This window comes from Ignisphaera sp. (genome assembly GCA_038831005.1).
GTDB lineage: Archaea > Thermoproteota > Thermoprotei_A > Sulfolobales > Ignisphaeraceae > Ignisphaera.
Genome location: JAWBKZ010000002.1, coordinates 115,343 through 173,013, shown reverse-complemented (window position 1 = coordinate 173,013; position 57,671 = coordinate 115,343). Strand labels below are relative to the sequence as shown.

59 protein-coding genes and 2 tRNA genes (1 of these 61 cut by a window edge) are annotated in these 57,671 nt (G+C 37.2%); 33 read left to right on the top strand and 28 right to left on the bottom strand.

Features of this window, described 5'->3' with window-relative positions:
• The first annotated feature begins 36 nt into the window (after window positions 1-36).
• The 4 genes from QXK50_02560 (at window position 37) to QXK50_02545 (ending at window position 5,505) form a co-directional block, all read left to right on the top strand.
• On the top strand, window positions 37-1,413 hold the full coding sequence (locus QXK50_02560; protein MEM2008043.1) for an ATPase domain-containing protein: 1,377 nt from the start codon (window positions 37-39) through the stop codon (window positions 1,411-1,413).
• Window positions 1,414-1,739: 326 nt separating this feature from the next.
• Window positions 1,740-3,044, top strand: coding sequence for a phenylacetate--CoA ligase (locus QXK50_02555; GenBank protein MEM2008042.1), 1,305 nt, complete (start codon window positions 1,740-1,742; stop codon window positions 3,042-3,044).
• Entirely contained in the window at window positions 3,044-4,897 is a 1,854-nt protein-coding gene (gene iorA / locus QXK50_02550; GenBank protein MEM2008041.1) for an indolepyruvate ferredoxin oxidoreductase subunit alpha, read from the top strand. The genes QXK50_02555 and iorA overlap by 1 nt, the downstream gene beginning before the upstream one ends.
• The gene (locus QXK50_02545) at window positions 4,894-5,505 is read left to right on the top strand and encodes an indolepyruvate oxidoreductase subunit beta (GenBank protein ID MEM2008040.1); all 612 of its coding nucleotides are present in this window, start codon (window positions 4,894-4,896) and stop codon (window positions 5,503-5,505) included. Before iorA ends, QXK50_02545 begins: the two co-directional genes overlap by 4 nt.
• Window positions 5,506-5,539: 34 nt before the next feature.
• Here QXK50_02545 and QXK50_02540 read toward each other — a convergent pair whose 3' ends face one another.
• Window positions 5,540-6,847: a phenylacetate--CoA ligase gene (locus tag QXK50_02540; protein MEM2008039.1), complete on the bottom strand. Its 1,308-nt coding sequence runs from the start codon at window positions 6,845-6,847 to the stop codon at window positions 5,540-5,542.
• Between the two features lie 835 nt (window positions 6,848-7,682).
• On the opposite strand from QXK50_02540, the gene QXK50_02535 reads away from it, so the two are divergent.
• From QXK50_02535 to QXK50_02525, 3 genes are all read left to right on the top strand, one after another.
• Window positions 7,683-9,251, top strand: a complete 1,569-nt coding sequence (locus QXK50_02535) for an ATP-binding protein (GenBank protein MEM2008038.1) — start codon at window positions 7,683-7,685, stop codon at window positions 9,249-9,251.
• Complete coding sequence (locus QXK50_02530) at window positions 9,241-10,470, top strand: DNA double-strand break repair nuclease NurA (GenBank protein MEM2008037.1); 1,230 nt, start codon at window positions 9,241-9,243, stop codon at window positions 10,468-10,470. The genes QXK50_02535 and QXK50_02530 overlap by 11 nt, the downstream gene beginning before the upstream one ends.
• Before the next feature lie 164 nt (window positions 10,471-10,634).
• Window positions 10,635-11,354 (top strand): HD domain-containing protein, encoded by a 720-nt coding sequence (locus QXK50_02525; protein ID MEM2008036.1) that lies wholly within the window; start codon window positions 10,635-10,637, stop codon window positions 11,352-11,354.
• A 65-nt stretch (window positions 11,355-11,419) separates the two neighbouring features.
• On the opposite strand, the gene QXK50_02520 is transcribed toward QXK50_02525, so the two are convergent.
• On the bottom strand, window positions 11,420-11,725 hold the full coding sequence (locus QXK50_02520) for a hypothetical protein (protein MEM2008035.1): 306 nt from the start codon (window positions 11,723-11,725) through the stop codon (window positions 11,420-11,422).
• 630 nt (window positions 11,726-12,355) lie between these two features.
• Between QXK50_02520 and QXK50_02515 the strand changes: the two genes are divergently transcribed.
• The 6 genes from QXK50_02515 to QXK50_02490 all read left to right on the top strand — a co-directional run bounded on the left by QXK50_02515 (window position 12,356) and on the right by QXK50_02490 (window position 17,187).
• On the top strand, window positions 12,356-12,937 hold the full coding sequence (locus QXK50_02515) for a hypothetical protein (protein MEM2008034.1): 582 nt from the start codon (window positions 12,356-12,358) through the stop codon (window positions 12,935-12,937).
• 13 nt (window positions 12,938-12,950) lie between these two features.
• Window positions 12,951-14,063, top strand: a complete 1,113-nt coding sequence (locus QXK50_02510; protein MEM2008033.1) for a signal peptidase I — start codon at window positions 12,951-12,953, stop codon at window positions 14,061-14,063.
• Entirely contained in the window at window positions 14,033-16,096 is a 2,064-nt protein-coding gene (locus tag QXK50_02505; protein MEM2008032.1) for a hypothetical protein, read from the top strand. The genes QXK50_02510 and QXK50_02505 overlap by 31 nt, the downstream gene beginning before the upstream one ends.
• Window positions 16,097-16,260: 164 nt before the next feature.
• Entirely contained in the window at window positions 16,261-16,770 is a 510-nt protein-coding gene (locus tag QXK50_02500; GenBank protein ID MEM2008031.1) for a metallophosphoesterase, read from the top strand.
• Window positions 16,771-16,849: 79 nt separating this feature from the next.
• Window positions 16,850-16,949, top strand: a tRNA-His gene (locus QXK50_02495).
• Between the two features lie 34 nt (window positions 16,950-16,983).
• On the top strand, window positions 16,984-17,187 hold the full coding sequence (locus tag QXK50_02490; protein ID MEM2008030.1) for a hypothetical protein: 204 nt from the start codon (window positions 16,984-16,986) through the stop codon (window positions 17,185-17,187).
• 164 nt (window positions 17,188-17,351) lie between these two features.
• Here QXK50_02490 and QXK50_02485 read toward each other — a convergent pair.
• Window positions 17,352-17,445, bottom strand: a tRNA-Met gene (locus QXK50_02485).
• Window positions 17,446-17,573: 128 nt separating this feature from the next.
• On the opposite strand from QXK50_02485, the gene QXK50_02480 reads away from it, so the two are divergent.
• Together QXK50_02480 and QXK50_02475 are read left to right on the top strand one after the other, a co-directional pair.
• Window positions 17,574-17,801, top strand: a complete 228-nt coding sequence (locus QXK50_02480) for an LSm family protein (protein MEM2008029.1) — start codon at window positions 17,574-17,576, stop codon at window positions 17,799-17,801.
• An 11-nt stretch (window positions 17,802-17,812) separates the two neighbouring features.
• Window positions 17,813-17,998, top strand: coding sequence for a 50S ribosomal protein L37e (locus QXK50_02475; protein MEM2008028.1), 186 nt, complete (start codon window positions 17,813-17,815; stop codon window positions 17,996-17,998).
• A 95-nt stretch (window positions 17,999-18,093) separates the two neighbouring features.
• Here QXK50_02475 and rtcA read toward each other — a convergent pair whose 3' ends face one another.
• From rtcA to cyaB, 3 genes are read right to left on the bottom strand one after another with little or no spacing between them, the layout of a single operon-like run.
• Window positions 18,094-19,146 carry an RNA 3'-terminal phosphate cyclase gene (gene rtcA, locus QXK50_02470; protein MEM2008027.1) on the bottom strand — a complete coding sequence of 351 codons (1,053 nt, stop codon included), beginning with the start codon at window positions 19,144-19,146 and terminating at the stop codon, window positions 18,094-18,096.
• On the bottom strand, window positions 19,146-19,667 hold the full coding sequence (locus tag QXK50_02465) for a nicotinamide-nucleotide adenylyltransferase (GenBank protein MEM2008026.1): 522 nt from the start codon (window positions 19,665-19,667) through the stop codon (window positions 19,146-19,148). The genes rtcA and QXK50_02465 overlap by 1 nt, the downstream gene beginning before the upstream one ends.
• Before the next feature lie 15 nt (window positions 19,668-19,682).
• On the bottom strand, window positions 19,683-20,258 hold the full coding sequence (cyaB, locus tag QXK50_02460) for a class IV adenylate cyclase (protein ID MEM2008025.1): 576 nt from the start codon (window positions 20,256-20,258) through the stop codon (window positions 19,683-19,685).
• Window positions 20,259-20,637: 379 nt separating this feature from the next.
• On the opposite strand from cyaB, the gene QXK50_02455 reads away from it, so the two are divergent.
• Both QXK50_02455 and QXK50_02450 read left to right on the top strand, forming a co-directional pair.
• The gene (locus QXK50_02455) at window positions 20,638-21,336 is read left to right on the top strand and encodes an FKBP-type peptidyl-prolyl cis-trans isomerase (GenBank protein MEM2008024.1); all 699 of its coding nucleotides are present in this window, start codon (window positions 20,638-20,640) and stop codon (window positions 21,334-21,336) included.
• 111 nt (window positions 21,337-21,447) lie between these two features.
• Window positions 21,448-22,140 carry a DUF357 domain-containing protein gene (locus QXK50_02450; protein MEM2008023.1) on the top strand — a complete coding sequence of 231 codons (693 nt, stop codon included), beginning with the start codon at window positions 21,448-21,450 and terminating at the stop codon, window positions 22,138-22,140.
• A 43-nt stretch (window positions 22,141-22,183) separates the two neighbouring features.
• Here QXK50_02450 and QXK50_02445 read toward each other — a convergent pair whose 3' ends face one another.
• Both QXK50_02445 and QXK50_02440 read right to left on the bottom strand, forming a co-directional pair.
• Window positions 22,184-24,115, bottom strand: coding sequence for a beta-CASP ribonuclease aCPSF1 (locus tag QXK50_02445; GenBank protein ID MEM2008022.1), 1,932 nt, complete (start codon window positions 24,113-24,115; stop codon window positions 22,184-22,186).
• Window positions 24,112-24,795, bottom strand: a complete 684-nt coding sequence (locus tag QXK50_02440; protein MEM2008021.1) for a proteasome subunit beta — start codon at window positions 24,793-24,795, stop codon at window positions 24,112-24,114. Before QXK50_02440 ends, QXK50_02445 begins: the two co-directional genes overlap by 4 nt.
• A 94-nt stretch (window positions 24,796-24,889) precedes the next feature.
• Between QXK50_02440 and QXK50_02435 the strand changes: the two genes are divergently transcribed.
• Both QXK50_02435 and QXK50_02430 read left to right on the top strand, forming a co-directional pair.
• Window positions 24,890-25,954, top strand: a complete 1,065-nt coding sequence (locus QXK50_02435; protein MEM2008020.1) for an NAD(P)-dependent glycerol-1-phosphate dehydrogenase — start codon at window positions 24,890-24,892, stop codon at window positions 25,952-25,954.
• Between the two features lie 40 nt (window positions 25,955-25,994).
• Window positions 25,995-26,738: a hypothetical protein gene (locus QXK50_02430; protein MEM2008019.1), complete on the top strand. Its 744-nt coding sequence runs from the start codon at window positions 25,995-25,997 to the stop codon at window positions 26,736-26,738.
• Between the two features lie 203 nt (window positions 26,739-26,941).
• Here the strand turns inward: QXK50_02430 and purT are convergent, their stop codons facing one another.
• From purT to QXK50_02390, 8 genes are read right to left on the bottom strand one after another with little or no spacing between them, the layout of a single operon-like run.
• Window positions 26,942-28,159: a formate-dependent phosphoribosylglycinamide formyltransferase gene (gene purT / locus QXK50_02425; GenBank protein MEM2008018.1), complete on the bottom strand. Its 1,218-nt coding sequence runs from the start codon at window positions 28,157-28,159 to the stop codon at window positions 26,942-26,944.
• A gap of 2 nt (window positions 28,160-28,161) precedes the next feature.
• Window positions 28,162-29,655, bottom strand: coding sequence for a phosphoribosylamine--glycine ligase (purD, locus tag QXK50_02420; protein MEM2008017.1), 1,494 nt, complete (start codon window positions 29,653-29,655; stop codon window positions 28,162-28,164).
• A 4-nt stretch (window positions 29,656-29,659) separates the two neighbouring features.
• Window positions 29,660-30,919: an amidophosphoribosyltransferase gene (locus QXK50_02415; GenBank protein MEM2008016.1), complete on the bottom strand. Its 1,260-nt coding sequence runs from the start codon at window positions 30,917-30,919 to the stop codon at window positions 29,660-29,662.
• A gap of 6 nt (window positions 30,920-30,925) precedes the next feature.
• Window positions 30,926-32,311 carry an amidophosphoribosyltransferase gene (purF, locus tag QXK50_02410; GenBank protein ID MEM2008015.1) on the bottom strand — a complete coding sequence of 462 codons (1,386 nt, stop codon included), beginning with the start codon at window positions 32,309-32,311 and terminating at the stop codon, window positions 30,926-30,928.
• A 5-nt stretch (window positions 32,312-32,316) separates the two neighbouring features.
• On the bottom strand, window positions 32,317-34,500 hold the full coding sequence (purL, locus tag QXK50_02405; GenBank protein ID MEM2008014.1) for a phosphoribosylformylglycinamidine synthase subunit PurL: 2,184 nt from the start codon (window positions 34,498-34,500) through the stop codon (window positions 32,317-32,319).
• A gap of 1 nt (window position 34,501) precedes the next feature.
• A complete protein-coding gene (purQ, locus tag QXK50_02400; protein MEM2008013.1) occupies window positions 34,502-35,191 on the bottom strand; it encodes a phosphoribosylformylglycinamidine synthase I in 690 nt (229 codons plus the stop codon).
• Window positions 35,184-35,429, bottom strand: coding sequence for a phosphoribosylformylglycinamidine synthase subunit PurS (purS, locus tag QXK50_02395; GenBank protein ID MEM2008012.1), 246 nt, complete (start codon window positions 35,427-35,429; stop codon window positions 35,184-35,186). The genes purQ and purS overlap by 8 nt, the downstream gene beginning before the upstream one ends.
• Complete coding sequence (locus QXK50_02390; protein ID MEM2008011.1) at window positions 35,422-36,150, bottom strand: phosphoribosylaminoimidazolesuccinocarboxamide synthase; 729 nt, start codon at window positions 36,148-36,150, stop codon at window positions 35,422-35,424. The genes purS and QXK50_02390 overlap by 8 nt, the downstream gene beginning before the upstream one ends.
• Window positions 36,151-36,551: 401 nt before the next feature.
• On the opposite strand from QXK50_02390, the gene QXK50_02385 reads away from it, so the two are divergent.
• The 6 genes from QXK50_02385 to QXK50_02360 all read left to right on the top strand — a co-directional run bounded on the left by QXK50_02385 (window position 36,552) and on the right by QXK50_02360 (window position 42,279).
• Complete coding sequence (locus QXK50_02385; protein MEM2008010.1) at window positions 36,552-37,043, top strand: archaellin/type IV pilin N-terminal domain-containing protein; 492 nt, start codon at window positions 36,552-36,554, stop codon at window positions 37,041-37,043.
• Between the two features lie 79 nt (window positions 37,044-37,122).
• A complete protein-coding gene (locus QXK50_02380; protein MEM2008009.1) occupies window positions 37,123-38,661 on the top strand; it encodes a type II/IV secretion system ATPase subunit in 1,539 nt (512 codons plus the stop codon).
• 77 nt (window positions 38,662-38,738) lie between these two features.
• Window positions 38,739-39,701, top strand: coding sequence for an aldo/keto reductase (locus tag QXK50_02375; GenBank protein ID MEM2008008.1), 963 nt, complete (start codon window positions 38,739-38,741; stop codon window positions 39,699-39,701).
• A 371-nt stretch (window positions 39,702-40,072) separates the two neighbouring features.
• Complete coding sequence (locus tag QXK50_02370; GenBank protein MEM2008007.1) at window positions 40,073-40,675, top strand: hypothetical protein; 603 nt, start codon at window positions 40,073-40,075, stop codon at window positions 40,673-40,675.
• Between the two features lie 36 nt (window positions 40,676-40,711).
• Window positions 40,712-41,440, top strand: coding sequence for an HAD family hydrolase (locus QXK50_02365; GenBank protein MEM2008006.1), 729 nt, complete (start codon window positions 40,712-40,714; stop codon window positions 41,438-41,440).
• Window positions 41,441-41,445: 5 nt separating this feature from the next.
• Window positions 41,446-42,279 (top strand): inositol monophosphatase family protein, encoded by an 834-nt coding sequence (locus QXK50_02360; GenBank protein MEM2008005.1) that lies wholly within the window; start codon window positions 41,446-41,448, stop codon window positions 42,277-42,279.
• On the opposite strand, the gene QXK50_02355 is transcribed toward QXK50_02360, so the two are convergent.
• The 5 genes from QXK50_02355 to QXK50_02335 form a co-directional block, all read right to left on the bottom strand.
• Window positions 42,209-42,910, bottom strand: coding sequence for a hypothetical protein (locus QXK50_02355; GenBank protein ID MEM2008004.1), 702 nt, complete (start codon window positions 42,908-42,910; stop codon window positions 42,209-42,211). The genes QXK50_02360 and QXK50_02355 overlap by 71 nt on opposite strands.
• Before the next feature lie 5 nt (window positions 42,911-42,915).
• A complete protein-coding gene (locus tag QXK50_02350; protein ID MEM2008003.1) occupies window positions 42,916-43,377 on the bottom strand; it encodes an RpiB/LacA/LacB family sugar-phosphate isomerase in 462 nt (153 codons plus the stop codon).
• A gap of 65 nt (window positions 43,378-43,442) precedes the next feature.
• Window positions 43,443-44,342 carry a DUF362 domain-containing protein gene (locus tag QXK50_02345; GenBank protein MEM2008002.1) on the bottom strand — a complete coding sequence of 300 codons (900 nt, stop codon included), beginning with the start codon at window positions 44,340-44,342 and terminating at the stop codon, window positions 43,443-43,445.
• 108 nt (window positions 44,343-44,450) lie between these two features.
• Window positions 44,451-45,008 (bottom strand): chromate transporter, encoded by a 558-nt coding sequence (locus QXK50_02340; GenBank protein ID MEM2008001.1) that lies wholly within the window; start codon window positions 45,006-45,008, stop codon window positions 44,451-44,453.
• Window positions 45,009-45,309: 301 nt separating this feature from the next.
• The gene (locus QXK50_02335) at window positions 45,310-45,984 is read right to left on the bottom strand and encodes a TFIIB-type zinc ribbon-containing protein (protein ID MEM2008000.1); all 675 of its coding nucleotides are present in this window, start codon (window positions 45,982-45,984) and stop codon (window positions 45,310-45,312) included.
• 321 nt (window positions 45,985-46,305) lie between these two features.
• Here QXK50_02335 and QXK50_02330 point away from each other — a divergent pair, with 321 nt between their 5' ends.
• From QXK50_02330 to QXK50_02315, 4 genes are all read left to right on the top strand, one after another.
• The gene (locus QXK50_02330; GenBank protein ID MEM2007999.1) at window positions 46,306-46,689 is read left to right on the top strand and encodes a 30S ribosomal protein S8e; all 384 of its coding nucleotides are present in this window, start codon (window positions 46,306-46,308) and stop codon (window positions 46,687-46,689) included.
• Between the two features lie 33 nt (window positions 46,690-46,722).
• The gene (locus QXK50_02325; GenBank protein MEM2007998.1) at window positions 46,723-47,013 is read left to right on the top strand and encodes a signal recognition particle subunit SRP19/SEC65 family protein; all 291 of its coding nucleotides are present in this window, start codon (window positions 46,723-46,725) and stop codon (window positions 47,011-47,013) included.
• 187 nt (window positions 47,014-47,200) lie between these two features.
• Window positions 47,201-47,488 (top strand): hypothetical protein, encoded by a 288-nt coding sequence (locus QXK50_02320; GenBank protein ID MEM2007997.1) that lies wholly within the window; start codon window positions 47,201-47,203, stop codon window positions 47,486-47,488.
• Window positions 47,485-48,369: a TFIIB-type zinc ribbon-containing protein gene (locus QXK50_02315; protein ID MEM2007996.1), complete on the top strand. Its 885-nt coding sequence runs from the start codon at window positions 47,485-47,487 to the stop codon at window positions 48,367-48,369. The genes QXK50_02320 and QXK50_02315 overlap by 4 nt, the downstream gene beginning before the upstream one ends.
• Window positions 48,370-48,419: 50 nt before the next feature.
• On the opposite strand, the gene QXK50_02310 is transcribed toward QXK50_02315, so the two are convergent.
• The 3 genes from QXK50_02310 to QXK50_02300 are packed head-to-tail and all read right to left on the bottom strand — an operon-like array spanning window position 48,420 to window position 51,023.
• Complete coding sequence (locus tag QXK50_02310) at window positions 48,420-49,337, bottom strand: hypothetical protein (GenBank protein MEM2007995.1); 918 nt, start codon at window positions 49,335-49,337, stop codon at window positions 48,420-48,422.
• A 15-nt stretch (window positions 49,338-49,352) separates the two neighbouring features.
• A complete protein-coding gene (locus QXK50_02305; GenBank protein MEM2007994.1) occupies window positions 49,353-50,141 on the bottom strand; it encodes an ATP/GTP-binding protein in 789 nt (262 codons plus the stop codon).
• Window positions 50,142-50,159: 18 nt separating this feature from the next.
• Complete coding sequence (locus tag QXK50_02300; GenBank protein ID MEM2007993.1) at window positions 50,160-51,023, bottom strand: hypothetical protein; 864 nt, start codon at window positions 51,021-51,023, stop codon at window positions 50,160-50,162.
• Window positions 51,024-51,144: 121 nt separating this feature from the next.
• On the opposite strand from QXK50_02300, the gene prs reads away from it, so the two are divergent.
• The 3 genes from prs to QXK50_02285 are packed head-to-tail and all read left to right on the top strand — an operon-like array spanning window position 51,145 to window position 53,910.
• Entirely contained in the window at window positions 51,145-52,023 is an 879-nt protein-coding gene (prs, locus tag QXK50_02295; protein MEM2007992.1) for a ribose-phosphate diphosphokinase, read from the top strand.
• Complete coding sequence (locus QXK50_02290; protein ID MEM2007991.1) at window positions 52,016-53,050, top strand: RsmD family RNA methyltransferase; 1,035 nt, start codon at window positions 52,016-52,018, stop codon at window positions 53,048-53,050. Before prs ends, QXK50_02290 begins: the two co-directional genes overlap by 8 nt.
• The gene (locus QXK50_02285; GenBank protein ID MEM2007990.1) at window positions 53,047-53,910 is read left to right on the top strand and encodes an MBL fold metallo-hydrolase; all 864 of its coding nucleotides are present in this window, start codon (window positions 53,047-53,049) and stop codon (window positions 53,908-53,910) included. The genes QXK50_02290 and QXK50_02285 overlap by 4 nt, the downstream gene beginning before the upstream one ends.
• On the opposite strand, the gene QXK50_02280 is transcribed toward QXK50_02285, so the two are convergent.
• Both QXK50_02280 and QXK50_02275 read right to left on the bottom strand, forming a co-directional pair.
• On the bottom strand, window positions 53,907-54,347 hold the full coding sequence (locus tag QXK50_02280; GenBank protein MEM2007989.1) for an RNA-binding domain-containing protein: 441 nt from the start codon (window positions 54,345-54,347) through the stop codon (window positions 53,907-53,909). The two genes, QXK50_02285 and QXK50_02280, sit on opposite strands and share 4 nt — an antisense overlap.
• Window positions 54,335-54,904 (bottom strand): AAA family ATPase, encoded by a 570-nt coding sequence (locus QXK50_02275; GenBank protein MEM2007988.1) that lies wholly within the window; start codon window positions 54,902-54,904, stop codon window positions 54,335-54,337. The genes QXK50_02280 and QXK50_02275 overlap by 13 nt, the downstream gene beginning before the upstream one ends.
• 88 nt (window positions 54,905-54,992) lie before the next feature.
• Here QXK50_02275 and ahcY point away from each other — a divergent pair, with 88 nt between their 5' ends.
• Complete coding sequence (ahcY, locus tag QXK50_02270) at window positions 54,993-56,234, top strand: adenosylhomocysteinase (protein ID MEM2007987.1); 1,242 nt, start codon at window positions 54,993-54,995, stop codon at window positions 56,232-56,234.
• Here ahcY and QXK50_02265 read toward each other — a convergent pair.
• Together QXK50_02265 and QXK50_02260 are read right to left on the bottom strand one after the other, a co-directional pair.
• Window positions 56,231-56,830 carry a DUF99 family protein gene (locus QXK50_02265; GenBank protein ID MEM2007986.1) on the bottom strand — a complete coding sequence of 200 codons (600 nt, stop codon included), beginning with the start codon at window positions 56,828-56,830 and terminating at the stop codon, window positions 56,231-56,233. The genes ahcY and QXK50_02265 overlap by 4 nt on opposite strands.
• A protein-coding gene (locus QXK50_02260) for an orc1/cdc6 family replication initiation protein (GenBank protein MEM2007985.1) crosses the window boundary here: on the bottom strand, window positions 56,802-57,671 show its 3' portion. It continues 354 nt past the right edge of the window; 870 of the gene's 1,224 nt are visible here — the last part of the coding sequence; its start codon lies off the right edge, out of view; the stop codon is at window positions 56,802-56,804. The genes QXK50_02265 and QXK50_02260 overlap by 29 nt, the downstream gene beginning before the upstream one ends.

Below are 57,671 nucleotides of genomic sequence, written 5' to 3'. Positions count from 1 at the left end.
CTAATTTACTCTTTTAGAGCTAAAAGGTTAAGCGATATGCACTTTTCAATAGGTATCGACGAACTCAATAAACTTCTTCCAGAGCTACTTTATCCTGGATCTATGGTTGTTGTTGCTGGTCATCCTGGTTCAGGTAAAACAACACTTGCATCAACAATATGCTACTCAAATGCATTAAGAGGCCACAGATGTCTGTATGTATCTTTTCAAGAGACTAGGGAAAAGCTCTACAGGGTTATGAAGAATCTTGGCATAGATTTCTATGAACTTGAGAAGAAAGGTCTATATGTATTTATTAGAATACCTATTATGAAGAATGTTGAAGAAGCTGTAGAATCTATTAATAGAGCTATATCTAGTTGGAATCCAAAAATTGTTGTAATAGACTCTATAAATACTTTGCTTCAGGTTGTGGAGTCTCCTGATAGAAGAGCATGGTTACAGAACTATTTCTATGCTATTCCTGATATAATAAAGGGTATCGCTATCCTTGTTGCCGAACTTCCTATGGATATAGAAAGAGTTGAGATTGGCTCTATAGAGTTTGTGGCAGATGTTGTTCTAATTCTTAAGCATAGGATTGAGCGAGGCTTACTCACTAGATACATAGAGATTAGAAAAGCTAGAGGAGTACCCGTAACTTTAGCAGAAATACCTTATACAATATTGACAGACAAGGGCATAAAGGTATTTGTACCTCCCATACTTTCTGAAGTAGGTAGACCGGGAGTAGAACTTGAGCCTCCATGTAGATCACTTAAAGAAGTTCTAGACCATATACATATGGGACACAGCATATATATTGAGTATCCAGCAGATCTAAGAGCTGTAGAAGCAGCACCTCTCATACTTGGAATTGCTTTTAGAAACAAACTAAAAACTCTGATCATAAGCTACCTCTACTCTCCTGAAACAATGACTGAACTACTGCTAAGGGTTTTTAAAAGATTTTGTAGTGATGTAGATAAAGTGAGGACTATCTTACAAAAGAACGTTATTCTCAAGAGCATGAATCCTTACGCCTATAGTATTTCAGAAGGTCTCGCTAAAGAGTATAGCCTAATAAATGAAGCTACGGCCGATGTTATTGTATTTCATTCTGTAGAGATACCGGCTATTATTGAGTATCGTGATCCAGTTTATATCTCATCTCTATACAATCAGGTAAATATACTTAAACAAAAACATAAAATTGTTGTTAGAATTGCATCTAAAATCAACGATGAATTAAGCAACATATTTTCGGTACTATCCGATATAGTTATGAAGTTTATTCCTACAGAGAACAAACAAAACTATAGACTCTACATATGGAGGAGAGGAATGAGGTCTTTTGTACTTGATAACAATGAAGTAAATGAATGTTTAGAGGAAATATCTAAACATTTATGCATTATGGATGAAACCTCATAGCTGAAGATCTACACCTCTAGAGTTCTACAGTATTTGTATTGCTGAATATATTGATTTCTTGATCTTATGCAGATTACTTGTGGTATAGTATTTTTAATCAACAAGTGTTTACAGAAATAAACCTTTTAAACCCCTTTAAACGTAACGTAAGTTTTTGGTGTTAATTATTGTTCGAACAAAAACAAATATAAATGAATTGCACGAAAATAGATCAATACAGGTTGTGTTGAAGAAAAAGATTGAAACCCCCTCTAGAAAGTTTCACCACATGTGTACCACATTTGCTGAATTCTATATAGATCTCTTCTCTTAAAGGGTGATTCTATATGGATATCCCTATGTTGAGTCCTAGTCTAGAATGTATCCAGCGTAGTGATCTAAAAGAACTACAGCTAAAGAGATTGAAGAACCAGCTAGTTAGAGTATATGAAGGAAGTTACTACTATCGTAGAAAGATGAAGGAGTTGGGTGTTTCTCCAGATGATATAAAATCTCTCGACGATTTAAAGAAACTACCATTTACAACAAAAGACGATCTAAGAGAGAACTATCCTTACGGTACATTGGTAGTCGACTTATCTGAAGTTGTTGAAGTTCATGGAAGTAGTGGAACGACAGGCAAGCCTACACTCTCATTCTACACAAGAAAAGATTTAGAGAATTGGAGTGAATTAATGGCTAGAAGCTTAATGGCTATAAATGTAACGAAACACGATATTGTGTTTATAGCATACAACTACCACATGTTTACTGGAGGACTAGGTTTTCACTACGGCGCTATAAAGATTGGCGCCACAGCCATACCAGCAGGTGTAGGTTATTCACAACGCCAAATAATGATGATAAAGGATCTAGGGGTAACCATGCTCACTTCCGTACCAAATTATGCTCTTAGGCTTGCTGAAGTTGCATATGAAATGGGTATAGATCCTGCAAAAGACACAAAAGTAAGAAAAGGAATGTTTGGTGCAGCTCCTTGGAGTGAAGAAATGAGGGCAAGAATAGAGAAGGTTTGGGAAATGAATGCCTATGATATGTATGGTATGAGTGAACTCTATGGACCTGGAGTTGCATGTGAATGCTTATTTAAATCAGGTCTTCATGTGTGGGAGGATCATTACTTGGTTGAGGTTATTGATCCTAAAACGGGTGAGCCTTTAGAACCGGAAGAAAAAGGAGAACTAGTGGTAACAACATTAACTAAAGATGCAGTACCATTGATAAGGTATAGAACAAGAGATATAACAAGAATACTAGACACAAAATCATGCAGCTGCGGAAGAACACACATAAAAATAGATAGAATACAGGGAAGAACAGACGACATGTTCATAATAAACGGAGTAAACATATGGCCATCAGCAATAGAGGAAGTTATCTTGAGGGAGCCAATGGTTGCACCATTTTATCAAATAGTTCTTGAGAGAGAAGATGCTCTAGATAAAATGACTGTGATTGTAGAAGCTATAAAGAAGTTGAGCGATAGCGAGAGAGAGGCTTTAGAGAAAAAGCTTCAGAGAGATTTGAGGGAAACAATAATAGTTACACCTATAGTTAGGATTGTTGAGCCTAGTTCTCTACCTAGATTTGATGGAAAGCCCAAGGTTGTTATAGATAAGAGGTCTATTTGATGGTTAAACATGTCCATAGGATTTTAGGTGAGTCTAGCACTACTGTTTTTCTTTTAGGTAATGAGGCTATAGCTAGAGGTGCTATAGAGTATGGTATAGGTGTAGCTGCAGCATATCCAGGTACACCATCAAGTGAAATTATAGGTACTCTTGCTGAAGTAGCTAATGAGTTGGGTATCTATGTTGAGTGGAGCACAAATGAGAAAACGGCTTTTGAATTAGCATATGCTGCCGCCATGAGTGGTGTCCCAAGTTTAACAGCTATGAAACATGTAGGTCTTAATGTAGCTTCTGATCCTCTTATGTCTAGCGCATATACTGGGGTTAAAGCTGGTTTTCTGATAGTTTCAGCTGATGATCCTTACATGCATAGTAGTCAAAATGAGCAAGACAATAGATGGTATGGTCTTCATGCATACATACCTGTTCTAGAGCCTTCTAATCCTCAAGAAGCTAAAGAGCTTACGTATCTAGGTCTAGAGCTTTCGGAAAAATTTCTTCATCCATTTATTCTTAGATCTGTAACTAGAGTTAGCCACGCTAGAGCTCCAGTAAAACTTGGTTCTCTAAGAACTCCTCGAGTTTCAGGATTATTTCCACGAGAACCAGAGAGATGGGCTGTAATACCAGCCCATGCAAGAAAGATGAAGGTAGAGTTGGTTAGGAAATGGAGAGAGCTTGCCGAGGTGTTAGCTGATATTCAATACAATAGAGTTGAAGGTGATGGAAAACTTCTTGTTGTTGCTTCTGGTGTAGGTTATGCTTACTCAAGAGATGCATTGAAGCTTCTTAAAGTAGAGGCAAGGATACTAAAGATCTCAACACCTGTACCTCTACCAAATAAACTGGTCGCAAAAGCTGTTGAAGGTGTTGAGAAGATTCTAGTGGTAGAAGAGACAGATCCTATAGTTGAGATGCAGTTAAAGAACATATTGTTCGATATGGATATCCATGTAGAGATTCACGGAGAAGATCTAATCGGTAGGATAGGTGAGTTAACAATAGATAGAGTTGCTCAAGCTATAGCTAAGCTATGCGGTATCGAGTGGAGTCCACCGAAACCCATCGAGATACACATTGAGATCCCGCCTAGACCTCCAGTACTCTGTCCTGGTTGTCCTCATAGAGCTACATTCTATGCTTTAAAACTTGCCTCTAGAAAACTTGGTGTAGACCCCATCTATACTGGAGACATAGGATGCTATAGCCTAGGAATAGCACCTCCATACAGAATGCAAGACACAATAATAAATATGGGTGGAAGTATAGGTCTAGCTAATGGGTTTTCCCATACTGTTAGAGATAGACCTGTTGTAGCAATACTTGGAGACTCTACATTCTTTCACGCAGGTATAGCACCTATGATAAATGCTGTTTACAATAGATCCCCAATGCTTATATTAGTTCTAGATAACGAGACAACAGCTATGACCGGTTTCCAACCTCATCCAGGTACAGGTATAACTGCTAGAGGTCTTCAGGGAAGAAAAATCGGTATAGAGGAAATAGCTAAAGCTACTGGTGTAGACTATGTTAATGTATTCGATCCATATGATATAACCAAAGCTATAGAAACTCTAGTGAAAGGTCTTAGAATTGTCATGGATGGAGGTATAGCTTTACTAGTTTCAAGAAGAATCTGTTCATTACTTGCACTACGGTTAGGTCTCATAAAGAGTCGCTATACTATAGACTCAAATAAATGCATTGGATGTCTATTGTGTGTAAAATCACTTGCTTGTCCAGCTATTGTTGTAGGAGATGCTAAACCATATATAGTCGAATCTCTATGTCGTGGATGTGGCGTATGTGCACAGATATGTCCTGTTAAAGCTATGGTGAATAAGGAATGAAGATAGATATCGTATTATCTGGAGTAGGTGGACAAGGAATAATAACTATGGGTGTCGTTCTAGGTAATGCATGTACTAAGCTAGGTGTAAACATTAAGACTACTGAAACCCACGGAATGGCACAGAGAGGAGGATCGGTAGAGGTTTTTGTTAGGATAGGTGATATAGAGGCTCCACTCATACCTCTAGCATCAGCAGATTACGTTGTTGTTCTCGAAATGATTGAGGCTCTTAGAGCTATTCGTTATCTCAAGAAATGTGGCTGGATGATCTTAAGCGATCTATATCTACCTCCACCAGGTATAGAGAATATACCTACAAAAAAACAGGTAATAGATGTTCTCTCTAAATCACCAATAAATATCTTAACTATAGATATGCAAGATATAGTTAAGGAGATAGGTGATACAAGAACAATTAACATGATCATGCTTGGAGCACTTTTAGCTTTTCAAGAGATATCAAGCATAATACCAATAGAGATTGTTGAAGATGTTGTTGAGCATATCTTGGGTAAAACAAATAGATTTGCCTTAACTGCAGGATATAGACAAGCTCTAGAGAAACTCGATAGAAAAAATTATGTAAGCAACTGTATATCTCTGTAGCTATCATACAAATAGTTGTAATGCATTTCTAATACTAGCTTTCTTCAATTATGTAGAGTCTTTTAGCCTTACCCTCACTTCTGGGTAAGGTGTTTGGATCTACAATCTCAATATCTGGTGTAACTAGTACTGTTTCCTTAATTTCGTACTGAAGCTTTTTACCTAACACCTCTTTTTCTTGCTCTGTAAGATTTCTAATAGACTCAACCTTTATCAACAATTTATCGCCGCCATTAGACTTCTTAACAATTATCTGATATTCATTACCTATGAAGGGATACTTAAATAGCACAGCCTCTATTGCTGATGGCCATATGTTTACTCCGTTTATTATGAACATGTCGTCTGTTCTTCCCTGTATTCTATCTATTTTTATGTGTGTTCTTCCGCAGCTGCATGATTTTGTGTCTAGTATTCTTGTTATATCTCTTGTTCTATACCTTATCAATGGTACTGCATCTTTAGTTAATGTTGTTACCACTAGTTCTCCTTTTTCTTCCGGTTCTAAAGGCTCACCCGTTTTAGGATCAATAACCTCAACCAAGTAATGATCCTCCCACACATGAAGACCTAAATGATATTGACAATCAATGGCTGTACCAGGTCCATAGAGCTCAGCCATACCATATATATCGAATGTCTCCATATCCCATATCTTCTCTATCTTTTTCCTAAGACTATCACTCCACATTTCTGCACCAAAAACACCTTTTCTTACTTTTGTGTCTTTTGCAGGATCTATACCCATTTCATATGCAACTTCAGCAAGCCTAAGAGCATAATTAGCTACACCTGCGATCATTGTTGTTCCGAGCTTCATCATAACATATATTTGTCTGCGTGAAAATCCGGGACCTGTTGGAACTATGAATGCACCTATCTTTCTAGCTCCGTAGAAGAATCCAAAACCTCCTGTGAAGAGGCTAAAGCTTGGTGTTATCTGTAGTATATCTTTTTTGGTTAAACCTGCTGAAGCTAGAGACCTAGCCATTATTTCACTCCAGTTCTCTATATCGCGAGCTGTATAATACATAAATACTGGTTCACCAGTTGTTCCAGAAGTTCCATGAACTTCTACAACCTCTTCTAGAGGTACAACCATGTGGTCAAAAGGTTGTAGCTCTCTTAGATCGTCTTTTGTTGTAAATGGTAGTTTCTTTAAATCGTCGAGAGATTTTATATCATCTGGAGAAACACCCAACTCCTTCATCTTTCTACGATAGTATCCAGCTGTACTGAATAGACGATGAACCTGCATCTTTAATCTCTTTAGCTGAAGCTCAACTAAATCACTTCTATTCATACATTCTGCTGAAGGATTCCAGATCCAGCTGTCAGGCATCAGAATCACCTATAGGAACATTAATTACATCCACTTTACCGAATAGAGACCCTATCAAGAACACATATGTTGCTACATATGTATCTATATCTGTACGGTTTATCTCCATTGGCTCAACAAAACCACCTCTGATTCAAACCACAGTATAGCTACGACTTAAAAATTTTGCTAAACATAACCTTAATGAGAGTATAGGTTTGGCAGATCCTTTAATGATGAAGACGGGGTTTGCCTGAGTCCATGATGTAGCCCTCGATCACTGACAATCTAGGTGTTTCAGTTAATAGAAATTGTTTCAGTAGATCTACTTCTTTTTCCTCTTACTAATACCAGAGCCTCCCTCTATACCCATAATCAAATGCATTATGTATGCTCTTCTACTTCTGAATGTTCTTCTACATCTTCTACATACATACATATGCCATACCCATATAGAGGCAGAGTATAAATATGGTTAATACTTCGGTATTCAAATGATGTTAAGCACGAGGCTTGATATATACATCCATGAACCAGTATTACAGCTAGATACTAATGTTTCTCTACATAATCTCTAATTTAATGGACTAATCCTCATTTACTGTATGTCAAATTCCTCACAAATCTATTTAGGTATCTTCATCAACTCATAATTATTCTTTTTTGCCACAAATATTGTTTCATACCATAGAGAACTTATTTCTCTACACCGATACATCTATCCTAAATCACTCTAGTTTACAGCATTACTGTGCCTAGGACTTCTTATCCGAGAACTTCTATCTATTTAATAGTTTCGTCAAACTCTCTGTATTTATATCGTCCACAAACCCTACATTAGATCTCAGGTGGCAATGTGGAAAAATGTATGAATTGGTGGCCCAAGGATTTCTGCAGATTAATCGGTACCGTTGTATCAGGCTCTAGAGCCTCGCTAGTTCCAATAAGGATATCTAGAGACTCTATAGATTTTGTTCGCGATGAAATGCTAGGAATAATTGATGATGTTACTGAAGCTAAGAGGTATCTAGGGATCTTCAAGAGTTCAGTAAAGAAAGATCTAGCTCTCGATGCTTCAACTCTACCATCATCTTTTGAACCAGAGAAGACCCACATGTATTCTGCGCCAATGATGATGAGCTATCTAGAGATAATAGGGGAGATCACGTGTAGGGGTATTGAGCAAAATCTATCTATACCTCGCCCAGGTAGCTATGTTTACGCAGTTATTGATGGTGAAGCACTTCGTAGCATACTCAAGATCGAAAATGGTCTACTAGTAGGAGTACACAAGTTTTCATCTATGGTAATACACCTCAACCCTAGTTCTTTAAGATATCATATAGCTGTTTTAGGAGCTACGGGTACAGGTAAATCGAGACTTGTTAAAGGAATTATCGAAGAGATCATTAAGGTAACCAACTACAGTGTTATTGTATTCGATCATACAGGTATCGACTATGTAGATAAATCGAGATGGAGCATCAACTATATAGAGGTTGTAGATGTATCTAAAGTGATACTGGATCCAGATGTTGTAGCACAAATACTACTTGAGGATTTAGGGATATCTGAGTATCATGGAGATTATATCTATGGTTCTATTGTCGAGTACATAAGGAGAGTAGTGGAGAAGCAAAATAAGGTGACTATTCAAGAGAATAGCAGAGGACAGAACTACATATCCTCACATACCTCTAGATACGATTTAGAGACATTGATATCAATATACAAACATTTATCAAGAGAAGGTCGATTCACATGGAGTTTTAGCGAGTATCTAGAGAGCCTGTATAGTTATATAAGGTCTATGGGGGGCAAGGAATACACAATAGAGAAAATAAGATTGCTGCTTACTACTAGAGTTGGTAAGAAGTTCTTCGAGACATATCTAAATAATAGGACTATTGATGTAGAAGAAATTGTATCTAGACTTTTCTCATCTAGGAAAAAAGTAGTTATAGTTGATCTATCTTCAGAGATGGAGTATATAGCGAAAAAGAATATTGTGTATCAGTTTATGAAATACATATGGGATAGAATTGTTAGTGACAAGCTCCATAGAGATAACGAGATAATTGCTGTAATAGATGAAGCCCACAATTACTGTTGTACCTATGGATGTGAACCAGCTAAAGGGATGATAGCTAGAGTGGCTAGAGAAGGAAGAAAATGGGGATTTGGTCTCATACTTTCTTCACAAAGAGTTATAGACTTGGCTCCAGAGATACGTGGAAACATAAATACAGTATTCTTCTCAAGACTACAATCATCTGGAGATTATGCAGAACTCAAGAACTGGTTAGAAAATGTACAGTACATCGAATACACACTTCCTACGCTAGCAAGTAGAGAATTCTTTTTCACAGGTCTCGGAAATCCGTTAAGAAGACCCATACTTGTAAGGGTTAAAGATGTATCCTAAAGATTACCCAATCACATCTGACGATATTGAATCAGGTGAAGAGAATCTAGAGCTCTTAACAGTAATAACCAGTATAGTCAAGAGAGCTGGAGAAGATATTGTTAAGCGTTATGTAGAGCCGCTCATAGTGTTTCGAGATAAGCTAAGAAACCAGCTCGATATAATGAGGGTTGGAGAACCATGTGAAGATTTTGTATCGATACTAGCTGTCGATAGCACATGGTCTAGACCTTCTATAGATCTAATCATAGGGAGAATGGCTATAATTATAGCCGGTTACGTAGTAGCAACACCCATGGGTATAGGTCCTTACGGAATTTCATCAGTTGCTTTAAGGAGAAGCTATGGAGATGATGAAGCTAGATTCGATATAGATGTAGAGCTAGAGGCAAAGATTATGGAATTCAGTACAGCTCTCAAGAAAATTGGAAGAGATATCGATATGGTTATACTCGATGGCTCTCTATACTTTTCAACAATACCAGAGTTCTTTAGCCCTATAGAAGTAGTTGATACAGCTAGAGCTAGAACCCTAACCTCGGGAACTAAGCTAGCTTCTATAGCTTCAGCTATTCTCATAAAGTTTCTAAGAAAAGCAAGAGAATTAGGTATACCTGTTGTAGGTGTTGTGAAAAGAGTTTCAAGTAGATTTCTTCTACCCCGTATCGCAAAGCTCGGGCTAACAGATATCGAAGATATTCTCAGAAAAACAAACGACAAATTCTTAATGAGCTATACACTAGAGCCTAGAGAGTATCTAGTTCTAGATAGTTACCTCAATACTCTTAAAGAATATCTATCCTACCTATATAGATCCTCTCCTAGATACGTGGCTAAGAAGGTAGAGAAGATACTAGAAAAACTAGATGAATGTAGCAAAAGCAATGAAGAACTTGTTACCGAGCTCTGCAACTATATGGATAATACATCTGTAGTATTTTATCGCCAAGCTAATGATGCACTATATCCACAAGCTATTAGACTTGATGTATACCCCAAGAATTTGCTTGATAAAGTATTGAATCATATTGTCTATAACACATCCCATAACTCTGTACCCATACCGCTAGACTATATAGATAGATATGTAAGAATAGAGGCATCGATAATTAAAAAAATGTATAGTTTATTGAGATCGTATGTAGATGATAGTAAGGCTTCTATTGCTTTCGGATTGACTAACCCTCAGAAATACTACCTATTTGAGTCATCTAGTTAGCACATACGATTCTGCTCCACAGATATAAATAAAACCATTAATCCATTAATCATGATTTCTCTAGATACTCTTATTTGTTCATGTCAATACCAAAAGTTTTAAATATTATCGGAAATGGCATTAAGTTCAGTACATAACCTTCGGCTGAAGTAGGTTATAGAGTTATGGGCAACATACATTTACGTGATCTACTCAAGATTGCTGAAGATATAAAGAACGAGAAAATCAGGAGAATTGTTATTGACATACTTACTAATCCTATACTAAGTTTCTCATCAGTAAAACCATTGATTAGCATCGAAGAATCTCCTGCAGCACCTAGAAAACACCATATGTTTACCGGAGGTCTAATTATACACACGTATAGTGTCATAAAGATTGCCTTGATGCTCTGCAGTATTTTTGAAGAAGTCTATAGCATAAGTATAGATAGAGATTTAGTTATAGCTTCAGCATTGCTCCACGACATATACAAATATTATCAGTACACTAAAGACGTGAAAGAAGGTGGCTATAAAGCAAGAGAAGATTGGTACTTGAGCCATGACTACGCAATTGTAGCTGAACTTGCCTCTAGAGGTGCTGACGATGAGTTGATAAGAGTTGTATCTGAAGTACATGGTATTGTACCTATAAAAACATATGAAGGATTTATAGTGCATTTGGCAGACTCTATAGATGCTAGATTTGGTGAATATCATCAAAACAATATTCTGATGATGCTCAAGTATTTCGAGAATAGTAGCTGTAAACCTTATGCTGTACTGGATGAGATGATCAAAAGGTTTGGTGTAAAAATTATGGCTAGACTATATAGAGATAGAGATATTCTCTCAGAAATTATGGTAAACATTTGTACGCAATCATCGTCAAACACCATGTAGCAGGGAACCATGATGCTGTGTGTTTCTATGTGTTTCTAGAGGATATACAGGTTAGTGTAGTTGATCTAATTGCTTATTTTCTGTTCTCTTCTAATATCTGCTACCTTTACTATCCTCTTCTTCATGATATCTATAAGGAAATAAATAATGTTGTGACCTTCTCTAACAAGAGCTACTACAGCATACATAGGTTTGAGCTCCATATCCACAGATAACTCTACGCCATAGAGAATCTTTACATTCTTGATACTGTAGCCCTTCTTCATTAGGTTACGGATCTTGCTACTAGCACTTAATACTGAAATTAATTCAGCATAATCTCTATAGCCTACCGAAGCATCAAGTAGAGGCATATCCTCAAGACTGTGCATAACTTTGACCTCAGATCCTGTGGATCCAGAAGGTAGTTGTGGATTGGCCGTATTTTAGGAATACCGTCATTACATATGTGCATATAATTTGAATTTCATATAAATTGCTGTACCATTGTCTATTCACTAACAAATCCACCCCGCCTCTTCATTCACATTCAAATTTGTGAAGAAGTAGACCACAAATAGCTTTTCTGTATCTAGCGATTATCAGTCGAAATCTCCATCTTCATTAACTCCGTTCACTACGGGCTCATCATCCTCAGTATCTCGATTCATCTACGGATATTAAGTATTATAATATCTATATATCTATAGATATCTTGACCTATATATAAAACCGATCTTAACACGATAATGCTAGATGATGCTAAGGTTTGTAGTGGCTAGCATATGGATATGTGATGGATTTTAGGGTAGCTACATCTCTATAGTTCTTAAACTGGTAATCAACAAAATCACAATTTACTTAACAACATGTACAACACATATGTATACACACCTTAAATCTTGAAACAGAGCTTTTCAGCTATAGATGAGTGTCTAAATCACAAAACTTAAATTGTTTCAAAAACTGCTTATACATAGATTTGTATATAGGTATCCCATAAGTTTAAAAGGTGATGTAAAATGTTTAGAAAAGCATTAACAGGAATACTATTGATATTAGCTGTATCAATTGTGACAGCTAGCCTATTTGCCTACTATCCTCTAGACATAACTGTTGTACCTCAGCAACCAGAAGTCAGATTTGTAACTGGTAGTAATGCAGGAAAACCAGATATAGGTGGCAACACGATAATAGTGAACATAGGAACTAGCGGTGCATCAGCATCAATAGAGATACATCCAACATATCAAGAGACGTACTACAAAGATATCCTAGGAATTGTGAATAACGATAACGACGCTATGCACATCTACGTGATCTTCTATACCTATGACAATAGCTTACCAGTTGGTAATAGAGTAAAGATGTTTGTGTATAGTGGAGCAACTATAGTGAAGGAACTCGACATAACTACACCAACACTCAACACAGCACAATACATAGGTCAGCTCCCGATTGGCGGTAGCTGGCAGATAGATCTCTATGTATATATTCCTGAAGGAACATCTATAACGGGTAGAAGCTACAGTGCTTCAGCTAGATTAGTGTATACGCCATCATCTGGAGAAGCACCGCCAATAAACCCAAATAGCGGAAGATAGCAGTGATCTATAGATGAATAGAGTAGGTTTGAGCATAAAACGTTTTTTCTCAAACTCTTCCATCTATGTACCATACGTATTACTAGCTATACTCATAGTTCTAGTTGTATCTACGTTTCTCTCTAGATTTGGTTACCAAAGCCTGTTCGGTGTTTCTGTAGTTATTTCTGATAGTATGGAGCCTGCTCTTAGACGTGGAGATATTGTTATCTATTTTAGAGAATCATTCACTCTCGGAGATATTGTTATCTATTGTTTGACACCAAACCATTGTATTGCTCATAGAGTTGTAGACTTTATGGTGCTTGATACAGTTAATGGAGATAGATTGTTGATCATAACTAAAGGGGATAACGTTGATTCTCTAGATCCGCCTATAGAGATCGAGAAGATTATAGGAAAGGTTGTGTTTGTGATGGCTAGAGAGATCTGGATCCCTCTACTTGCAGTTGCTGTAGCTTATCTTGTTCGCGATATCTTGAAGACACTTGTACTAGGCTACTCGTATGCGATACTCTTTATTGTTATCTTTGCTACTGTTCTATCTGTATACTCAACTATACCTAGACCAATCAATGCTGAACCAGTTAAACCTTCGCTAGTCAGGTTAGCAGGTGTTTATTTTCAGTTAGATAGCTGTACACTAAGCATTAGATACATCAATGCTATACCAATGATTCTTACAGAAGTAGAGGTTAACTCTACTAAAGTAGATATTGTTGATTTTAATCCTAGAGAAATAGTTGTTAAACCTGGTGAAGATTTGCTTAGGAAAGCTTTTGAGTATAGAGAGCCTCTGGTAATCAAGATTGAGGCGTTACTCAATAGAGTTGGAAGACTTAGTGGAGAATATCCAATCTTGATAGGGGGTCTAGATCCTCAGATAAGTTTTGTAAATGGGATCCTAATTGCGAGAAACCTTAACTGTTTTCCGATAACCATTAATATATCCATTAGGTATCTAGATAACAATAGTTGGTTATGGATTAACAGAAGCTATGTTATTGATGGATTTTCTCAAATCGTTATTGAGCCTCCCAAATATGCTGAAATAGCTTATGTCTATGTTTACTGGTTAAATCAAGGTGAAGTGAAATGGCTTGGTCTACCAATGAAGATAAGATAACTAAAAGAGTAAAGATCCTTACAACTGCATCTGCTACAGCATGTTTATTTGTATCGCTAGTCTATGTGCTTATAGTGGCTACACCTCTCTGGCTCTTTAGAGGATATATTGAGGGATATTACTCTCTTCTAGACTACAGAATCTACTACACCTACAACAAACAGCTCATATCTATGCCACATACAGATTACGTAAGACACGTCTCCTTAACATTCCTTATACTCACTATAGCTCTACTGATTACTTCAGCTATCTCAATCATTTTGATGAACCATAAGCCACATATATCATCAGGTCTAGTATATGGTGTTTCTGCAGCTCTAGGAGCTCTCTATGGACTTTTCTCAGGATATCTCTATAGAGTAGTTGAATTTGATGTATCTAGATTCAGTCAGCTGATTGGAGACGAAATTGTAGCTAGAACAAGTGCTGGAACAATTATATATACAGGAGTTAGGCTAGAATCAACAATACTCAACAAAATAATTACAAACACTCCAGCTATACCGATTATACTAGGATTTGCTATAGTGACATCAGCTACTGCTACAGCTCTAGTTCTAACCAAGCTTCACAATAGAGATGTATTAGCTATGAAGAAGCAGATAAACTTTAAACAGTTTACACAGTATATAGCAGTTTTCATGTTCTCCAACATAACTATAGCATCAGCATTCACATACTATCCTCTAACCCTATCCATAGCTCCACAAAAACCGCCAGCAACTCTAGAGCAACCACCATACACATATACATGTAGAATCCTAGTGAGAACTACTAGAGGAGCAATAACGTACACGGATTTCGAGACATACCCTACACCTGGATGGATCAGCTATGGAGGAATCTGGGATTTGTCGGTAAATGGAGGTTTTAAGGGGAATGCTCTGAGGGGAAGAGACAATAATACGGGAGTTGGAGGAAGAACTTCACAGTACTACTGGAACACAAGGATAGATGATTATTCATCTCTCTGGATCTCTGTTAGGTCTAGAGCTGAGACTATAGATGGTTACAAAGGCATAGGATTGATCAATATTGATAGAAATAGGCTCTACGAGATATCGGTTTACGGATATAATGCATATGTCTGGAAATGGGACGGTGCATGGAGATTTCTAGGATCTACTACAATCTCTAGCTACTCTGCTACGAGATGGTATACGCTTGTTCTCTACTACGTGGATACCGGTGTATCGATAGACTTTATGCTCTGGATATACGATGACAACGGCATTTTGGTAGCTACTTTAACTGTTCGGGATACAGGCACTACTAGGTTTAGGCCAGCATACGCAGGTGTTACAATAGATGCGACCACAACTCTATGGTTCAGATTCGATGACTTCATATTATCAACTGTTGATCCTAGAGGTATATTGTTCACGAACTTCTATAGCAATATGGTTGTCGAAGTATGGGATAACCTTGATAGCCTAGTAAACTATACTAGAACATCCACGACGTTTAACCTCGGAGTAGCGAGAGATATTGTTGTCGGTACTGGTGTAGATGGAAGAATAGTGATCAGATATCCTGATGCATATGTCTGTGGAGTCTATTCTGTTCCATCGATAGAGTCTATTCTAGGCGGGGATACCTACGCTCTATCGATACAACCTATGACTGTGTATCTAGGTAGCAATAGAAGTAGCGCGAACGTGAATGTTTATATATCAAGTTCATCCACATTCACTACAACAGTTCGTTTCCTCAGGATTTCTGTCAATCAGGCTCTATACACCAGACTCCTGTTAGTTCATGTTTCAACACCTACCACACTAAATCTAGACCTATGGATCGAGAGTACCACAAGGACTACGAACATATCGATACGTAATGGAGTACCTATATATTCTTCTACAAATCAGGCTCAGTTAAACATAGGTGGAGCTAACTATCTAATTCTCTCAGGATATTTCACGACAGGTGGTCAAACAGCTACACTACAATTCAAATTAGAGGTATGTACAGAACCGAACAATATGGGTATTTGTACCTATTATCCGTTAACACTCCAATTATTATCTTGAGCACCCTATACCAAAAATTCTTTACTAATGTGCCACAAATAGGTCAGAAATATTTAGAAAAGATTAGAGAATGTGATCTAAAGAATGTTATTTGTGTCCACGATGCTATTGAGCTTCCAGATGATCGTGTAAACTTTTAAATAGTGAGCTATCTGTCTACTACTATGCTCATAGGTATTATGAGCGATAGTCATGACAACATTGTAGCAATAGAGAAGGCTCTCACTATCTTCAGGAAAGAAGATGTAGATGTACTAATACATCTTGGAGACATAATATCTCCTTTCGCATTTGCTAAGATCCTAGAGTTTCCCACAAAAATATTGACTATCTTAGGAAATAACGATGGTGATATTATTCAGTTAAAGGAGATGGCAATAAAAGGTGGAGCTATACTTAAACAATTCATGTTTGCTACATCTATAGGAAATAAACAGATACTTCTCGTTCATGGATATGGATCAAAAGAACACACAAAGAACATCATTTACTCACTAGCTTCAACAGGTCATTACGATATAGTTCTATATGGTCATACCCATGAAGTCGATGTGCTATCCAAAGACTCTGTACTAGTTCTAAATCCTGGAGAAGTATGCGGTTATATAACAGGACGACAATCAGTAGCAATAATAGACATAGATACTATGAAATTCAATATAATTGATTTATAGATCCCAAATACAGATTTATAATAAAATATTTTAAGCTGTGAGGAGAAAAACAAACTAGCAATGAAATCTATAGCTGGTGGCCGCGGTAGCTCAGCCTGGTAGAGCGCGGGACTGTGGAGCTCTAAGAAAAGGAAGGCACAGAGATCCCGAGGTCCCGGGTTCAAATCCCGGCCGCGGCCCTATACACTCATCATGTCAAATAGGGTGGAATATATGGGTACTAAGAGCACTAGGTATAAGGAATCTCTAGAGAAGCTAGGATTCAAACAAATAGACATCTATAGACTAAAGGAACGTGATGTTGTACGTCTCATGAGAAAGAGCGATGGTAAAGTGTACCTAGTAGATCTATCCAGACATATAGAGGAGATGAGTTTAGAAGAGTTTTTAGAACATGTTACGAACAAAGTACGTTAAATCTGTGTTGTGCCCCGCATAACCGATCTCTCTTCATCTTCATATCCCTTAAGGGATCTTAGAGAGATGTGAGGTAGCGGGGCTGAAATCATTTTTCACATCTCAGCTTATAAATAATATTATAGAAGTTGATGGAAGTAGAGTTGATGGGGCCGTTCTCTAACTGGTAGCGGGGGGTGGATTTGAACCACCGACCTCGGGGTTTCTCAGAGTTAAGTCATATGAGCCCCGCGGGCTACCAGGCTGCCCTACCCCGCTGTTTAACGGCCCCAATTACTACTATGATGTGGGACTTATAGGCTTTGCGTTTTATAACTTATTGGGTTAAGTTTATATTTCCCTAGCTTTTTCACTAAACATAAAGGTGTCGCAAGCTGAGCAACCAGATCACACCAGGCGATACAGCACACAAAATATTAGCTGAATCATTGGGACAAACTGTACTGATAAAGTTGCGTGGAGGAAAAACGATTCGAGGAAGGCTCAAGAGCTACGATCTTCATCTAAATATAGTACTTGATGATGCTGAAGAAGAGGTGGAAGAAGGGAGCTGGAGACGTCTCGGAACAGTTCTTATAAGAGGCGAAAATGTAGTTGTGATATCACCGATATAGAGGTGTAGCTTATGAAAGGAACACCATCGATGGGTAAAAGGAGTAAGAACGTAACACATATTAAGTGTAGGAGATGTGGTAGAAATGCGTATAATGTAGCCAAAGGTTATTGTGCTGCATGTGGATTCGGTAGATCAAGTCGTATGAGGAGATATAGTTGGCAAAATAAGAAGTATAATAGAGTGCGTGTAAGATAGGTGTGTAAGATACCAAAAACATCAGTATAGTATAAAATACATAAAGATGATATTAAACATCTAGACACTAGAGATAAACAATATTTACTCATGCTCTATATCTGGATTCCTGGGATCTCCAGTAGATAGTTATTTCCGTAGGGCCTCACAGATACATTAATGTCCAGCACGAGCTTTATAATGTCAATCGCTGTCAAAATATGTGATGTCAGTCTGGATACTATATATCGTGTAGTACCTTTAGCTAATACGGCTAGAGGTAAAATCATATCTCCTGCATGTTTATCAACAGTTGCATTACTTCTAATTTCTTCATATAGTTTCTCAGCAGCTTCTTTTCCAACAGCTTCAGCAGGTTTTCCTTTAGCACCAAGAGAATCACTACCTAGAACACTCTTTTCAAATACGGCATAGAGAACAATACCGCTTCCAGGACCTAAATGAGGATCTTTATTAGGCTCATAATGTTCTAACTCTATGTTCATGGGAACATCTATACCCTTATTCTCGAGAAATTCTTCAGCAGCTTTTGCCTGTCTTTCAGCTACATGACTAGGTAATCTCACACAATGAGATCTACCACCTATTCTAAAAATTTTTCCTCTTTCAATTAAGTCTATAGGTTTTAAAGAACGCACAGGCCTAGAAATTATCTTAACTATACCACCTCCTTTAGGATAGTGGCCTCTCCTAACTAAAGTTACATCTATTTCGCATCCGAATAGCTTGAGTAGAGGTAACAAGATGTACTTTACATAATCTATCGGTGGACTCATAGGTACGTCTGTTCCTCCTCTAATCTCTATATGGGTCTCTGAGTCAAGTAATGGAAGAATGGGTAAAATTGATTGAAGAACAAGTGTAACACTACCTGCAGTACCTACGTCAAATACATAGCTTCCTCCTTTAAGCGATTTTGGCTTAAATATAAGCTCCGTAGAGTCTCTATATGCTCCCTCTACTTCAGCGTCAGTCATCATAGATACGGCCCTTACACTAGTTAGATGTTGTGGCTGAAGACCGGGATTTTTCCTCTTGACTCTAATGTTTATAATCCTTACAGGTTTTCCTATTACTGATGCAAGAGCTAGTGAATATCTAAGTATCTGTCCCCCACCTTCGCCTATACTACCGTCAATAGTTATCATTAATCTCTACCTGAAATTTCTTTTAATCTTTCAACACCATTTATAGACTCTATTACGTATGCTACTGAGGGTGGTACAAGCTTTTTCCATTCATCGCTATTCTGTAGCATCAACCTCCTTATTCTTGTAGAGCTATACAATTCTCTATTGTATGGAGGGGGTACCAGTACCTCATATCCAGCCTCCTTGAAAAGCCTTACAACAAGTGGATTTCTAGCTACAGCATATTTGAATGGAGGAACAAACATAACCACATATTCAACCCATACAGAATTCATATATATATCTGCTATAGGTATAATAAATATTCTATCCATATCGATACCCACATATCTTAATCCTTCACGTATCATAAGGATCCTTTCTCCCGCAGTAAATGGATTAGCTAACGTATGACTCTCTTGAGCAGAACCTACAACTATTATCAGCTCGTCAACTCTGTTTAGTGCCCATTTAGCAACCTCTATATGTCCCCAATGAGGAGGCTGAAATCTACCGGGATAGAGACCTCTAACAACCATCCCTATATCACCTTATCATGATTTTGATGTAGATATCTGTAAATTTTTCTCGAGTAAGAGCTCTAGATATGATTTAGAAATGAATATCTTAGGTAGATCAAGAATATTGACTAAATCAGTAAACACTTCTTCAACTCCAGAAACATTCTCGTTTTCAGAAACAAATTCTATTTCCACAAATTTTCCAAGAGATTCTACGTCATCTAGATATATTCTATAGTTATTGTACCTAAAGATCTTTCTCCTCTTTAGAACTACTGCAGTTACATTAAATCCCAAAGACTTAAATATATCCAACATCTTTTTGCCGCTATCTATGGTAACTGTTACTTCCTTCCTAATTTTGGCAAATTCATGCCTTTCTTTAGGTCCTTTAAAAGTTAGTTCAGAAGTTATGCCTCCCTTAACGAGATCTTTAGACAAACGTATACGCAAAGCACTATCAACTAGCATAAGGTCTATACAAGGCCTCATATCGACATAGTAGTCGTGTTCCTCATAGAATCCAATAAAGATTGCGCCCAATTTCCTCAAGTTCTTTTCAACGTACTCCAAATCATCAACAGGGACCTTGATCTCGAACTCTTTCAAGATCTCACCATATAAATACTATTGTATTCGCTATAAATCTCATAACATTTGCTCCAGCTACATCACAATACCTCCTGAAGTAAAAAGTCTATATAAGTTTAAACAATGTGCCTTAGACTGCTATACATGTATTAAAAATTTTCTCTACATAACTGTGGAACAGAAAAAGCGGTATTGAGAGTCTGAGATCTCGATGATTACCAGGTGTTATCTAGCTCAATATAGATATACTGCATCTTATGATAAAGTTTCCTAGTAGTGGTCACAAGGATTAACGTAATAAATAACCATCATAATATAGTTAGAAATGCTTGCATAATGTTAAAGCATAGCTTTTTATTTTCTCCTAGTTCAGATGACTATATCAGGAGACCAAGTTATGCCTATACCCAAAAATAGCTTCGTATTAATAGACTATATCATTAGGATAAAAGATACAAACGAATTGATAGATACAACTTTAGAGGAGGTAGCTAAAAAAGAAGGAAAACACGAGCCCGATAAAATCTATGAACCATTATTAATTATTGTTGGCGAAAACAGAATCATACAGGGTCTTGAAGAACATGTAGAGAATGTAGCTGAAGCAGACAATGAATATGAACTAGAGATTCCCCCCGAAAAAGCTTATGGAATTAGGGATCCATCGAAGGTCAAGATAATGAATATAAATGTCATGCTCAAAAGGAATATTGTTCCAGAAGTCGGAAAAACAGTTGAAATAGACGGCCAAATCGGTATAGTAAAAGCAATAACCGGGGGTAGAGTCATGGTGGACTTTAATCATCCACTTGCAAGTAAAACTCTTCTATGCAAATACAAGGTGGTTAAAATCATTCAAGATGAAGCTGAAAAAGTTCGATGGCTATTACATAGAAGGTATAAGCGTATACCATTAGATAGATTCGATATAAAGATAGAGCCAGAGAAAATGACCATATATATCGAGCTTCCAAGAGAGATATATCTTGATAGAGAGCTACAGCTTGTTAAAGCATTGATAGCCGAAGAAGTATATAAATACATGAGCAATTATAGTACTGTAGTCTATATAGAGAAATACACAAAAGCTGGATAGAAGAGTATCTACCTATTGCATGGTGTGATATCAAGTATTTTTAACTCGAATGCTTTAACCATACTGTACATATACGAAGACGTTATCTTACTACATCAATGGAGATGCTCTATGGAGAGCCTCCCCTGTGAACGTCTTGCTAAATATTTAGCAAACTTTAAGAATAGCATGAAGACGCTAAAGATATTAGATTCATCGGCTTCAAAAGTGGTATCTCTAGCCGTAGACTATATGAAGGACTCTCAATACTATCTCGAGAAAGGTGATTGTATCACAGGATTAGTCACGATATCTTATGCTGAAGGGCTTCTGGATGCGTTAAGAATGATGCGAGCTATCGAATGGAAGTGGAGTAGATCTGAAGATGTAGTAGTATTTGCAGCAGGTTCTTTCGATATCCTTCATCCAGGTCATATAGAGTTTCTTAAATGGGCTTCAGGTTTAGGAAACAAACTGGTAGTTGTTGTATCAAGAGATAGTAATTATAAGAGATTCAAAGGATTTAATCCAATATTTAGCGAAGATGAAAGAGTTAAATTAGTTGAAGCCGTTAAGTATGTGTATAGAGCCTTCATAGGATCAGATAAAGATATTTTTGATTCAATAATTAATGTGAAACCCTCCGTTATCGCCTTAGGATACGATCAACCACAACCAGACTATATAATCAATGAGCTAAAGAGTAGAGGTATAGAAGATATAGTTGTTGTTAGAATTCCTAAAAAAATTGGAGAGTATTCATCTTCTACGATAAAATCCAAGATATGTAGCGAATGGTGTGTACAACAGTATGAATACGTATAATGATAGAAAGTAATTGAAGTCTATATAATCCAGCTATAGATTGTTATAGATTGTACGCTAATGTGTAGGAGTCCAATATGTTTGGTATCCTTACATCTATATTCTCTAGATACATCTTCTTCTTGTACCTAATTATATCGTTTGCAAATTCCTGCACCACGTTTTTCTCGCCATGAACTAGGAACACCATTGTCGGTTTTGGCTCTACATGCCTTAGATATTCTAATAATTGTCGTCTATCTGAATGACCTGAGAAACCTTCAACAGCATGTACCTGCATCTTTACCCTAATTATCTCTACCTTACCTCTATCATTAACGAATGCAACCTCCTTAGCACCATCTTTGACCCTCCTTCCTAATGTACCTTCTACTTGATAGCTAACAAAGATTATGGAGTTATTTGGATTAGAGGCCATCAACTTAAAGTACTCAACAGCAGGTCCACCTGTAAGCATTCCAGAGGTCGAGATAATTATTGCTGGTTCAGAGCTTTCAACAATTTCTGTTCTTGGTTCCCGTCCTTCAATTCTTACGAAAGTTTCATATTCGAATGGATTTTCACCATCTTTTAATCTTTTGCTCAAATCCCTTGACAATAGATCTGGATAAGCTGTATGTATAGCTGTAGCTTCATGAACCATACCTTCTATATATACCGGCATTGGCGGTATTTTGTTTTGTCTCATAGCATCAGCAAGTATCACCATTATCTCTTGAGCTCTTCCTATACTGAGAGTAGGTATCAGTATCTTTCCTCTTCTCTGATATGTGTCGATGATTATTTTTAGAAGCGTTTCCTCAGCTTCATCTCTCTTAGGCTGCTCAGTCGTACCGTAGGTACTTTCCATTATTACTGAATCAACTCTTGGAAACTTATAGTCAGCTCTTTCAAGTAGTCTAGTCTTACCGAATTTGAAGTCCCCTGTATACACTATATTGTAGAATCCATTACCTATGTGTAGGTGGGCTATAGCTGAACCAAGTATATGTCCAGCATTATAGAGAGTTAATCTGATATCTGGAGCAATATCAGTAACAACTTCATACTTTAGCGCAACAGTATGCAGCAACATCTTTTCAACGTCTTTGAGTGTAAAAGGTGGCTCTGTACCTTCTCTTTCTGTTATTTCAAGATAATCCTTAAGCAAAAGTACCATTAAATCTCTAGTAGCTTCAGTAGTATATATGGCTCCTCTAAATCCGTACTTAAAGAGGTAGGGAACGAAGCCAGCGTGATCCAGATGCGCATGACTAACAATTACGACATCTATATCTTGTGGATCTATCTTTAGCAGATCTATTCTTGGAAAGCTATTGGGTGATAATCCTTTGCCAGGATTCATACCAAAATCAAGCAGTAGTGTTGTTTCAGCTGTCTCTAATAATATAGCTGATCTACCTACTTCTTGAGCAGCTCCAAGAAACGTCATTCTCACGTAGTTGTTCCCATTCTTGGCTAGGATAACGTCTCTATGTATTGATTCTCCAAGATCTCTAAGAAATCTTAATCTATATTCGCTTTGCGCTAAGTATCCTCTCATAACTTCTTCGAGTATTCCAGATCTTATTGGTGTGGCACGTATGGTTCTAGGTCTCCATCCTGTGTAAACAAGTATTTGATTGAGTTTGTCGTCCAGTAGATGTGGTTTCTTAGCCTTTATCACAACTTCTCCTAAAACATGGTCAAACTCTACATCCTCTATTTCGGCTTCAGTTGGCGCAATGCTGCTTATGTACTCTTTTACTTCATTTACATTCTTTCTTATCGATGGATCTGTTCTAACAACAATCCTCTTCTTTACGGATTTCGCTATCTGAGATATTATACCGCTTTGCTCCATTAAGAACTCTGGATTCTTAACATAGATAGCTATTTCTGGTCCTTCAAACTCTAGTCTTGTTACTTGTGCTGAAGGTGGTATTGTCTTTAGTATAACAGACCTTATATAGGCTAGATCTATGTTGAAACTCATGAGTATATTCTACCAACGATGTTTTTGATCTCCTCTCCCTGGAAAGTGTGTTCTCTGTACATATTCTTTCCTATAATGACAACATCAATTCCCACACCACCACTAAATACATCTCTAGATGAAGCCGCTGCTACCGCTTTGACAGCTAGCTTTATTGAGTCGTCTAGATCTAGATCTTCTGTATAGTTAGACTCTATTATGCTTATAGCTAGTGGTGAACCTGAACCTGTAGCAGCGTATTTTTCTTCAGTAACATCACCATAGAGCTCTATTGCGAAAAGTCTCGGTCCTTCGTAATAGTCGTAGCCTCCGAGTAAAAGTTGTACTATGAATGGGAAATACTTATATTCATTTAGCAAAAGTCCTAATAATGATGCCATACTGCGTATACTCATTGGTCTTCTATTTACGACCTGGTAGTAGTGAGATTCTACTCTTAAGTAGTCTGCAAGTGTTTGTGCATCAGCTACGAGACCCGCTATTGTTAGAGCACAATTGTTTGATATCTTTGCTATCTTTTTTACATTTTTGTGAGCTACGTACAGTCCTGCTGTAGCTTTCTTATCTGCAGCTAATACCACGAACTCTCTAACTCTCATTCCTATAGTAGTTGTACCTTTGTATACATTTTCAAGTTTCCTCAATATGTTTTCTGGAAATGAAACCCCTGTTTCATACATGATTTAGCTCCTCATCAGAAGATACTATTCACCCACTCTTTTTGCATGCAAGCTTAATAAGTCTCTATGAAATAATTAGGATGTGTGCACTTATATGCATAATGAACATAGAATTGATCTACCTAAGAGAGTAATAGTGGGTACAAGGATTATCGATAACATTGGTGTGATAGTCAAAGAGATGCAGCTGGGTTCACATGCTCTAATCGTTTCGGGAACTACATCAACCTTAAGTTACGCTAAAATTGTTGCTGAGTCTCTTGAAGATAAAGGTATTGATTGTTGGAATATGTATGTCGCTAAATCGTCTAAAGAAGAGGTTGAGAAAACCATTGCTATGCTTAGAGAAGTTGGTGCCAATACTATTGTTGGTGTTGGAGGCGGGAAAGCACTTGATGTAGCTAAGTATACTGCTGCAACTACTGATAAGTACTTTATTAGTGTACCTACATCACCATCGCATGACGGTATTGCATCACCTTTTGCCTCAATACGTGATATGGGTAGACCAACATCAATCAAGGCTGCTACACCAGTTCTTGTGCTAGCTGATGTAGAAATCATATCCAGAGCTCCTAGGAGAAACATTATAGCTGGTTGTTGTGATCTTCTGGGGAAATTTTCTTCAGTACTTGATTGGAGGTTAGCTCATAAACTTAGGGGAGAATACTATGGAGATTATGCAGCTTCATTAGCCCTCCTTTCAGCAAAACATATATTAAAGAATAGCGAGTTATTTGAAGAGAAGACATTTACATTAGAAGCAATAAGAATACTTGTAGAGGCTCTCATAAGTAGCGGTATAGCTATGGCTATAGCAGGCTCTACTAGACCTGCGAGTGGTTCTGAACATATGATAGCACATGCAATAGATATAGTCGCTAACTATCCAGCTCTACATGGCGAAGAAGTCGGTATTGGCACCATAATATCGTTATACCTACATGGCAGAAACTGGAAAAAGATAAGATCTGTACTAAGGAAAATAGGTGCACCTACAACAGCTAGAGAAATAGGGGTTAGTTTAGATAAAATCGTTGAAGCTTTATCGATAGCACACACTATTAGACCTGAAAGATACACAATTCTTGGAGAGAAAGGTATTTCAAAAGAAGCAGCAGAAAAGATAGTTAAGGTAACAGGAATAGCTGAAGAATAACAAGATGATATGTAATCGGTAGATCGTTTGGTAAAAGCAAATGATACTTATAGCTGGAGGCGGATTCTATGGAACAAAAGCTCTACTATCAATAGATAATAAAGATGAAATTCTTGTCGTGGATATCAATAGCAAATGTCCAGCTAACAGATACGTTGATTGTACGCTACAAAGTCTAGATAAACTAATGAGAAAAGGAAAAAGATGTAGAAAGGTCTTGCTGATAGCTGATGTGGTAGAGGTTCTTCTCAGATTGTTGATGCTAAATATAATTCCTTCAATTATAATACCTACTGTTCCAATACATTTGGCTGGAAAAGTTGTAGAGAGGTATCTAATTGCTAAAGCATGTAGTGTATATCCATCTAAATCTATAGCTAGAGTTGTTGATATGATTAGAGATTATGAGGTTGATGTAAAAGTCGATTCTCTAAATGGGATAGTTGTAATGAGTTATATGCCGTTTAACAAACTATGTAAACCTGATTGCATAGAACCTCCTGTATGCCCCATTACAGGTAAAACTAAAATAGCTCCACTCAAAGAGATTCTGAAATATGTTTTGAGGCATATAACTAATTTAAGCATAGTACTTGAATCACAATTTATTGTAGAGGGAATTGGAGGCTATAGCGGTTTAGAATTATATAGCTTCTTAAAGGATTTAGATAAATATATAGATCGCTATAATCTAATTGCTATAGCAACTGCATGTTCATGCCATGGTGTAGCTAACATATTTGAAGTAATACCCAGAAATAAAACCTACGAATTAAGCAAATAAGTTTCAAGTATATTGATTGTAGATAATGTTAAGATATTTTAATCCTTTAGAATTGTAGAAGAAATAGAGCTAACATGAGCCACATCATTCACATTTCATTTTAGATAGATATACTGAGCTCTATTATTCTAAGACTCTATACATTTGATGAGATACAGATATATCTCATCAAATGTATAGAAATATATTTATAACTATCACAATTATTCTATTCTTATGTGGGTAAGAGCTTTACGTGCTTTCTCAAGAGCTTCTTCTACAGTAAGACCTTTAGCTAATATTACAGCCATTCTTCTTTCTCTATACGTTGCCGGTTTACCGAAGGTCCTTATGTCTACTCCAGGTATCTTTAATGCTTCATAAATGCCGTAGAATTTTGGTGCCCATATATTGTCTTTATCTGTGTATATAGCTAGACTTGCAGCTGGTGTCACTATTCTTGGTCTAGGTATAGGTAAGCCCAATATGGCTCTAACATGTATTGCGAATTCGCTCAATTCCTGACTAGCCATGGTGACCATACCTGTATCATGAGGTCTTGGAGCAACTTCGCTAAACAGAATTCTACCGTCTTTTGTTAGGAATACTTCTACACCAAATATCCCTAAACCGCCGAGACCCTTAGCAACAGCTATACCTATTTCTTTAGCTTTGTTCAGTATTTCTAGAGGTTTAGATGAGGGTTGCCATGACTCTATATAGTGGTAGTGACCGTATCTCCAATGTTCAACAGGTTCACATGTATCTGTTACTATAGAGCCATCTTCATCTAAATACCTATAGCTTAATATAGTGAATTCTGTTTTGAGATCTACATATTCTTCAACTATTACACGTCCACTTCTACCTCTTGCATGAGCTATAGCGTAGTTATAAGCATCTCTAACAGCTTTAGGAGAAGGTTCGAATACCTTGGCATGTCCATGGCCACTGCTACTCATTTCAGGCTTTATCAGACACGGGTAACCAATTTTGTCACAGGCCTCTACAGCTTCATCTTCGTTAGTAGCCAATGCGTATTTAGTTGTTGGTAGCCCCAGTTTTTCTGCCGCATATTTCCTCAGTTCAATTCTATTCATAGCTATCTTTACGGCTGTAGCATTAGGAACTACGAAGTATCCTTCTTCCTCAAGTTCTATCAATGCATCTGTAGCTATGGCCTCGATCTCAGGCACAATTACGTCTGGTTTCTCTCTCTTCACAACAGCCTTAACGGCATTAGAATTAAGCATGTCTATCACATAGCGTCTATGTGCTACATGCATTGCTGGAGCCCAATCATATCTATCTACAGCTACAATTTCTACACCTAGTCTCTGAGCCTCTATAGCTACCTCTTTACCGAGTTCTCCAGAACCAAGCAACATGATCTTTATCGATTCACCAAACATAGGTGTTGATAGATAGTTTCTCTTCTCCATACCTACCACCTTACAGGAGATAAGAGAGGATTCGAATAAATTCCTTCACCTGGTATCCATACATACATCTCACCCAGTACCCCTCTTCGAGCTCTATCACTATATATCCTCCTTATTTTTTCAGCAAGTTTTATTCTCTCTCTAACAAGCCATGGCGAACCTATATCACCTCTATGGAATAGAGACCAACCATCAAGACTCTCAACATACGTCACAGCTTTTTCAGACAAACTATAGGCTTCTTCGTAACTCGATCCATAACACACTATCTCTACAGCTCTAGACCCTCTTGTGTATAGATTTCCATCAGGACCTATACTAACACTAGCATAAAGCACTTCACATCCTATATCCTTGATTCTATCCTCATCAACCTTTATGGGGTGATCAATAGCTATCCTCTTGTTATCTGGATAGCCTACGGGTGCTACAGCTTTTACTACAACAACTTTCTCTTCATCTATCTCAAGCTTAGCTGAAGCCAATTTCTGTCTAGCAGCTCTATCTAGAAGATCTAGGAAATCACTTACTACAATAGGTACAAGATTAGATGCTTCTGGATCACCAAACCTGCTATAGAACTCTATAACTGTTGGACCCCATACACCAGTGAGCATCATTTGTCCCGCAAAAGCACCCATATAATTGATACCAATCTCAACACTTAAACTATACAGCACTTTTGCAACAATGTCTTTGGTTCTCTCAAATTCTTCCTGATCCAGAAATGGTGGTATCCATCCGGGTCCCGATATACTTCCCATACCACCTGTTTCTGGACCTGTGTCAAATTCGTATGCATGGGGATGGTCTTGTATTATGGGTAGGAACACGAAGCTACTTCCATCAGTTATAACCTGGGCTGTGTATTCTACTCCTTCAACTCTTTGTTCAACAAGTATCTTGTAGTCTATATCTCCGTAGCTCTCCATCTCGGAGTAGAGTTTATCTATATAGTTCTTCTTTATATTGACCTTATCTTTTGAGAGATAGGCTTGAGTATCTTTAAGAACCTTAACACCTTTTCCACCTGCTTGTCGAGCGGGCTTTATCACAACATCTCCAGCAAACTCTATGAACTTCTTTGCTTCATCAATACTTCTGAATGCTTTAAAGTAGAGTCTCCCAGGTATTTCGTATTTCCACATCAATGTTCTTGCAAAAACCTTACTCTTCTCTATTTCTGCGCATTTAGCATCTGCTCCAAATACTATGAACCCCTTCTCCCTCAAGTATGTAGAGACCCCACTGAATTGCGGTTCCTCAGGACCTATGATAACTAGATCTGGTGAAACTTCTTCAGCAGTTTTGCCAACTTCTTTAGGGCTAGTTGTTGTAGCTATAAACCATCTTCCTCCAGATTTCTCCGAAATTCTCTCTAGACCTGGATTCCTATAATCCATAACTATATAGATCTTCGGATTCAGCATACTTCTAGATATCAGAAGTGTTAATGCATGTTCTCTTCCTCCCGACCCTACTACCAGAACTTTCATAAACTCACCCAAAAAACTCACGACCAAAGCACTTTCCACACAACTTCAGTCTATACATTTTAGCAACAGAATCAATTACTTCTGGCTGTAACCAGCTAAGTGAATCAACTTCGAGATATTTTAGTGCCATCTCCTTAGATAGATTAGCTGCTAGAAGACTCTCCATATCTAGCTTCATGATGTTGTAGGGACAGGTACTTATTAATGGAGGGCTAGCTATAAGTAGATGTACTTCGTCTACACCAACTCTGTATCTAAGTATCTGGGATATCGTTTTTATTGTTGAACCCGTAACCATGCTATCATCCACTATAGCAACTCTTTTACCTTCAAGACTGTGTCTGATGGGATTCATTTTCAAATGAATTGCTATAAGTTTTTCCCTAGGATCGAATCTAAGCATAGACCTTACCCTACCTCCTGTAGCAATAAAGGCTAACTCAAAAGGTTTATTTATTGTTTGAGAAAAGCCTATAGCGTAAGGTATAGCGGTTTCAGGTACACCTACAACAACATCTACATCTCTATTGAATCGCTCTCCCAGTTCTTTGCCCAAGCTCTTTCTAAAACTATACACAGATACATTGTCTACTATAGCATCGTGTCTAGCCAGATAGAGTATCTCGAAGAGACACAGTCTTGGGTTTATGGCTGAAGCTGTATTGAATTTTGTTAAAAGGTATCTGGATATCAATAGACCTTCACCAGGTAGTAGGAATCTTCTTGTATCAGCCCCGAGAATATCTATAGCTGTTGTTTCTGAGGATACTATAGCCATATCGAAGCCGTATCCTCCGAGGACAAGAGGTGTTAATCCACTTACACTTCGCCAAACAATTATATCTCCTCGATTTGTTATAGCGATAAATGAAGGTATGTACTCTTTTGCTCCAAAATTTTCTAAGGCTCTTGTGACACCTTTAACTGTACCATCTTTCTTTAAGGCTCTACTAAGCTCTTTGGCTACTTCTTCTAGAACTGCATTAGGTATATCAGCTAAAACAGCAATATCTAGGCCGTCTTCCTTATGGATGTATAGAGCTTCATCTCTATTACTATACGTTGCAGCTATAACCTTGTTTGTAGCAACATGCTCACTAACATTGTCTATGTTGTTCGCAGTATAGCATTTTACATCACCTTCTGAAATACATACAACATAGTTTTCAGCACCTCTATGCTGTAGCGACATCAATCCATACCTTATGTAGGGACCCAAGTTCCACAAGTCATCAAAAGCATATATTGCTAACAGCCCTGTCACTGAGTATCACCTAGAGAACATTTCTTCAAGATCTTCAACACCTAAACCTTTAAATGGGTATGTCCCGGTAAAACAGGCTAGACACAGCGTATTTATACCTATAGATTTCACGATATTTTCAACTGTGTTATAGGCAACAGTATCCGCATTAAGAGATGAAGCTATATCTGCTAAATCCATTTTTCTCCAAGCTAGAAGCTCACTTCTAGAGGCAACATCTATTCCCATGAAACATGGATACCTAAAGGGAGGACTAGATATCCTGATATGAACTTCCTTAGCACCATATTTCCTCAACCTACTCGCTATGGCCGCCATAGTTGTTCCTCTAACTATAGAATCGTCAACAAGTATAACCTTCTTTTCCTGAATAGCTGTCTTTATGAATCCATACTTAAGTTTAGCAACAACATCTCTAAGCCCTGGAGGCAATATGAATCCGCGACCAAGATACCTATTTATAACAAGCCCCTCTTCAAGAGGTATACCACTACCTCTACTGTAGCCAATAGCTGCTCCACGTCCACTATCTGGTACGGGAACAACTATATCTGCTTCTACAGGCATCATTTTAGATAGTTCATAGCCCATTCGAACTCTAGCTGTATAGATGTTAACGTTATTGAATACGGAATCGAGTCTAGAGATATACACGTACTCGAATGCACATGGAGAAAAGGTGGCAGTAATGCTGTGTGTTCGTTCTAACGATTTTCCATCAAAAGATATTATCTCTCCAGCCCCAACTTCAATCCAGTTATTGTATCCAACTACATCGAGTGCAGCAGTTTCAGAAGCTACAGCAATTTCTTCACCATTATATGAATAGGCTAGAGGTCTAAAACCATAGGGATCTCTAGCTATTACAAGTCTGGGCTCAGAGGTCAATATAACAATACTATACCCCCCTATAGCTATTTTAGAGAAACTCTTTAAGGCTTCAATAACATCCTTATCGTGTTCTAGTGCAAGCCTGTATAAGACGTTGGCAAGGACTTGAGCATCATTATAGTTGCCCTCCATTCCAAACGTTTTCGCCAGTATTTTGTAGTTAGCTATGGTGCCGTTAACCGCTAGAACAAACCTATAGTCATCATTGCCTATAACTATAGGTTGAGAAACACTATCCATGTATCCTCCAGAGGTGGAATATCTTGTGTGGGCTATAGCACCAAAAATATTCCTGTTACCCATATCAACAGTGAGTCCATTTAGTAAAGCCTCAACAACTGTTCCTCTACCGCTACGAACATCTATATAGCCATCTAGCGATACTGTAGCTAGTCCCACGGATTCCTGTCCCCTATGCTGAAGCTCTATCAATATAGATAGAGCTATTGATGTTGCTAAACTTGCTGGTTTACTTGAGGCATAACCAGCTATACCGCACACATGTATCACTCAAGCTCTTTATTGAGAGCCTCTTCATAGATATTCTTAAGAAACTCGAGCTCAAAGACAGAGACTTCTTTATCACCATTTCTGATGATGCATGTTGATTTATTGGATGTATGTCCAACAACACTTGCATAGACGTTATATTCATTAGCGAGACTTAGAAATGCCTCCAACTTATCTCTATCCACCTCTACTATATACCTAGCCTGTGTTTCTGAGAACAGTATTTCGTCAAGTCTGTAGCAACCTCTACACAAAACCTTAGACACATCTATGCTGAATCCTGTACTGCCTGCTATAGCCATCTCTATTACTGTTGTTATAAGCCCTCCCAACCCTATATCATGTACAGCACTAACAAGAGATCTCCTTATCGCTGCTAATATGAACCCAGCATTCCTAATCTCTAACTCAGGTCTCGGTCTAGGTATTTCGCCTACCTCTAGTCCATGAACCCTATAGAGATACTCTGTACCACCAAGTTCAGGATATGTGATACCGACAACTATTATTACGGAGTTGCTAGACTTAAAATCAAATGTTTTCGTAGCTGTTACATCATCTACCTTTCCAACACCAACTATAGTGGATGTAGGCTTTATCTGTCTCCCATACATATCCTCGTTATAGAAACTAACTTTACCACCTACAACAGGTAACGCTAGCTCCTCTGTAATCCACGCTATTCCTTTCAACATTTCTTCAAAATACCAGAAATGCTCTGGTTTTTCAGGATTTCCAGCATTAAGTTCATCAACTATTGCTATGGGTTTCGAACCTACAGCAACAAGGTTTCTAAAACACTCAGCCACACTATTGGCAGAACCATTAAATGGGTCTAAGAATGTGTATCTAGGATTAGCGTCACCCTTTATAGCGAGTCCTCTTCCACTACCATCCAATAGTCTTAGGACAGCAGCATCACCCCATCCAGGCTTTATAACCGTTCTAGCACCAACCTCATAATCATACTGTTCATATATCCACTTCTTGGACGCTATATTGGGTGAAGATAGTACAGCTATGATGACTTTCTCTATAGATTCTATCTGCGGTACATCTACTACAGGAGTAAACCCCTTTAGCGCTTCTGTAGGAGGTTTAGAGGATCTTCTAATAGCTCTAGGTCTTGCAAGCTCTTTTGAGGGAACATCTGCTACGAGTTTTCCCTTGAAGTATGCCCTTATCCTACCACTTTCATCGAAACGCCCTATCAGGCTAAACATGACATCGTAATTCTCAAGTATTTCTACAACCTTAGGGAAATTGTTAGGATCTACAGCAAGTAGCATACGTTCTTGGCTTTCTGATACCAGAAGCTCTAGAGGTGTCAATTCTTGTCTTGTATGAAGCCTATCTAAATATATTTCGGCGCCAAGATTATAATCAGCAACAGTTTCGCTTATAGCTGTCGTTAGACCTCCTCCACCAAGATCCTTTATATAGTTAACAAGCTTTCTATCAACTAAGATCTGGATAACATCTATAAGTAGCTTCTCCATCAACGGGTCTCCTACCTGAACAGCGCTAATCTCATCTTCACCACTTAATGGTTTAGAAGCAAAACTACTACCGAGTAAACCATCTCTACCGGTAGCATTACCAATTATGACTATATAGTCATTAGCTCTAGGACCTCTGAGAACTAGCCTATCTATCGGAGCTATACCCACACATACAACATTTACTAGAGGCTGTATGTCGAAGGCGTAATCGAACCATGTATCGCCAGCAACTGTTGGTACACCTATTCTATTGCCGTAATCGCTTATACCCTTAACTATACCCCTTATCAACCAATTAGCATGAGGATCCTTGGGATCACCCATGTAGAGAAGATCTAGAAGAGCTATTGGTTTAGCACCTAGAGTAAGAATATCCCTAACTATACCACCTATACCTGTTGCCGCACCATCGTAAGGATCTATAGCTGATGGATGGTTATGGCTCTCAATCTTAAAAACAACAGCTATACCGGGGAAAAGTTCTACAGCAGGAGCATCTTTACCGGGACCTACTATAACGTGTTTTCCTGTCGTAGGTAGAAGCTTTAGAAGAAGTCTGCTACTCTTATAAGAACAGTGTTCACTCCATTGTGCTTCAAACATAGCTAACTCTTCTACCGTTGGCTCTCTATTGAGTATACTTCTTATCTCTTCTATCTCGCTATCTGTTAAAGGCATATCACCACCCTTTCTTTAGCGAATAAGCAAGGCTATCAAATATGATTCTACCTCCCGGAGAAAACCCTCTTGGAACGAGTTCCGGTTCTGAAGCTCTTTCCGGATGAGGCATTAGCCCTAGAACCAGTCCTTTTTCATCAGCTATACCGGCAATATCGTATAGACTACCATTGGGGTTCCAGCCTTGTGCATACCTAATTATGGATGAAACATTAGCGATTCTTCTATAGGTCTCTTCATCTATGTAGTATCTACCTTCGGCATGAGCTATAGGCATGTCAAGCATTATGCGATCTCTAGCAAGCGAGAGCCAAGGTCCTCTGGCATTCTCTACAACAAGTCTGATCCATCGGCACACGAATCTACCACTAGAGTTCAGTATGAGTGCTCCAGGCAACATACCTGCCTCAACTAGTATCTGAAAACCATTACATATACCTAGAACAGGAACACCTCTAGAAACATCTTCAGCTACTCTCTCCATAACAACATTTCTAGCAGCTATAGCACCCGCCCTAAGCCAATCACCATAGCTAAAACCTCCCGGAACCACAACAGCATCATATCTATTTGTTACATATTCTTTATACCATACTATCTCTGAGTCAAGTCCAATGACATTCTTCAACACATGATGGACATCTTCATCACAGTTGGTTCCAGGAAACTTCATTATAGCTACTTTAACCACGAAGCCTAACCTCTATATCATGCACAACTGGATTGTAGATCCTAAGTTTTTCACATATCTCTTTAACAATCTCCAAAGCTTTCTCAGGAGTTTCAGACTCAACTGCAAATAGCAAGTATCTTCCAGCTCTAACATTTTTAACGGAATTGAAGCCCTTTCTCAGGATGAGGTGCTTGTGTATTGTTTCTCCTTCGGGATCTCTTACAGTCCTCTTGTTAGTTATAACAACCTCAACCATATGCAGCAATGCTCTTCATCTCGATACCAAGCCTATTACATAGCTCTCTATATGCCTTTATCAATAATTCCACATCCTTAGTCTTTCGGAAGATCTCTTTATCTAAATGATTTCTATTTTCGTCGAGAACCCTAAGCGTATCTCCAGATATTTCGTCAGCTAGTAGAATATTTCCATTCTTATCTTTACCGAACTCAAACTTTATATCCACGAGCACAAGATTCTTGGACGTAAATAGCTCTCTAAGTACATCATTAGCTTTAAGCGACACCTCTATGACAGTATCTAGTTCATTTTTCTTAAGCAGATTCGTATATATAATATCTTCAGGAAGTATGAGGGGATCGTGAATAGAGTCATCCTTAAAGTGAAACTCCAGTAAAGGAGGGTCAAGCTTCTGCAGAGGTTTGTATAAAGGAATGCGCTTTAATAACGATCCATAGGCGTAATTTCTAACAATAACTTCTACGGGGATTATCCCAAGCTTCTTTGCAATAATACATCTATATCCATCATAGTCTATGAAATGTGTTTTTATGCCGCGAGACTCTAGATAATTAAACAAATAAGCAGATACAGCAGCATTCATCACACCTTTATCTTTAGCTATAGCTTTCACAGCACCATCCATAGCAGTTACATCATCCTTGAATTCGATTACTACTATATAATCATCTTTTACATAAACACGTTTACTTTTACCTTCATAGACCGACATCATTATACCTCACTTTGACTAATTCGCATAATTAATATATAAACTCTTCTATACACAATCATGTAGATTTATACATAAATTATATAAAAAACTGCAAAATATACATGATTGTAATAATAACAAATTCCTAACTAGGTTCAGTACGCATCCTCCTAGACTAGAGAAATAAGAGTATGAACTATCTGTAGGACTTAGAGATGAATTGAGCTCCATCGATCGAGAGATTGAGTAATTGAAGAGTTAAACATAGATTATTTCTGTGTAGAGATACCATACATTCAAATAACTCTTGGTCTACTGATATCGAGAAGTAATTGCAGGCTCTATTTCGTTTAGCAGTCGCTCTAAATAGGTAGAGAAATATCTCATGAATCAAATGAATTGATGGACGAGGTGCAATAAATATGAAGTATACAACTAGAGCTGTGTCTCCAGTAGTTGCAACAGTAATACTTGTAATCATAACTGTAGCTGCAGCACTCCTTTTATGGTCTTGGGTCTCGGGTATAATATCACCGCCAACGTCTTCTGTTACGAACATGGATAGACTTAGAATAGCAGGAGTAAGACTTGAAGGAACTATTAACGAAGCAAAGTTGGTAGTCTATGTACACAATATGGGGAATACACCTGCAGAAGTACTTCAGTTATTGATATTTGAAGTAAATGGGAATCTAGTCGATGCAACTACAAATGTAGTTGCATGTAAATTTAATGATGATATTTGTGATGACACAAATAGAGTGGTTGAACCTAATAGTATAGCTAGAATAGAGTGGGATATGGGTGATGTATCAGATAAGGGATACGATTATGGGTATATATATTTCGTTAGCATTGTGACGGCATCAGGGTTTGAGACTAGAAGCTCATTCGTATGGAGTATACAAGCATGAGACATTCACAAAATTTTTTCTATATGTATTGTAAACTTTATTAATTATCTTTAGTGTACCTATTGATGGGGAAGTTAATGTGCCAGAGTTTGGTAAGAGTATTGCGGAATACAGTATCGGTTACGGTGATATCGTAACTGTATCAATTGTAGAGCTCAGCGATGGCAAACTTCTATACATAGTTAAAGAGCCTCTACTTGATGATGTGAGCAAGAAGTTTAGGGAAAGAGTGTATAGGTTCATAACCAATGATGTTGAGATCATTAAGAAGATTTCGTCGTTCACATCTTTTGATGATGGATATGATTTTGTCAAAGATCTTGTTCAGAAGCTTTGTAAAAAGTTCTTGAAAAAATGTAGTGATAATATTATCTCTTCAATTGTATATTATGTTTTGAGAGACCTCATAGGCTACGGAGAGGTAGACCCACTCATTAGGGATCCCAATATAGAGGATGTAACATGTGATGGTCACGACAAACCCATCTATGTTTTTCACAATAAATATGAGTGGCTAGAAACAAATAAGGTGTTATCAAGAGAAGAACTTGAGAGAGTTATTAGAAGATTGACGTATAGAGCTGGAAAAGAGGCTAGCGTAGCACAACCAATTGTTGAAGGTATTCTTAATCCCGAGGGATATAGAATACATGTAGTTCTCGATGTAGTCTCTATGAGTGGACATAGTTTTACCATTAGGAAATTTAGGGAAACACCTTACACAATTCTTGAGCTTATAAACAATGGAACACTATCGCCTGGGGTAGCAGCATTGTTATGGATTGCTGCTGAAAATAAACAGGGAATGATATTTTATGGGCCTACGGGTTCCGGTAAGACAACGCTCATGAATGCTGTTGCAATGCTTTTACCTCCAGAACTAAAGATAGTTACAGCCGAAGATACACACGAAATAAGACTTCCATTCCACGATAACTGGGTATCTATGGTAACTAGACTTAGTAGCGATACGTATGTCCAGAGCGTTACTCTCCAGGCTCAAGTGGAATCAGCTATGAGACAGAGACCAGATATTCTCATTCTTGGTGAGATAAGGTCTAGGGAGGCGTATAGCTTTTTCCAAGCTGTTTCAACAGGTCATGGTGGACTCACAACAATTCATGCAGAAAATGTCGAATCTCTAATAAGGAGGCTTGTAGCACCACCTATGAGTGTACCTAAAGCTCTTGTAGCATCTACAAGACTGTTTATACAGATCCAGAGATTTGTTCTACACAAAAATGTTGTCCGAAAAGTCACGTATGTGCATGAGGTTGAAGACTACAATCCATCAACAGATACCATTATCATAAAGTCTGTAGCTCTATGGGACAGATATAACAATGTATGGAAAATAGACATCAAGAATAGCAAAACACTAGATTCTATAGCTAATCTACAGGTTTTGAGATACGAAGACATTGTGAAAGATTTAATCATGAGAGCAACAGTACTAGAGTATGCAGCTAAACTGAATCTCGACATAGTATCTCTACATACACTTGTTAGAAAGTATAGAAGGACACCCGAAGATGTTTATAGAGAAGCAATAGATATGTTGGGATCGTCCTACAAGATTATAGAGTTAGTAGATGGTGATGAGAAAAGATATGTCTAGACAAAATGGTGTTTTGTTGTCATATACATAAAGCTAATATAGATCCTTAGCTGCAAGCATTTTTTAAGGGTGTCTACATGGAGTACACAACACTAGGTAGAACTAATGAGAAAATCTCGCGTATAGGTCTAGGTGCATGGCAATTTAGCGAAGCTTGGGGTGTTATAGAATACAATAAAGCTAAAGCTGTTATAGCTAAAGCAATAGAATTTGGCATAAACTTCTTTGATACGGCTATGGTCTATGGTCAAGGTTTGAGCGAGAATATTTTAGGTAAGGCGTTAAAGGAGTTAGGAGTTAAAAGAGACGAAGTAATAATAACTACGAAGATACCTGGCGAATATCTGAGTCCTACAGATATATTTAAATCTGTCGATAAATCATTGAAGAACCTAGGTTTCGAATATGTAGATGGGTTATTGGTTCATTGGCCTCCATGCTGGATTAACATTCCAACAAGAGTATATGCGAGAGCTCTAGAAAAACTTATTGATCTTGGAAGGATTAGGTATCTAGGCTTAAGCAACTTTCCTATAGAACTTGTTGAGAGTTTTAGAAATAATCTATCCAAATACGATATACATATAATTCAAGTGAGATACAATATAATTGAGAGATGGGTTGAAGAAGAGATAATACCTTACGCTGAAAAGAATAATATAACGGTTCAAGCTTGGAGTCCTATAGCTAAAGGAGCTTTAACAGGAAAATACACGCCAGAAAATCTGCCTAGCTTTAAAGATGTGAGATCTAGAGAAGCTATATTTCATCCAAGGAATTTTGAAAGAGTGTGGAAAGTGGTTCAAGTGTTAAGAGAAGTAGGTCAACGATACAATAAGACACCTGTTCAGATAACATTGAATTGGCTAATCACATCAAGTAGTGTGGTAGTGCCTATACCCGGTGCAAAAGATCCTCAACAAGTGGTAGATCTCATTGGTTCGATTGGATGGAGAATGAAATACGATGATTGGTTAAAAATAAAGTTAGCTAGTGAAGCAATTGATATAGAGTATTCCGTATTCTATCAAGAATATTGAATGCCAAGAAGCAATGCAGCATATATTCCATCTGCCTAGTAAAATACGTTTCATAACGGTCACAGCATACACCTTATACTACAATATATGTTGAAGCATCATATCAAGAATATATCTGGATACCTGCTTACAGACTACCTAATGCATCATGATGCACAACCTTATTCATACCTATAATTATCAATTCATGCTATACTAGAGCTGACAATATTTCTAGTTGCTTCACGGCTATCTCTACACATTTATATAATGAATGTTAATTGTCTTATAGTGGTCATCTATACAATTCGTTGATATAGTTATTGGAGTAGATAAAGTTCTAAACCTAGAATATTTGTGATATCTATAAGGATGTGCCTTAGGGATAGATAATGGATACATCTTACGTGAAGAATTATCTAGATGGTTTGGAGAATGTGAGAGAATTTTTGGTAAAGAAGGGGAGAGATATACTGAATTTGTGTAGATCCATAACCTCGGGTATAGTTCTTGGAAGAAACGTTGAAGAAGATGTATATAAAGTCTCTAAATTATTTAATGAAGTTTATGAACAGATAAAGAGTTATCCAGAGCTTGTGTATTCAAATGTTTTTTACTCTATAGTGGCTGAATATGTAGAAGCCGTCCAGCTGTATAATATGGTTACTCGAGCAAGGTTCTTGTCGATAGAGGAACTGAATGTGCATCCTATTCCCTTTCTCTTGGGATTAGCTGATACCATAGGTGAACTTAAGAGATGTTCTTTAGAGAGTATAAGAAAAAACAGATTCGATGAAGCCTTCAGGCTTTTGGAGTTAGCTGAAGAACTTTACAATAGGTTGTCGATATTCAGCTATCCTGATGCACTTCTGCCTGGATTCAGGAGGAAGCTTGATGTCTATAGAAGGGTTATTGATGATTGGAAGAAATTCCTGATAGATATGGTCTCTAGAAAAAACCTTATAGATGTGCTAAAAGTTTGTTACCGAGATTAAGGTTAGAGGCTAGTTGAATTATTTGAGTGATGTAAAATGCTGATGGCTGTAAGTTTTGATGTATGGAATACTTTATTGAATATAGAGGCTGTCTACAGAAAGTTAGCGGAAATCATAGCAGAGATTATTAGTAAAGACCCGTTAACTATAGAGAGAATAATCTACGATAAATACATAAAAGTAAAGAAATCTAGACTCAACAATAACACAATAGAGGTACATAAGTTCGTTATCTCATCAAGAAATCTACTCGCTAAAGCATTGGATATAGATTATGACCAGTTGGTTGAGGCTATAGATTTAGCATTCTCTTCTATAATTGAGGCTCCATACATGTCTTCAGAAGTTTCTAAGATTTTATATAGCGACGTTATACCTACATTGAATTCGCTTAAAGCGATAGATATTATGATGGGTGTTATAGGAAATAACGTGCTTTGGGAAAGCATGTATACAAGAAGAGTACTTAAAGTGCTAGGGTTAGACAAATACTTTAAAACTCAAGTGTATTCTGATGAAGTTGGTGTATTTAAACCCGATAGAAGGATATTTTTTGAATTCTGTAGAAGGATTGGTGTAGATGTGTCTAAGGTTATCCATGTAGGTGATAGTGTAGCTGAAGATGTTGGGGGAGCATTATCTGCAGGTATGAAGGCTATGTATGTAGATAGATCTAGAAAGGAGAGAAGCGTGATTGTTGAGCTGGGTCTATTCTTGGCCAATAGTTTAGAAAATGTTATGGAAGCTCTACAGAGGTTGGGGTGATGTGTTTGAATATAGATAGAATTGAATATAGTGTTATCTCGTGTGTAAATAAAGCAAAATCTATACTGGTTTTAGAAGAACCATCTGATAGAGTTGTAGGAGTCAATCCTTGGGGTGATCTCTCAAAAGAGTTCGATATAAGGATAGAAGAAGCACTAGTTTCTTGTCTTAAAGATGAACTCAGAGATATAGTCATAGTTGGTGAAGAAAGGGGCATTCAATCATATGGTGAAAGAAAACTAATTGCAATGATAGATCCTGTCGATGGTAGTAGGAATTACGAGGCCGATATACCTTGGTCAGCTATATCGATAGCTATAGCTAACGGCAAAAAAGATTCTCCTAAGTTAGGTGATGTATTTTTTGCATTATTAGCGGAAATATCTAGAAATAGGATCTACATATATAGAGAAGGTATTGTTAAGGCGATAGGTACAGATATTAAGAGAAGAAGGGATCCAAAGAATATAGTTTTAGGTTATTTCGATTCCTATGAATCTTTTAAAGCTCTAGAACTGTATATAAAGAATTGCGAAGGATTCAAAGTTTTGAGGATTTTAGGAAGTGCTGCACTAGATATAGTTAGCGTAGCATTAGGTAACGCCGAGGTCTTTATCGATATAAGGGGACATAAGCTTAGGAATATTGATGTAGTTGCAGCATTAAGGATAGCTCTAGCTCTAGGAGCTAAAGCATATATACCTGGCTATAGAGACCCACTAGAGCTTCCTCTTGATACTACTGTTAAGATCGACTGTATAGTGGGTTTCAATGATACGTATCTGAGGAAGGTGTTAAAGATTCTAGAGAAAATTGGTTTTCTAGAGAGAGCTTCTTAACTAATTTCATATAGGTTTTTATCTCGATAAGCTTGTTTTCTACAGCTAATCCCGAAGTACCTATAACCGGGTCTATGTATATAAGGGCATAAGCGTATTCTATATCTATAGGTGTATATAGATCTCTATTCTCCTTCTTATCGTAGAGACACACCCTATCCATTAGGCTTTCTGTGACACGTACAGCTAATTTCCTATCCATTTTTTTAATCTGCTCTGCTTTTATCACATACTTTCTACTCCTTAAGAAAAACCTGGTAGTCACCTCTATGTCTCTATACTCGGATATGAAATCCAACATATTGTATAGCTTGCTATAGTTTTTTGCAACTATATCTCTAACAATATTGGTTAAATCAATGATAACATCTTTACATTCGCAAACTATCTTCTTAACATCTAGTGGCGCTTGATCTACTATCCTTATCTTCTTAGGTAGTTTTCTTAAGAGAATTAACGATATGTAGGGATTGTCTACTTGTGACCGAAAGAAACAATCAACTATGTATAGCTCTTTAGGTCTACATTCTCTAAACCTAATTATCTGGACTGGAATCCATGTGTATATAGCTCTAGGTGTTAGTTTCTTTACTAAGGTATTCTTATCGATGTATAGATAGCGATTCAACATATCTTCTACATCCTTTCTATATCCATCTTCATCAGCATCTCTATATTCTTGAGCTCACTTTCATCAGGTTTTTCTACAGATAACCAAGCATCAAGTATCTCTTTAGCTAGATAGCTCGTTGTTAGTCTACCGCTTAACGCTAGAACGTTAGCATCATTCCATAGTCTTGCACCTCTAGCTGTCTCAGGATCTCCACATAGAGCAGCTCTTACACCTTTAACCTTATTAGCAGCTATCGATACACCAGTACCTGTATAACATATAACGATACCCCAAGAAACTTCACCAGAAGCAACAAGTTTACCAACTTCGTAACCCACTAAAGGCCAGGGCTCTGGTTTACGTGTCTTAATAGATCCGATAGGCGTAATCTCAAACCCCTTGCTCCTCAGATATTCAACTACAAAGTCCGCAATAGGATATAGATCGTCTGAACCTATGGCCACTTTTTTGTTGAAGGAAATCATGTTCTTGACCCAAGAAAAATATATCTTTACACAGCTAAACATTATAAAGCTAGATTAAAACTTATCTAGAACTTGAGATCTTTATACGCTTTCCATATGAGTTGTTCTTTGTATGATCTATGTGGTTTAAAGGGAGATCTAATGGTATCTATGTTTTCTCCCAAGATCTTTATACGCTTTATATCTACTTCACCGTAACCCCATCTGGATAAAAAGAAGAGGTAACCAACATCACTAGGATTGAACCCCATAGCATAGGTAGTAGCAACATCTAGATTAACCGGATTAGTTGATGCAAATACTACCCCCCAGCACTTCTTTTCACCATTAACAGGTCCGTCACCCTCCATAGCCACAACACCATCTACTATACCTAAATCTGGCATTAGCCTCGTTGCTAGCTTCGCTATGTTGTAGTTTATCGAGAAGTAGCCTCTATGCATTCTTGATTTATATCCACGCTTAATTGATCCCATGACCACGTTCTTTATACTCAACGTTACTATAACTGTATCGTGTGTTTTAGCTCTACAGGCTGAGATTTTGAAGAATCGATTATCCATAAGTATCTTAGATACTGAAACCTCAAATAGATTATGATATTCGTCTTCAAGCGTTATGATCTCTTGCTCATAGTCATCAAGATCTAAAAACTCAATAGATGTATACCTTTTAGCCAGCTCCTTATAACCTAGAAACTCAATAGCCTGGTTAAAAGATCCTATGGCGGGCGATTCAGCTATAACTATCTCAGATACATTGTATCTGTTGTAGATAAAGTCTATGATTGCTTCAACAGTTTCTCTAGGTGTAGTACTTAGCGGATTGAAGATAGATACAAAGTTTGGTTTCACTAAAATATTTTTTCTGTTATCTAAAGTTTTATCGATTTCATTAGCTATAAGATTTAGAGCAGAAAGCACACCTCTGTAGCTATCGTTGTTCTTAACTATTGCGACAGACACTATGATTTCCCCAGCTACCGTTATTAGCTAAAGTAATATATCTATAGTATGTGACTAAACATAGACATCTGGAGTTGGTACATCAATGTTTAAACAGTATAATGTGTTCTACCATACTTTAAGGAGAGCAAGAACAAGTCCTATTAGTGCTGAAGCACCTATAAGTATAACTGGATCTATGTCTAAGAATGTTACGCATATGAATACAGCTATAGCTATAAAGAAAGTTGCCAAACTATTGCCTATAGCTGCGCCTTTAACAATACCCTTCACAACCATTAACACGGCTGATAGAATGAGCCCCAGTACAGCACCTCTAATACCGTTAAGAATGCCTTTAACGAGATAATTATTATAGAATTTCATGATGACTACAGCAATAGCTAGCATAACCATGAAAGCAGGTAAAACGATAGCTATAGTTGCTAAAAAAGCGCCTAAGAAGCCACCAACCTTATACCCCACATATGTAGCAGAATTTACTGCTATAGGTCCAGGAGTGGATTCAGCTACAGCTATTATGTCTATGAGCTCTTGCTCAGAAATCCATTGATGTCTTACAACAACTTCGTATCTAAGTATAGGTATCATAGCGTAGCCACCGCCAAACATGACGAAACCTATTTTCAAGAATGTTAGAAATAGCTCGATTAATTCCATACCCATATCTCTACACCAGAGGCAATAGAAAAGGTATAAAGGTATATACTTATATATCTAGATGGGTCTAGCTCCTCATCTTTTAACTACACAAAAGTATCTTGACACAAACCTCTCCACATAATATACCATCACACAAACATGGGTATCTCTACGCTTCCTTAAACTAGCCATAATTTTTGTTACTGATCTTCAATGCAGTATCTAGCTAATTATCTGAATATGCAGAGATTGTAGAGTATCTCTTTAAGATTTATGTGGAAACCTTTAATATAGAAAGAGTTGTAGACACACTAAGCTATCCTTACTAAACTTCACCATAAACTAATCCTTCCTGTATGTTCATTATCTCTCTTTTAGATACGTTAGTAGGTGAAATAAGCATTGTTGAAATACTAATTCTCTCCTTCAATAAATTGATTAATCTTTTCACGTGTACAGAACTCAATGACGTTTTTCTACATATATCATCTAAGTCAATTTCATGTCCTTCGATAATATGTTTTAATATTAGTGCAAGAGCAATTTTACCTCTCGGCGTTCTTGACGAAAGTATAGGATCTTTATTGATTATATTATCCAGTATATGTTTAACAAGCGGATCCGAATCAAGAATCTCTGTAATTTTTCCGTCTGCTTTGTGACGGTATATCCTCCCTGAATACAATTCCCCTTTCTCACGCTTTATCGCTGTTTCAAAATCTACGTATACATTCTTTCTAGCTCTTTTTGCATATTTTTCGTATATTTTAACGTCCATGTACATTTTCGTTATTCTTATCTCTCTTACCCTGTTTCTCTTTTTCTCAAGCCCTTTTCTGACGTTCGGTAAACCGGGCACTTCGTGTTTTATTTCATTTGGATAATCTTCATAGAATTCGGTAAATATTGTATCCGCTATACTACCGCATACCGTACACACAATGTATCCATGATCGAAATCGTATATCAATTCTGTAGAGCTACAAAAAGGACACAACATTATTCTATCACCGTAATCAGAAATCGTTATAAAACTTATATTCTACTAAGTAATGTTCTATACATACAGTGGGGGTGTGAACCGAAGATATACTGAACCAATCACATAATTGTTAAGATCACATAATTGTTAAGCAAGCTGTAGAGGATGTAGAGCTTCAGCACTCATAAGCTTCATCACAGATATTCAGACCCATTGTTCATCATATCGACGAATAAAATATCTACTATTTTCAACTACTATCTACATTTATAAACCTATTCTTGCTACTAGAGCATTGTATTCCCAAATACGTCTTCAGATTCATCTAGGTGGATGTACATGGGTGTATATCAAGGTAAAGATTTTAAAAAAGTAAGTGGAGGTGAACGAAGACCCCATAGAGATATACGTAAGTATGAACTTGGTGGTTATCCGACAGAAACCCTTCTCTCATCTAGAGATATAAGGATTGCAGATAGATGTAGAGGTGGGAATACAAAGGTAAGGTTGAAGTACGTAGCTTACGCTAATGTGTTCGACCCCACATCAAAAACCTACAAGAGGACCAGAATTCTTAGCGTTATCGAGACACCATCCAATAGAGATTTCGCTAGAAGAGGTATAATAGTTAAAGGCGCTATAATCCAAACAGAACTTGGTAAAGCACAAGTTATATCAAGACCTGGTCAAGATGGTGTAATAAACGCAATACTTTTGAAGTAAAAATATATCTGGGTTTCTGTAGATGATCTATTTATGGATATAGTTAAGAACCATATCATATGGCTCCCATATCTTGATTGTTCGCTCAAGAGAAAGTATGGACGTAGAGTTCCTTCAAATATGTGTGTAGATAATCCTAAACCCGATGAAGTTCTAGAAGTATGCAAGAAGCTAGGGTTAGAGTGTAGTTATATCGAGAAAAAGTATCCTCGAGTATGGTTCAGAAGTACAGGGTTTGTGCTCGTTAAGACAAATATCAAGAAGAATTACATTGTGAAAAATATAGCAAGAGAACTTAAGCTGCTTAGAACTAACTACAAGTAATATTATAGGTAATATCTTGTTATATCTCTGCAGGTAATATTTACATGAACACAATAGAGCCATTCAAGACTAAGTAATTCTCAGAATAATATCCAATAATTCCAAAATTTTCATGAGTGATACAGTATATGATCTGTATTTACACCTTAAATCTGCAACAACTCTAAATGTCTTATAAGGTGTTACTTTGAGAACCTTTGATTCATTAGGTCCAGTTGAAATAATAACTAAATCCAAATTGATCTTGGTTAAACTTGAAGCCGGTAGAGATATTCCAGATATAGGAAGTATCGTCACAGATGCAAGTGGTAATCATGTAGGTAAGATCATGGACATAATAGGGCCTGTAAATAGAGCCTATGCTGTGATTAAACCACGAAGTTACGCGATACTCTCATCCATCAAAACCTCCACAATTCTATTCTATAGATCTAGACAACAGAAACATCACACAACTAAGGGTAAGAGGAAATGATCCAGTTATGCGATAACGTCATTAGAGATTATGAGAGAGGCGCATTAATATGTGAAGATACTGGAGAAATTATAGATGAAGATAGCATAGATCAATCACCTGAATGGCGTGCTTTTACACATGATGAATGGAGAAGAAGAGCCCATACAGGCCTTATATCTCAAGCAGTTCATGATGTAGGTTTAACAACAGATATCGATACCAAAGAAATAAGCAACACCATATATAACTATAGAAAGACTGCACAAATGTTAAGACTTAGATATCTTAACAAAAAGATCCGCGTTAATAGAAATGAAAGAAAAATAGTTGAAGCACTGACAAATTTAAACCATATATGTGCACTTCTAGAAATACCTGAGCAAGTTAAAGAAACTGCAGCAATTATACTCAAGAAGATATTCTACTCAATTCAACCAAAAAGAGATGATATAAAGACTCTAGCAGTTATATCTTTAGTAATAGCATCAAGAAAGCATCGGTTACCTCTAAGAGCTAAACAGCTTCTACAAGAATTTGATATTGATGAAGATAAGTACTGGAAACTTCTATCAGAAGTCTACATGAAAACAGAAGTGAACGGCTTCAAATCGTATTCTGATCCTAGAATATTTGTACCATCTGTAATTTCGAACCTAAAGCTCAGCCAAAAAGTGCACATACTATCCTCTAAAATTATAGAAATGCTAAAGAACTATGGACTTACTGAGGGAAAGGATCCAGCGGGAATAGCTGCAGCAACAGTATATATATCATCCATAGTCTTAGATGAAAAGAAAACACAGAAAGAGGTAGCTAAAGCTGCTAATGTAACAGAAGTGACTATAAGGAATAGGTATAGAGATATAATGGATAAAATCGTTATAACAGTATACGTATAGCTTAATTGAGAATAAAGTGTCTTGCGAGTTCCTTAACGGTTTTTCACTAGTTATCTACTTTTAGTCTTCTTTTCTTCTCCTTCACTAAAAGCTATATAGAGCTCATATAGCGTAATTCTTTCTCCACGCTCAATTTTGTTCTTTATTTCCTCTCTCTTACGGCTCATTACAATGTCTTTTTTGCTTTGTTCTCTAAGTTCTTTCAATCTGTTTAGTTCCTTAATCAAGTTCCTATATTCTTCAGATTTAATGTTTATAGCCTTTTTTATATCCATTATTTTGTTTCGCAGTTCTTCTCTCTTTTTCTTTAATTCAACTATATCATTTACAAGAGTTGTTATGTCTTGTTTGAGCTTGTTCCTTAATTCTTTGAGCTGAGCTATTCTTTCTCTGATTATGTTTGCTTCTTCTGATTTAGTTTTAAGCTCTTTCCTTATATTGTCTAGAATATCGCTAAGTTCTTCATATCGTGAATACACGTTTGACATATTTCTCTGGTACATTAATGCATCTCTCAACCTCTTTTCAAGTTGGGATATCTTATCTACTATCTTCTTTTCTTCTTCAAGATCTAGGTTCGGTGTTGTTACAAGAATCCATTCAAGTTTCTCTATCTCCTCTCTTATCTCATCGATACTCATGCCGTAAGTGGTAGAGGTAAATTTCTTGATCTCTGTTGAAAGTGACTTTAGCTGAGCAATATTTACTCTAAATCTCTCTCTAAGCTCTTTTAAGTAGTTCTTTGTATTATTGAGCTCGTTGTACATATGGTTTAGCTCAGCTCTGACATTCAATAACTCTTCCTTGAGTTTCTTTAATCTATCTCTCCTGTTATTTAGTTCTTCTCTGATTTTATCCAATTCTCTTCTTATAGAATCTCTATCGATCAAGAGTTTCTGGAGCTCTTCACGAACAGAAGCCACCTTTATCTGCAACTCTTTTTCTACAGTATCTAAATCAGTACTCAAAAGGTATGCACCTATCTAAAGAACTTGACTATACTCCTCAGTATAAAAATCTTCACCACCTGCAACAACTCTTTGTATGGCTCCATAAAGTTCATCCATACCTTCGCCAGTAACAGCAGAGGTATACACAATGTCTTGTATGAATCTATTCACAACATTCTCGATTATGTCTATAGCATCACCATATAGTTGAAGGTAAACAGAGTCATTCTTCATAATATTCCTACCAATCAATGCCGGCTCCTCAATCCATTGCTTAACTTTTTTGAGAAGTTCCTCAGAAACTAGATCTGATTTTGTTACAACCAAGAGTTGAGGTAATTTGTGAGAGAATAATGCTGCTAGAGATAGTATAAGAATTGATAGAAATATCGATGGTTTTACTGCTTGTAGCGATTCTATAAGAAATAGAACAACAGCTTTATTACCTTCAGTAAGTGCAGATATTATGGTTGGGCCAGAGGATCTGAATGCAAAAACCTCCATCTGGCCTGGAGTATCAATAATAACGTAGTTAGGCTTTAGACCCTCAATCTCGTCAACAATCCTATCTATAAACTCTATCGATAGATCTATTGTAGCCACAAGACCTCCATTAGGTCCTAGATTGTATCTTTTCATAACTTCTTCAACAGTTATATAGTCACGAATATCCACATCAGGCTCATATGGTAGCCAGGATACTGCTGGATCTAGATTTACCGTTACAGTGTCTAGTCCATGATCCTGTAGCCAGTTATAAAGAGCTTGAGTTAGATAACTTTTTCCAGAGCCTGCAGGCCCCATCACATATACAAAGTACATTATACTGTATACCTCGTGCTACATCAGTGGAATCCTTATTGGTAACCTATACATTTTTCTTGCTCTACAAATATTTTTTGAAACATTTATAACCCTATATCCACAGTATTTACATCTACACTCGTTATCAAGCTCTATCTCTATTACCTTAGCTCCTTCTCTAACGACTATAGGTAAGCGGCATTTTGTGCACAAGACCGATGAATATTCTGAAACTGTAGCATTAATTGTTTGTACAAGAGGGTACTTTTTCCTCAACAACTCTATAGATCTATACACCTCTCTAGCCTTATCGATATCGATCAACGATATATTGATAGGCACAGATATCCCATGTTCTTTCAGTACGTTTATTACAGCTTCTAAATATTTGTATTGGCACAGATCATAAATTACGACAAACTCTACATGTTTATCTCTATAGATCTTCTCTACTAAACCTACGATGTTTTCAGCATCAATATTGTTGCTAATTACCTCAATTAAGACTACATCAGATAGTTCTATCACTTTAAGTATGTCCTGTATATGCTGATGATATATGAAGATGCTGTTCATCTTAATACCCTTTAGTATATCTAGTTTGTTTAATGATGATAGAAACTCTGAGGTGTATCTATATCTCCAGGGCTCTCCTCCATGAAGAAAGACTATGTCTGGATAGTATCTTCTAACTATCTGGTTAATTGAGTCATAATCGATCTCTATAGTTTTAGCGCTACGGATAGTGATATTGGATTCCCATAAACATTTGCTACAGTCTACAGGACATTGAATAAAGTTTACTACTAGAGCTAATCCAGATACACAACACAGCGAAAGAGGTATGTTTTCGATATTCATTAACTGGACAACAGATATAGGCACAGTTTCTTTAGCCATCTAGTGAAGTCCCTTTCTAAACAATAATCATCTATTCTACTGCACATATATTGGTAGATATAAAGGTTTTTAGAGTTTGAAGAATAAAACTAGTTGAGTTCAAGGTGAGAACATATTGATTGTGTGTCTAAGTGGCGTACCTAAGTCTATGATTAAGAGTCTTGAAAGTGAGTGTGGATACGCTGTCTATGTACCTCAGAGAAAGCTTTTTCCTGATGGTGAACAGTATTTAAGGATTGAACTTAGGGGTGCTAGCAATAGTGTTGTAGTTACTCAATCTCTTTATCCTGAACAAGATAGGAAGATAGTAGAGCTATATCTTGCGTTAGAAGCTCTTCAAGGTCTAAATGTACGTGTTGATACTGTTGTACTACCTTATGCAGCGTATACTAGACAGGATAAGAGATTCCTTTTTGGAGAACCTATAAGCACTAAGGCTCTCTATAATGCATTGAAAATTTTTGGAGTTACAAGAATAGTTACTGTTGATGTACATTCGTCTAGACCTTTCAATGATATGGGGTATACACATATCGATTTACTTCCGCATAGCTACATGATCTCTAGATCCAATATGGAGATAGACATGGTTTTAGCACCAGATAAAGGTGCTTTTCACAGAGCTCTAGATGTAGCTAAACAACTAGGTGTTGAATATGATTATTTAGATAAGTATAGAGATAGAATAACAGGTGAGATAACCATAGACACCAAAACTCTAGATGTTGCTGGTAGAGATATAGCAATAGTTGATGATATTATCAGTACAGGTAAGACTTTAGCGAAAGCTACCGAAGCTCTATATAGAGCTGGCGCTAGTAATGTCTATGCTGTTGTATCACATGCGTTTATATCAAGAGAAACAATAGATATACTTTCTAAAGCTGGTTTAAAGAGCTTGGTTATAGCTAACACAATTGAGTTATCCATCGATCTACCAAGCTGGATTAAGGTAATAGATATTACACCCATAATATGTAGAGCATTAAAAAGTGGCTAGAGTGTATATCGCTAGACTTTCACATGAAAACTTTTCTCTTGCTTACTCAGAGTTTAACTCGATAATGATTGCCGAAGGTATAGAACACAAAGTAGAGTTCAAACTAGATGAATTCGTACTCTTTAGATCTAGCACTATAGGTATCGATGTTCTTCTCAAGAGAGCTGCTCTAATTATAGAGCTAGGCAAACTCGTAGATATTGTGGAGTACGATGATAAGGATCTATTGATTAAGTTAATGAAGGACTCCATAGATAGAGATGAGATATGTATAGCTATAGATTCTGTTAGAGGATTTGGTAAAAATATTGCTGAAGAATTGATAAAGATTGTACCTCCTAAGAATATATGTACACGTAGAAAAATCGATGAAGGTTTTAGAGTATTAAAACTATCGCTAGTAGCTAATGTAGCTTTCATCTACTGGCTGATATATAGAAGGAGACAGAAGATGTATATAGATAGAGAGCCGCAGCATCGCCCATGCTATAGACCAGGAACAATGAAGCCCTTACTTGCGAAGACATTTGTGAATTTATCTAGAGTCAGCATACTGCGTAGAGAAACTGTTCTAGATCCTTTCTGTGGTGTAGGTGGTTTTGCTATAGAAGCTTGTTTAATGGGTCTAGAGGCTATATGTAGTGATATAGATGAACATATGGTTAGAGGAGCACAAGTAAATATAGCTAGGTACGGATGTTGTGAATCAGTTGATGTGATTCAAATGGATGCTGCTCTCGAGGCTATAGCCAATCTTAGAGTTGATGGAATTGCTACAGATCCTCCATACAATATCCAGAGTGCTCCACGAGGAGCAAAATCACTTACAGATTTACTGATATCATTTATAGATGAGGCATCAAATGTACTTAGAAACGGAAGGTATATGGTTTTCGCTACACCTATACATATAGGTAGATCGATAGAGAACGCTCTATCTGAATCTGGATTCAAGATAATTGAGAAACATCTAGATATGGTTCACGGATCACTAACTAGAGCTATATATGTGGTGAAGAAGATTTGACTAAGAACTGCATCATATTTCTAGGAACATCAGCTTCTATTCCTCAAAAGAATAGATTTACGCAAGGTGTAGCTATATGTGGATCTAAAGACTGTATAGTAGTTGATTCAGGTGAAGGTATGCAGATAAGGATAAATGAAGCTGGTATAGATCATAGACACGTCAAGCTTATTGCGATATCCCATTCACATGGAGATCATGTACACGGTCTTCTACCATTCATAGAGAGTCTAAAGATGAAACTAGAGTCGCAAAAATTTTACGAGAAATTTGTTTTAACAATAGTATCTCCACAAGATTTATGTAAATATCTAAACAGTTCATTAGATCTATTCGGTATTAGGTATGGAGATACCCTAAGCATATCTTGCATTGATTCGAAACAACTCTTCCAGAAGAAGGAATATGTATCTACGCCAAGTGGTGATGTTAATATTCTACCACTACCTGTTAGACATGGAGAACTAGAAAACGCTTATGGATTCTATATAGAGGTCAATCTTAAGAAGAGAAACATAGGTATTTTCTACTCTGGCGATGGTGTATGTAGAGATCTATGTTTAGATGAATTGAGGAAGCTGAAACCAGTGATAATTATACATGAAGCTACATTTCTAGACTATTCAAAAGATTCCTCTAGAGCATATGAAAGTGGTCATGCAACAGTATACGAAGCATCATTACTAGCTACAGAAGTTAATGCATATGTCCTTGTGTTAACCCATTTTAGTGCTAGATACGATAAAGCTGATTTCAGCGATTTTATTTCACGAGCTCGTAGGGTATTCTCTGGAGAGATACACATTGCTGAAGATCTTGCCAAGATTCCTCTAGATATTCTTGATCTTGATCAACACTAGACATCTCTTGGCATCTCTATTTCCCAAAGAGGTCTTCCGTGAGCTGTTTTAGGTGCCAACCAATCTATTACTTTATCTATCTGTGTACTCGATATGGTGATCGTTATAGCTCCAAGAGGACTCTCGCTCGATTTTTCGACAAGACTGATGCGTCCTTGATAAGCTACCTGTTTATTCACCATAATGGTTACTACCTCGCCACGTTTATGTCTATACATATAGCTTCGAGCTGTATCCAGTATCCTCTGTCTTCTCAGCATATCGTGTAGAGGCTGTAGTATGGAAAGATCTGTTGATTCGATTATAAGTATCTTGTATCCTCTACCGAGTTCCTCGATTTTGGGTTTATCTACATACACTAGATTTGCTACAGCTTTCATAACCTTGTGTACATCTTCTGTAGGTCTTATCTCTGTTTCGATCCTTATGTACACCACTCTCTAATCACCTTATCCAGAAATTCTTTAACCATAACCCTGAATTCATCTATAGATCCTTCATTAACTATAACCACATCAGCTAACGCTATCACGTTACCTAAACCCCACGAAAGCTCCCTCATATCTCTCTTGATAAATTCACTCCATTCTCTAGGATCATCAGATCTAGACCTCATCTTAAGTCTATTGAACCTAGTTTTGGGTGAAGCATGTATAGCTACAATAATAGTTTCAGCATCTGTCTTCATCTTTATGTATTCTACCTCTTTTAAGCTTCTAACACCATCTATAACAACTAGACAACTCATATCAAGTATCTTCAAGAGTTTTTCTACAGATAGCATAGCTATGGCTTCTGGACCAAGTCTCTCTCTTAGTTCTTGTGCTATCTTAATCAGATTCTCAAGCGATGGTTCAAGACCTCTTCTAGAAACTTCTTCTCTAACAATATCTCCAAGCACTACCACAGGAATTCCTCTAGATATAGCTACATCAGTAAAAACACTTTTACCAGAACCTGGAAGTCCTGTTACAAAAACCACTACTTTTTTCAAGGATTCTACACCTTCTGATACAAGCTTCTAACCAGGTACTGTTAACAAGTTTTAAGCTGTAAGATATCTAACACTTTTGTGATACTTTATGGAGTATAGAGTTAAGGATCTAAATCTTGCGCCAAAAGGGAAACTCCAGATCGAATGGGCAAAACAGCATATGCCTGTAATGAATCTGATCAAGAAGATGTTTGAGGAAGAGAAACCACTTAAAGGCATTAAGATATCTGCAGTACTTCATGTAACTAAAGAGACAGCTATTCTTGTAGAAACACTAAAAAGTGGAGGTGCTGAAGTATGGCTTGCTGCTAGTAATCCTCTATCTACACAAGATGATGTTGCAGCTGCACTTGTTGAAGAAGGTATCCATGTATTTGCTTGGAGAGGTGAAACAGAAGATGAGTATTTCTGGGCTATAGATACAATCTCGAAGATAGAGCCAGATATAGTTATAGATGATGGAGCTGATCTACATGTCTATATACATAGATCTAGACCAGATACGGCTAGAAAAGTACTGGGCGGAACAGAAGAAACAACAACTGGTGTAACTAGGCTAAAGGCTATGGAAAAACAAAATGCTTTACTCTATCCTGTTATAGCTGTAAATAATGCATATACAAAGTATCTCTTCGACAATAGGTATGGTACTGGACAAAGCACAATAGATGGATTATTGAGAGCTACAAATATGCTTCTCTCAGGAAAGATCATTGTAGTTGCAGGCTATGGTTGGGTAGGTAGAGGTATAGCTTTGAGGCTACGAGGAATGGGTGCAAGAGTTATCGTTACAGAAGTAGATCCAATAAAAGCTCTAGAAGCTGTTATGGATGGATTCGAGGTTATGAGGATGAGTGAAGCCGCTAGAATAGGTGATGTATTTATTACTGCGACAGGCAATATTAAGGTGATTACTGAGGAACACTTCATGGATATGAAGGATGGAGTGATTTTAGCTAATGCAGGTCATTTCGATGTTGAAGTAGATGTCAAGAGTCTAGAGAAGTTAGCTGTAGAAAGGAGAGAAATTAGGGAATGTGTAACAGAGTATATGCTACCTAATGGCAAGAAGCTGTATCTACTTGGTAAAGGTCGATTGGTTAATCTGGTATGTGCTGAAGGTCATCCTAGCGAGGTTATGGATATGAGTTTTGCAAATCAGGCTCTCTCAGTCAAATATATTGTCGAGAATAGAAATAAGCTTGATAAAAAGGTCCTTAATGTTCCTTACGAAATAGATTCTCTTGTAGCTAGATTAAAGCTTAAATCTATGAATATAGATATAGATGAGCTAACCGATGAACAGAAAAAGTATCTGGAGAGCGCTTAGAAGAGGTCTAGAGATCTATTGATTAGTCTTCCAGCAAGTGAGGCAACTCTATCGGCAATTCTTAGGGGATAGGGATCAGCAAATACTTTACATTGTTCTATCACAACTCTTTTAGCTCTAACTATATCCATACCTAGAACATGTATCCTTATAGTTGTAGGTATATGCTTAAGCTCTAACTCAATACTTTTACTATAGATGTTTTCAATGACTTCGTATCTGTATCTATAGTCTCTGAAGTGTTTCTCGAGAGCTAGATATATCTTGGATAGATCTAGCCTATGTCTAAACACAGTAATAATAGGTGTATCTCCTAAGGCATAGAGTTTTCTGGGATCAACTATATTGAAACCTGCGTATGTAACACCATCTAGAAATACAGCATCGATATTATATAAAGATAAGGATTTTTCGAGGATGGTGAAAGCCGATCCAAGAGCATCAAGACCATCAACTGTAACAAGCTCTATATACAGGTCCTTGAATCTATCAAAACACACTACAGCTCCTACAAGAACTGTTTTATGCTTAAGCTTAATCCTTTTGTAAGCTACATCAAAATAACCATCATCTATCCCTAGATAACATGTGGACAATATATGGATCCTCTTTAAGTGCCTCTACAATAACTTCAGGAGGTATAGCTAGGGATAAAACTCTTGTTTTCCCGTAGCGACCTCTACTAATAACGTGAGCTGTAATTAATCCCACCATATCTAGTTCACTAATTATATCGCTAACTCTTCTCTGAGTAACACTCTCTATACCGAGACGCATACATAGAGACTTATAGTGTGCATAAACATCACCTGTAGTCACTTTTCCACCATCTTTAGTTAAACTATATATAGAGAAGAGTACTAGTTTACTGTGGAGAGGCATAGAGGATATTAGCTCATGTGCCCTGTCTCTCTCAATCTCCCTCAAGGCTTTATAGACATGGTCTATCGCTACTTTAGAGCTGTTCTCTCTTTCAGCTATCTCGCCAGCAACCCTAAGTAGATCAAGAGCTCTTCTAGCATCTCCATGTTCTCTAGCTGCTAAAGCTGCACAAAGGCTTATAACGTCATCACTTATAGCTTCTGGATTAAACGCGATTCGTGCTCTTTGTCTAAGAATATCTTCTAGCTGTACAGCATTATAGGGTGGAAAAACCATCTCTATCTCACCTAGACTACTTCTTACACGTGGATCTAGATCCTCAACTAGTTTGAGATCATTCGTTATACCTATTAACGATATCTTTGACTGTTTAAGATCATCACTACTTCTAGTGAGTCTATAAAGAAGCTCATCTCCATGCTTCTTGATTAGAAAGTCTATTTCATCTAGAACAGCTATCATTATAGTGTTCCTGGCATCTATAACCTTTATGAATCTCCTATAGGCTTCAGCTGTAGATATACCTGTGAAGGGTAGCTTAAGACCTACACATTC

Coding starts and splice junctions, on each gene's coding strand:
- QXK50_02560 (MEM2008043.1), top strand. CDS start 37: ATGCACTTTTCAATAGGTATCGACGAACTCAATAAACTTCTTCCAGAG.
- QXK50_02555 (MEM2008042.1), top strand. CDS start 1,740: ATGGATATCCCTATGTTGAGTCCTAGTCTAGAATGTATCCAGCGTAGT.
- iorA (MEM2008041.1), top strand. CDS start 3,044: ATGGTTAAACATGTCCATAGGATTTTAGGTGAGTCTAGCACTACTGTT.
- QXK50_02545 (MEM2008040.1), top strand. CDS start 4,894: ATGAAGATAGATATCGTATTATCTGGAGTAGGTGGACAAGGAATAATA.
- QXK50_02540 (MEM2008039.1), bottom strand. CDS start 6,847: ATGCCTGACAGCTGGATCTGGAATCCTTCAGCAGAATGTATGAATAGA.
- QXK50_02530 (MEM2008037.1), top strand. CDS start 9,241: ATGTATCCTAAAGATTACCCAATCACATCTGACGATATTGAATCAGGT.
- QXK50_02525 (MEM2008036.1), top strand. CDS start 10,635: ATGGGCAACATACATTTACGTGATCTACTCAAGATTGCTGAAGATATA.
- QXK50_02520 (MEM2008035.1), bottom strand. CDS start 11,725: ATGCACAGTCTTGAGGATATGCCTCTACTTGATGCTTCGGTAGGCTAT.
- QXK50_02515 (MEM2008034.1), top strand. CDS start 12,356: ATGTTTAGAAAAGCATTAACAGGAATACTATTGATATTAGCTGTATCA.
- QXK50_02510 (MEM2008033.1), top strand. CDS start 12,951: ATGAATAGAGTAGGTTTGAGCATAAAACGTTTTTTCTCAAACTCTTCC.
- QXK50_02505 (MEM2008032.1), top strand. CDS start 14,033: ATGGCTTGGTCTACCAATGAAGATAAGATAACTAAAAGAGTAAAGATC.
- QXK50_02500 (MEM2008031.1), top strand. CDS start 16,261: ATGCTCATAGGTATTATGAGCGATAGTCATGACAACATTGTAGCAATA.
- QXK50_02490 (MEM2008030.1), top strand. CDS start 16,984: ATGGGTACTAAGAGCACTAGGTATAAGGAATCTCTAGAGAAGCTAGGA.
- QXK50_02475 (MEM2008028.1), top strand. CDS start 17,813: ATGAAAGGAACACCATCGATGGGTAAAAGGAGTAAGAACGTAACACAT.
- rtcA (MEM2008027.1), bottom strand. CDS start 19,146: ATGATAACTATTGACGGTAGTATAGGCGAAGGTGGGGGACAGATACTT.
- QXK50_02465 (MEM2008026.1), bottom strand. CDS start 19,667: ATGGTTGTTAGAGGTCTCTATCCCGGTAGATTTCAGCCTCCTCATTGG.
- QXK50_02455 (MEM2008024.1), top strand. CDS start 20,638: ATGCCTATACCCAAAAATAGCTTCGTATTAATAGACTATATCATTAGG.
- QXK50_02450 (MEM2008023.1), top strand. CDS start 21,448: ATGGAGAGCCTCCCCTGTGAACGTCTTGCTAAATATTTAGCAAACTTT.
- QXK50_02445 (MEM2008022.1), bottom strand. CDS start 24,115: ATGAGTTTCAACATAGATCTAGCCTATATAAGGTCTGTTATACTAAAG.
- QXK50_02440 (MEM2008021.1), bottom strand. CDS start 24,795: ATGTATGAAACAGGGGTTTCATTTCCAGAAAACATATTGAGGAAACTT.
- QXK50_02435 (MEM2008020.1), top strand. CDS start 24,890: ATGCATAATGAACATAGAATTGATCTACCTAAGAGAGTAATAGTGGGT.
- QXK50_02430 (MEM2008019.1), top strand. CDS start 25,995: ATGATACTTATAGCTGGAGGCGGATTCTATGGAACAAAAGCTCTACTA.
- purT (MEM2008018.1), bottom strand. CDS start 28,159: ATGGAGAAGAGAAACTATCTATCAACACCTATGTTTGGTGAATCGATA.
- purD (MEM2008017.1), bottom strand. CDS start 29,655: ATGAAAGTTCTGGTAGTAGGGTCGGGAGGAAGAGAACATGCATTAACA.
- purL (MEM2008014.1), bottom strand. CDS start 34,500: ATGCCTTTAACAGATAGCGAGATAGAAGAGATAAGAAGTATACTCAAT.
- purS (MEM2008012.1), bottom strand. CDS start 35,429: ATGGTTGAGGTTGTTATAACTAACAAGAGGACTGTAAGAGATCCCGAA.
- QXK50_02390 (MEM2008011.1), bottom strand. CDS start 36,150: ATGATGTCGGTCTATGAAGGTAAAAGTAAACGTGTTTATGTAAAAGAT.
- QXK50_02385 (MEM2008010.1), top strand. CDS start 36,552: ATGAAGTATACAACTAGAGCTGTGTCTCCAGTAGTTGCAACAGTAATA.
- QXK50_02375 (MEM2008008.1), top strand. CDS start 38,739: ATGGAGTACACAACACTAGGTAGAACTAATGAGAAAATCTCGCGTATA.
- QXK50_02370 (MEM2008007.1), top strand. CDS start 40,073: ATGGATACATCTTACGTGAAGAATTATCTAGATGGTTTGGAGAATGTG.
- QXK50_02365 (MEM2008006.1), top strand. CDS start 40,712: ATGCTGATGGCTGTAAGTTTTGATGTATGGAATACTTTATTGAATATA.
- QXK50_02355 (MEM2008004.1), bottom strand. CDS start 42,910: ATGTTGAATCGCTATCTATACATCGATAAGAATACCTTAGTAAAGAAA.
- QXK50_02350 (MEM2008003.1), bottom strand. CDS start 43,377: ATGATTTCCTTCAACAAAAAAGTGGCCATAGGTTCAGACGATCTATAT.
- QXK50_02340 (MEM2008001.1), bottom strand. CDS start 45,008: ATGGGTATGGAATTAATCGAGCTATTTCTAACATTCTTGAAAATAGGT.
- QXK50_02335 (MEM2008000.1), bottom strand. CDS start 45,984: ATGTTGTGTCCTTTTTGTAGCTCTACAGAATTGATATACGATTTCGAT.
- QXK50_02330 (MEM2007999.1), top strand. CDS start 46,306: ATGGGTGTATATCAAGGTAAAGATTTTAAAAAAGTAAGTGGAGGTGAA.
- QXK50_02325 (MEM2007998.1), top strand. CDS start 46,723: ATGGATATAGTTAAGAACCATATCATATGGCTCCCATATCTTGATTGT.
- QXK50_02315 (MEM2007996.1), top strand. CDS start 47,485: ATGATCCAGTTATGCGATAACGTCATTAGAGATTATGAGAGAGGCGCA.
- QXK50_02305 (MEM2007994.1), bottom strand. CDS start 50,141: ATGTACTTTGTATATGTGATGGGGCCTGCAGGCTCTGGAAAAAGTTAT.
- QXK50_02300 (MEM2007993.1), bottom strand. CDS start 51,023: ATGGCTAAAGAAACTGTGCCTATATCTGTTGTCCAGTTAATGAATATC.
- ahcY (MEM2007987.1), top strand. CDS start 54,993: ATGGAGTATAGAGTTAAGGATCTAAATCTTGCGCCAAAAGGGAAACTC.